57 protein-coding genes and 4 pseudogenes (1 of these 61 running past the window's edge) are annotated in these 57,671 nt (G+C 36.9%); 26 read left to right on the top strand and 35 right to left on the bottom strand.

The genetic code is table 11. The annotated features are described in order from the left end of the window. Positions 1 to 270, bottom strand: a pseudogene (locus tag FJR08_RS23115) (cupin-like domain-containing protein); the annotation flags it as partial. 362 nt (positions 271 to 632) lie between these two features. On the opposite strand from FJR08_RS23115, the gene FJR08_RS05445 reads away from it, so the two are divergent. Genes FJR08_RS05445 through FJR08_RS23120 form a run of 3 tightly spaced genes read left to right on the top strand, consistent with a single transcriptional unit; the run spans position 633 to position 2,673 of the window. Beyond that, positions 633 to 1,631 (top strand): Gfo/Idh/MocA family protein, encoded by a 999-nt coding sequence (locus FJR08_RS05445; RefSeq protein WP_168632458.1) that lies wholly within the window; start codon positions 633 to 635, stop codon positions 1,629 to 1,631. Between the two features lie 11 nt (positions 1,632 to 1,642). Next, on the top strand, positions 1,643 to 2,413 hold the full coding sequence (map, locus tag FJR08_RS05450; RefSeq protein WP_015079452.1) for a type I methionyl aminopeptidase: 771 nt from the start codon (positions 1,643 to 1,645) through the stop codon (positions 2,411 to 2,413). Then, positions 2,308 to 2,673, top strand: a complete 366-nt coding sequence (locus tag FJR08_RS23120; protein WP_217357483.1) for a hypothetical protein — start codon at positions 2,308 to 2,310, stop codon at positions 2,671 to 2,673. Before map ends, FJR08_RS23120 begins: the two co-directional genes overlap by 106 nt. On the opposite strand, the gene FJR08_RS05455 is transcribed toward FJR08_RS23120, so the two are convergent. From FJR08_RS05455 to FJR08_RS05465, 3 genes are all read right to left on the bottom strand, one after another. Further along, positions 2,661 to 3,083 carry a protease inhibitor I42 family protein gene (locus tag FJR08_RS05455; protein WP_168632459.1) on the bottom strand — a complete coding sequence of 141 codons (423 nt, stop codon included), beginning with the start codon at positions 3,081 to 3,083 and terminating at the stop codon, positions 2,661 to 2,663. The two genes, FJR08_RS23120 and FJR08_RS05455, sit on opposite strands and share 13 nt — an antisense overlap. An 87-nt stretch (positions 3,084 to 3,170) precedes the next feature. Continuing rightward, positions 3,171 to 4,358 carry a C1 family peptidase gene (locus FJR08_RS05460; protein WP_168632460.1) on the bottom strand — a complete coding sequence of 396 codons (1,188 nt, stop codon included), beginning with the start codon at positions 4,356 to 4,358 and terminating at the stop codon, positions 3,171 to 3,173. A 232-nt stretch (positions 4,359 to 4,590) separates the two neighbouring features. Then, on the bottom strand, positions 4,591 to 5,904 hold the full coding sequence (locus tag FJR08_RS05465) for a pentapeptide repeat-containing protein (RefSeq protein ID WP_168632461.1): 1,314 nt from the start codon (positions 5,902 to 5,904) through the stop codon (positions 4,591 to 4,593). 496 nt (positions 5,905 to 6,400) lie between these two features. Between FJR08_RS05465 and FJR08_RS05470 the strand changes: the two genes are divergently transcribed. The 4 genes from FJR08_RS05470 to FJR08_RS05485 all read left to right on the top strand — a co-directional run bounded on the left by FJR08_RS05470 (position 6,401) and on the right by FJR08_RS05485 (position 9,483). Beyond that, on the top strand, positions 6,401 to 7,153 hold the full coding sequence (locus tag FJR08_RS05470; protein WP_168632462.1) for a tetratricopeptide repeat protein: 753 nt from the start codon (positions 6,401 to 6,403) through the stop codon (positions 7,151 to 7,153). Between the two features lie 153 nt (positions 7,154 to 7,306). Beyond that, positions 7,307 to 8,011 (top strand): 16S rRNA (uracil(1498)-N(3))-methyltransferase, encoded by a 705-nt coding sequence (locus FJR08_RS05475; protein ID WP_168632463.1) that lies wholly within the window; start codon positions 7,307 to 7,309, stop codon positions 8,009 to 8,011. After that, a complete protein-coding gene (locus FJR08_RS05480) occupies positions 8,008 to 8,619 on the top strand; it encodes a TIGR04282 family arsenosugar biosynthesis glycosyltransferase (RefSeq protein ID WP_015079446.1) in 612 nt (203 codons plus the stop codon). The genes FJR08_RS05475 and FJR08_RS05480 overlap by 4 nt, the downstream gene beginning before the upstream one ends. A gap of 99 nt (positions 8,620 to 8,718) precedes the next feature. Further along, on the top strand, positions 8,719 to 9,483 hold the full coding sequence (locus FJR08_RS05485; RefSeq protein WP_168632464.1) for a WecB/TagA/CpsF family glycosyltransferase: 765 nt from the start codon (positions 8,719 to 8,721) through the stop codon (positions 9,481 to 9,483). A gap of 133 nt (positions 9,484 to 9,616) precedes the next feature. Here the strand turns inward: FJR08_RS05485 and menH (FJR08_RS05490) are convergent, their stop codons facing one another. From menH (FJR08_RS05490) to FJR08_RS05500, 3 genes are all read right to left on the bottom strand, one after another. Beyond that, the gene (gene menH / locus FJR08_RS05490; RefSeq protein WP_168632465.1) at positions 9,617 to 10,435 is read right to left on the bottom strand and encodes a 2-succinyl-6-hydroxy-2,4-cyclohexadiene-1-carboxylate synthase; all 819 of its coding nucleotides are present in this window, start codon (positions 10,433 to 10,435) and stop codon (positions 9,617 to 9,619) included. A 372-nt stretch (positions 10,436 to 10,807) separates the two neighbouring features. Next, positions 10,808 to 14,215, bottom strand: coding sequence for a CHAT domain-containing tetratricopeptide repeat protein (locus FJR08_RS05495; RefSeq protein WP_168632466.1), 3,408 nt, complete (start codon positions 14,213 to 14,215; stop codon positions 10,808 to 10,810). Positions 14,216 to 14,238: 23 nt separating this feature from the next. Next, on the bottom strand, positions 14,239 to 15,090 hold the full coding sequence (locus FJR08_RS05500) for a DUF4384 domain-containing protein (protein WP_168632467.1): 852 nt from the start codon (positions 15,088 to 15,090) through the stop codon (positions 14,239 to 14,241). Between the two features lie 448 nt (positions 15,091 to 15,538). Here FJR08_RS05500 and FJR08_RS05505 point away from each other — a divergent pair, with 448 nt between their 5' ends. Together FJR08_RS05505 and FJR08_RS05510 are read left to right on the top strand one after the other, a co-directional pair. Further along, entirely contained in the window at positions 15,539 to 16,066 is a 528-nt protein-coding gene (locus tag FJR08_RS05505) for a hypothetical protein (RefSeq protein WP_168632468.1), read from the top strand. 113 nt (positions 16,067 to 16,179) lie between these two features. Then, a complete protein-coding gene (locus tag FJR08_RS05510) occupies positions 16,180 to 16,575 on the top strand; it encodes a hypothetical protein (protein ID WP_168632469.1) in 396 nt (131 codons plus the stop codon). 110 nt (positions 16,576 to 16,685) lie between these two features. Here the strand turns inward: FJR08_RS05510 and menH (FJR08_RS05515) are convergent, their stop codons facing one another. Both menH (FJR08_RS05515) and FJR08_RS05520 read right to left on the bottom strand, forming a co-directional pair. Continuing rightward, complete coding sequence (menH, locus tag FJR08_RS05515) at positions 16,686 to 17,495, bottom strand: 2-succinyl-6-hydroxy-2,4-cyclohexadiene-1-carboxylate synthase (protein WP_168632470.1); 810 nt, start codon at positions 17,493 to 17,495, stop codon at positions 16,686 to 16,688. Then, positions 17,492 to 17,860, bottom strand: coding sequence for a metal-sensitive transcriptional regulator (locus FJR08_RS05520; protein WP_015079443.1), 369 nt, complete (start codon positions 17,858 to 17,860; stop codon positions 17,492 to 17,494). The genes menH (FJR08_RS05515) and FJR08_RS05520 overlap by 4 nt, the downstream gene beginning before the upstream one ends. A 237-nt stretch (positions 17,861 to 18,097) precedes the next feature. Between FJR08_RS05520 and FJR08_RS05525 the strand changes: the two genes are divergently transcribed. After that, the gene (locus FJR08_RS05525) at positions 18,098 to 19,309 is read left to right on the top strand and encodes an HhoA/HhoB/HtrA family serine endopeptidase (RefSeq protein WP_168632471.1); all 1,212 of its coding nucleotides are present in this window, start codon (positions 18,098 to 18,100) and stop codon (positions 19,307 to 19,309) included. Between the two features lie 64 nt (positions 19,310 to 19,373). Here FJR08_RS05525 and ebsA read toward each other — a convergent pair whose 3' ends face one another. From ebsA to FJR08_RS05570, 9 genes and pseudogenes are all read right to left on the bottom strand, one after another. Then, the gene (ebsA, locus tag FJR08_RS05530; protein ID WP_168632472.1) at positions 19,374 to 19,760 is read right to left on the bottom strand and encodes a type IV pilus biogenesis protein EbsA; all 387 of its coding nucleotides are present in this window, start codon (positions 19,758 to 19,760) and stop codon (positions 19,374 to 19,376) included. Positions 19,761 to 19,865: 105 nt separating this feature from the next. Continuing rightward, positions 19,866 to 21,074 (bottom strand): 4-hydroxy-3-methylbut-2-enyl diphosphate reductase, encoded by a 1,209-nt coding sequence (locus tag FJR08_RS05535; protein ID WP_168632473.1) that lies wholly within the window; start codon positions 21,072 to 21,074, stop codon positions 19,866 to 19,868. A 74-nt stretch (positions 21,075 to 21,148) separates the two neighbouring features. After that, positions 21,149 to 21,961: an SGNH/GDSL hydrolase family protein gene (locus FJR08_RS05540; protein ID WP_168632474.1), complete on the bottom strand. Its 813-nt coding sequence runs from the start codon at positions 21,959 to 21,961 to the stop codon at positions 21,149 to 21,151. A gap of 280 nt (positions 21,962 to 22,241) precedes the next feature. Next, positions 22,242 to 23,657, bottom strand: coding sequence for an ammonium transporter (locus FJR08_RS05545; RefSeq protein WP_015079438.1), 1,416 nt, complete (start codon positions 23,655 to 23,657; stop codon positions 22,242 to 22,244). 365 nt (positions 23,658 to 24,022) lie between these two features. Next, positions 24,023 to 24,178 (bottom strand): hypothetical protein, encoded by a 156-nt coding sequence (locus tag FJR08_RS05550; RefSeq protein WP_168632475.1) that lies wholly within the window; start codon positions 24,176 to 24,178, stop codon positions 24,023 to 24,025. Positions 24,179 to 24,199: 21 nt separating this feature from the next. Further along, positions 24,200 to 24,382, bottom strand: a complete 183-nt coding sequence (locus FJR08_RS05555; protein WP_168632476.1) for a type II toxin-antitoxin system Phd/YefM family antitoxin — start codon at positions 24,380 to 24,382, stop codon at positions 24,200 to 24,202. Positions 24,383 to 24,574: 192 nt separating this feature from the next. After that, a complete protein-coding gene (locus FJR08_RS05560; protein WP_168632477.1) occupies positions 24,575 to 24,826 on the bottom strand; it encodes a DUF4926 domain-containing protein in 252 nt (83 codons plus the stop codon). Between the two features lie 3 nt (positions 24,827 to 24,829). Next, positions 24,830 to 25,075, bottom strand: a pseudogene (locus tag FJR08_RS05565) (DUF6883 domain-containing protein); the annotation flags it as partial. Between the two features lie 33 nt (positions 25,076 to 25,108). After that, a pseudogene (locus tag FJR08_RS05570) lies at positions 25,109 to 25,459 on the bottom strand (ferredoxin:protochlorophyllide reductase (ATP-dependent) subunit B); the annotation flags it as partial. A gap of 884 nt (positions 25,460 to 26,343) precedes the next feature. On the opposite strand from FJR08_RS05570, the gene FJR08_RS05575 reads away from it, so the two are divergent. The 5 genes from FJR08_RS05575 (at position 26,344) to FJR08_RS05595 (ending at position 30,979) form a co-directional block, all read left to right on the top strand. Beyond that, the gene (locus tag FJR08_RS05575) at positions 26,344 to 26,988 is read left to right on the top strand and encodes a COP23 domain-containing protein (RefSeq protein WP_168632479.1); all 645 of its coding nucleotides are present in this window, start codon (positions 26,344 to 26,346) and stop codon (positions 26,986 to 26,988) included. A gap of 156 nt (positions 26,989 to 27,144) precedes the next feature. Further along, positions 27,145 to 27,942, top strand: coding sequence for a serine protease (locus FJR08_RS05580; protein ID WP_254435695.1), 798 nt, complete (start codon positions 27,145 to 27,147; stop codon positions 27,940 to 27,942). Between the two features lie 22 nt (positions 27,943 to 27,964). After that, complete coding sequence (locus tag FJR08_RS05585) at positions 27,965 to 28,591, top strand: serine protease (RefSeq protein WP_168632481.1); 627 nt, start codon at positions 27,965 to 27,967, stop codon at positions 28,589 to 28,591. Between the two features lie 464 nt (positions 28,592 to 29,055). Continuing rightward, a complete protein-coding gene (gene murF / locus FJR08_RS05590) occupies positions 29,056 to 30,411 on the top strand; it encodes a UDP-N-acetylmuramoyl-tripeptide--D-alanyl-D-alanine ligase (RefSeq protein ID WP_168632482.1) in 1,356 nt (451 codons plus the stop codon). 367 nt (positions 30,412 to 30,778) lie between these two features. Continuing rightward, on the top strand, positions 30,779 to 30,979 hold the full coding sequence (locus FJR08_RS05595) for a hypothetical protein (RefSeq protein ID WP_168632483.1): 201 nt from the start codon (positions 30,779 to 30,781) through the stop codon (positions 30,977 to 30,979). Between the two features lie 144 nt (positions 30,980 to 31,123). Here the strand turns inward: FJR08_RS05595 and FJR08_RS05600 are convergent, their stop codons facing one another. After that, a complete protein-coding gene (locus FJR08_RS05600; protein WP_015079428.1) occupies positions 31,124 to 31,453 on the bottom strand; it encodes a hypothetical protein in 330 nt (109 codons plus the stop codon). 207 nt (positions 31,454 to 31,660) lie between these two features. Continuing rightward, on the bottom strand, positions 31,661 to 32,062 hold the full coding sequence (locus FJR08_RS05605; protein WP_015079427.1) for a fasciclin domain-containing protein: 402 nt from the start codon (positions 32,060 to 32,062) through the stop codon (positions 31,661 to 31,663). 120 nt (positions 32,063 to 32,182) lie between these two features. On the opposite strand from FJR08_RS05605, the gene FJR08_RS05610 reads away from it, so the two are divergent. Then, a complete protein-coding gene (locus FJR08_RS05610; protein WP_168632484.1) occupies positions 32,183 to 33,121 on the top strand; it encodes a putative 2-dehydropantoate 2-reductase in 939 nt (312 codons plus the stop codon). 136 nt (positions 33,122 to 33,257) lie between these two features. Here FJR08_RS05610 and FJR08_RS05615 read toward each other — a convergent pair whose 3' ends face one another. The 5 genes from FJR08_RS05615 to FJR08_RS05635 all read right to left on the bottom strand — a co-directional run bounded on the left by FJR08_RS05615 (position 33,258) and on the right by FJR08_RS05635 (position 36,032). Next, positions 33,258 to 33,815, bottom strand: coding sequence for a CBS domain-containing protein (locus tag FJR08_RS05615; protein ID WP_015079425.1), 558 nt, complete (start codon positions 33,813 to 33,815; stop codon positions 33,258 to 33,260). Positions 33,816 to 33,981: 166 nt separating this feature from the next. Then, positions 33,982 to 34,437: a CBS domain-containing protein gene (locus FJR08_RS05620; protein WP_015079424.1), complete on the bottom strand. Its 456-nt coding sequence runs from the start codon at positions 34,435 to 34,437 to the stop codon at positions 33,982 to 33,984. Between the two features lie 2 nt (positions 34,438 to 34,439). Then, on the bottom strand, positions 34,440 to 34,793 hold the full coding sequence (locus FJR08_RS24195; protein ID WP_015079423.1) for a hypothetical protein: 354 nt from the start codon (positions 34,791 to 34,793) through the stop codon (positions 34,440 to 34,442). Positions 34,794 to 34,805: 12 nt separating this feature from the next. After that, on the bottom strand, positions 34,806 to 35,165 hold the full coding sequence (locus FJR08_RS05630) for a co-chaperone YbbN (protein WP_015079422.1): 360 nt from the start codon (positions 35,163 to 35,165) through the stop codon (positions 34,806 to 34,808). 210 nt (positions 35,166 to 35,375) lie between these two features. Continuing rightward, a complete protein-coding gene (locus tag FJR08_RS05635; protein WP_168632485.1) occupies positions 35,376 to 36,032 on the bottom strand; it encodes a nucleoside monophosphate kinase in 657 nt (218 codons plus the stop codon). 133 nt (positions 36,033 to 36,165) lie between these two features. Here FJR08_RS05635 and FJR08_RS05640 point away from each other — a divergent pair, with 133 nt between their 5' ends. Both FJR08_RS05640 and FJR08_RS05645 read left to right on the top strand, forming a co-directional pair. Further along, positions 36,166 to 36,507, top strand: coding sequence for a recombinase family protein (locus tag FJR08_RS05640; RefSeq protein ID WP_015079420.1), 342 nt, complete (start codon positions 36,166 to 36,168; stop codon positions 36,505 to 36,507). A 243-nt stretch (positions 36,508 to 36,750) separates the two neighbouring features. Next, the gene (locus tag FJR08_RS05645; RefSeq protein ID WP_168632486.1) at positions 36,751 to 37,935 is read left to right on the top strand and encodes a CBS domain-containing protein; all 1,185 of its coding nucleotides are present in this window, start codon (positions 36,751 to 36,753) and stop codon (positions 37,933 to 37,935) included. A gap of 547 nt (positions 37,936 to 38,482) precedes the next feature. Here FJR08_RS05645 and FJR08_RS05650 read toward each other — a convergent pair. Together FJR08_RS05650 and FJR08_RS05655 are read right to left on the bottom strand one after the other, a co-directional pair. Continuing rightward, positions 38,483 to 38,662, bottom strand: a complete 180-nt coding sequence (locus FJR08_RS05650) for an antitoxin HicB (protein ID WP_168632487.1) — start codon at positions 38,660 to 38,662, stop codon at positions 38,483 to 38,485. A 261-nt stretch (positions 38,663 to 38,923) separates the two neighbouring features. Then, a complete protein-coding gene (locus FJR08_RS05655) occupies positions 38,924 to 40,465 on the bottom strand; it encodes an NAD(P)/FAD-dependent oxidoreductase (RefSeq protein WP_168632488.1) in 1,542 nt (513 codons plus the stop codon). 82 nt (positions 40,466 to 40,547) lie between these two features. On the opposite strand from FJR08_RS05655, the gene FJR08_RS05660 reads away from it, so the two are divergent. Further along, positions 40,548 to 41,915, top strand: a complete 1,368-nt coding sequence (locus tag FJR08_RS05660; protein WP_168632489.1) for a DNA cytosine methyltransferase — start codon at positions 40,548 to 40,550, stop codon at positions 41,913 to 41,915. Here the strand turns inward: FJR08_RS05660 and FJR08_RS05665 are convergent, their stop codons facing one another. After that, entirely contained in the window at positions 41,916 to 42,716 is an 801-nt protein-coding gene (locus FJR08_RS05665) for a TdeIII family type II restriction endonuclease (protein WP_168632490.1), read from the bottom strand. Positions 42,717 to 43,024: 308 nt separating this feature from the next. Here FJR08_RS05665 and FJR08_RS05670 point away from each other — a divergent pair, with 308 nt between their 5' ends. From FJR08_RS05670 to FJR08_RS05685, 4 genes are all read left to right on the top strand, one after another. Beyond that, the gene (locus tag FJR08_RS05670; protein ID WP_168632491.1) at positions 43,025 to 43,219 is read left to right on the top strand and encodes a hypothetical protein; all 195 of its coding nucleotides are present in this window, start codon (positions 43,025 to 43,027) and stop codon (positions 43,217 to 43,219) included. Positions 43,220 to 43,522: 303 nt separating this feature from the next. Then, the gene (locus FJR08_RS05675; protein ID WP_168632492.1) at positions 43,523 to 45,382 is read left to right on the top strand and encodes an NAD(P)H-quinone oxidoreductase subunit F; all 1,860 of its coding nucleotides are present in this window, start codon (positions 43,523 to 43,525) and stop codon (positions 45,380 to 45,382) included. A gap of 177 nt (positions 45,383 to 45,559) precedes the next feature. Continuing rightward, the gene (locus FJR08_RS05680; protein WP_168632548.1) at positions 45,560 to 47,062 is read left to right on the top strand and encodes an NADH-quinone oxidoreductase subunit M; all 1,503 of its coding nucleotides are present in this window, start codon (positions 45,560 to 45,562) and stop codon (positions 47,060 to 47,062) included. Positions 47,063 to 47,359: 297 nt separating this feature from the next. Continuing rightward, positions 47,360 to 48,682, top strand: coding sequence for a CO2 hydration protein (locus FJR08_RS05685; RefSeq protein WP_168632493.1), 1,323 nt, complete (start codon positions 47,360 to 47,362; stop codon positions 48,680 to 48,682). Positions 48,683 to 48,757: 75 nt separating this feature from the next. On the opposite strand, the gene FJR08_RS05690 is transcribed toward FJR08_RS05685, so the two are convergent. The 7 genes and pseudogenes from FJR08_RS05690 to FJR08_RS05720 all read right to left on the bottom strand — a co-directional run bounded on the left by FJR08_RS05690 (position 48,758) and on the right by FJR08_RS05720 (position 53,695). After that, positions 48,758 to 49,246, bottom strand: a complete 489-nt coding sequence (locus FJR08_RS05690) for an ArsC/Spx/MgsR family protein (protein WP_168632494.1) — start codon at positions 49,244 to 49,246, stop codon at positions 48,758 to 48,760. Positions 49,247 to 49,480: 234 nt separating this feature from the next. Further along, positions 49,481 to 50,092 carry a cupin gene (locus FJR08_RS05695; protein WP_168632495.1) on the bottom strand — a complete coding sequence of 204 codons (612 nt, stop codon included), beginning with the start codon at positions 50,090 to 50,092 and terminating at the stop codon, positions 49,481 to 49,483. A 241-nt stretch (positions 50,093 to 50,333) separates the two neighbouring features. Continuing rightward, complete coding sequence (locus FJR08_RS05700) at positions 50,334 to 50,819, bottom strand: hypothetical protein (RefSeq protein ID WP_015079410.1); 486 nt, start codon at positions 50,817 to 50,819, stop codon at positions 50,334 to 50,336. Between the two features lie 310 nt (positions 50,820 to 51,129). Beyond that, positions 51,130 to 51,687 (bottom strand): hypothetical protein, encoded by a 558-nt coding sequence (locus FJR08_RS05705; RefSeq protein ID WP_254435696.1) that lies wholly within the window; start codon positions 51,685 to 51,687, stop codon positions 51,130 to 51,132. Continuing rightward, on the bottom strand, positions 51,677 to 52,780 hold the full coding sequence (locus FJR08_RS05710; RefSeq protein WP_168632496.1) for a hypothetical protein: 1,104 nt from the start codon (positions 52,778 to 52,780) through the stop codon (positions 51,677 to 51,679). The genes FJR08_RS05705 and FJR08_RS05710 overlap by 11 nt, the downstream gene beginning before the upstream one ends. Before the next feature lie 94 nt (positions 52,781 to 52,874). Continuing rightward, a complete protein-coding gene (locus FJR08_RS05715; RefSeq protein WP_168632497.1) occupies positions 52,875 to 53,213 on the bottom strand; it encodes a XisI protein in 339 nt (112 codons plus the stop codon). Continuing rightward, positions 53,201 to 53,695, bottom strand: a pseudogene (locus FJR08_RS05720) (XisH family protein). Before FJR08_RS05720 ends, FJR08_RS05715 begins: the two are co-directional and overlap by 13 nt. A 248-nt stretch (positions 53,696 to 53,943) precedes the next feature. Here FJR08_RS05720 and FJR08_RS05725 point away from each other — a divergent pair. The 3 genes in view from FJR08_RS05725 to FJR08_RS05735 are tightly spaced (at most 58 nt apart) and all read left to right on the top strand, a layout consistent with a single transcriptional unit that may run on beyond the window. Continuing rightward, complete coding sequence (locus FJR08_RS05725) at positions 53,944 to 55,104, top strand: hypothetical protein (protein ID WP_168632498.1); 1,161 nt, start codon at positions 53,944 to 53,946, stop codon at positions 55,102 to 55,104. Between the two features lie 39 nt (positions 55,105 to 55,143). After that, on the top strand, positions 55,144 to 57,495 hold the full coding sequence (hypF, locus tag FJR08_RS05730) for a carbamoyltransferase HypF (RefSeq protein WP_168632499.1): 2,352 nt from the start codon (positions 55,144 to 55,146) through the stop codon (positions 57,493 to 57,495). Positions 57,496 to 57,553: 58 nt separating this feature from the next. Continuing rightward, positions 57,554 to 57,671: the beginning of a HypC/HybG/HupF family hydrogenase formation chaperone gene (locus FJR08_RS05735; RefSeq protein WP_148761956.1), read on the top strand. The gene runs 131 nt beyond the window's last position; the window shows 118 of its 249 coding nt (coding positions 1-118); its start codon is at positions 57,554 to 57,556; the stop codon falls past the right edge of the window.

Here is a 57,671-nt window from a genome sequence, read left to right on the forward strand (position 1 = left end):
TTCATAGTCGGAGAATCGCATTCTTCGGGTAATAGTTCCACTTCCTACCCCCATCGCTTGTTTGTTCTGCGAGTCATTCCTTTGCTTACCGTAGTCGCGGAAATTAAATTCGTGATCCCCCAGTTTTTCAGCGAGAAATGGGAGGTTCCATTCGCTGTCTTCGTCTAGTAATCCTGTAATAACAACAGGTTTTACTTCTTTGCGATATTGGTCTTTAAATATATCGGGCGTTAGAGATGATAGGTCTACACGGCTAATTGTTTGAACCATATTTTAACGTGAGTTTAACAGTGAGAGAAAGGCAGAAAGCTTGCTCAGAGAGGATTTGAGTAAATACAGAGGAAAAATAACTAAAATTTATGGAGAAGAGGTGAAAAAAGCATAAAAAACACTGAGACTAAAAATATCAAAGAAAATAGGGAGTATCCACTATTTATACCATCATATCATATCTCACCTTGTTACTGAAGTATCGGCTCAATAAGTAGGGGAAAAAGAAAAAAATCTTAATGTTAAAGCAACTGGCGTAATCAGAATCACCTTCTCAAAACTTTTCAGACATCCTCTGAGTCTGCTTGTTGATAAAATACCAACGGCATTAAACCGAAACATTGAAAATTGGTGATAAATTCATGGACAATAACGAACTACCTTTATGTACACACAATCTCAGAGTCGGTTTGGTGGGAACAGGCTATGCGGCCAAGCTCAGGGCTGAGGCGTTATTACAAGATCCTCGAACTGATTTAATAGCCATAACTGGCAATCCCGAAAGGACAGCGGTTTTAGCCCAGGAATACGCAACTGAAGCGATGGATTCTTGGCAACAGCTAGTAGAACGGGAAGATTTAGATATGGTGGTGATCTGCACCATTAATCAAGATCATGGTAAAATTGCTTATGCTGCCCTATCTAGCGGTAAACACGTCATTGTTGAATATCCTTTGTCTGTAGATGTCAAAGAAGCTGAAGAACTGATTGCTTTAGCAAAAACAGTCAACAAGCTTCTGCACGTCGAACACATTGAATTATTGGGTGGTTGGCATCAAACTTTAAAACAATACCTAGACCAAATTGGTGATTTGTTTTATGTTCGCTATAGTACCCTGAATCCCCAGCATCCAGCCCCGCGTAAGTGGACTTATAATCATGGGATGTTTGGCTTTCCCCTAATTGGGGCATTATCTCGGTTACATCGTCTGATTGATTTGTTCGGTGAAGTCTTCACTGTCAATTGTCACCAACGATATTGGCAAACTGAGTCTGATTATTACCAAACCTGTTTATGTTCAGCCCAATTATGCTTTGACAGTGGATTATTGGCACAGGTAATTTATGGCAAAGGTGAAACTTTGTGGCAATCAGAACGCAAATTAGAAGTTCAAGGTGAAAAAGGGGAAATAATTCTCGATGGTGATACCGGAATGTTAGTCTTAGCAGCAGGAACAAAGTTGATTGAAGTGGGAACGCGACGGGGTTTATTTGCCAAAGATACAACTATGGTATTAGACCATCTATTTGATGGTAGTCCCTTATATATCACCCCAGAACAAAGCTTATATGCTCTCAAGGTAGCAGATGCTGCACACAGAGCAGCAACAACTGGATTAACTATATTTTTAAAAGAGTAGATAGAAAATTAATGAAAATCGAAACCATAGTCATTTTATCCCAACGAGAAATCGAAAAAATGCGCCGTGCTGGCAGCTTGGCCGCCAAGTTATTACAACATTTAGAACCTTTGGTTAAACCGGGAGTTAGCACTCTACAATTGAATGATGAAGCGGAAAGATGGACTCAAAAGCATGGAGCAAAAAGCGCTCCTTTAGGTTATAAAGGTTATCCTAAATCTATTTGTACCAGTGTGAATGAGGTGATTTGTCATGGTATTCCCAATGCTAAACAAATTCTCAAGGATGGGGACATTATTAATATAGATGTTACGCCTATTGTTGAAGGTTATCATGGTGATACATCAAAAACATTTCTAGTGGGTAATCCTTCCCCCACAGCCCAAAAGTTAGTAGAGGTAACCCAAGAGTGTTTGCGGTTGGGGATTGCAGAAGTAAAACCAGGGGCAAAAATTGGGGATATTGGGGCAGCGATTCAAGAGTATGCGGAGTCTTTCGGCTTTTCTGTGGTGCGGGATTTTGTGGGACATGGAATCAGCAATATTTTCCATACTGCACCGGATGTTCCCCATTATGGCATCAGAGGTAGAGGCAAGAAACTTAGAGCCGGGATGGTGTTTACTATTGAACCAATGATTAATGAAGGCACTCACGAAGCCGAAATGCTGAATGATGGTTGGACTGCGGTAACAAGCGATCGCTTACTTTCTGCTCAATTCGAGCATACCATAGCTGTCACGGAAGATGGCGTAGAAATTCTGACTTTGCCAGAAAATTTATAGTCACCGAGTCACCGAGTCAGGAGTCACCGAGTCAGGAGTCACCGAGTCAGGAGTCACCGAGTCAGGAGTCAGGAGTCACCGAGTCAGGAGTCAGGAGTCACCGAGTCAGGAGTCAGAAAGAAGGAAGAAGGAAGAAGGAAGAAGGAAGAAGGAGGAAGGAAGAAGGAAGAAGGAAGAAGGAAGAAGGAAGAAGGAAGAAGGAAGAAGGAGGAAGAAAGAAGGAAGAAGGAGAAAATGCTTTTTATTGTCAACGAATTTGAACGTTGATTTTATAAGTTTTTAACGGTGGAAGATTTCTTTCCCAGGGACGTAAATAGTGAAGTTTTAGCATGGTTAAGCCCGAATTTTGGGCTAAAAACCGGAAAACTTGATTTTCAGATGCTCCTGGGGCTTCTGCTTCTATTGGTTTTAATACTGAATCTCCCAAAGATTTGAGTTTATCAGGATCATTTTTAATAATTTGCCAACTATAGCCTGTTCCTGGGTTGGTTAACAATTCAACAATCATAATATTACCTTTTTGAATAATAATCTGACTGTTATTGTTAGTATCGTTGACAGTGATTTCTGAGTTAGACATGGGAGGAGTAGCAGCATTACTAACTTGAAAAATAATGGTCAAGGTAGTTAGCAGAGAAATAATCAAAAAGACTCGCTTGGTAAAAGTCATAATTTTAATCTACCTTGTCGAGTGAATTCAAAAAAATCAATTTAGGTCAGATAAAACTTGCGCTTTACCCAACCTAAAATCAAAAAATTATCGAGAGATGTTTTTGGAATTAACTTTAATTAATTCTGGATTGATTTGGAAGATGTTGATTTTTTTCAACAAGTCAGGAGAAAGCTTGTAGAAGTTGCTTCTGGCTTGAGTCCAAGCTGCGCCATAACCGATGCTATTACTGTTATAACCAATCCACATATAACCATTGTCACCCCAACCTGTACCCCAAGAATTTTTGATTAACCAAGCTTGTTTTTGATCATCCCAACCAATGAGGGTGACACCATGATTGATAGGACCTTGTGCTTGTTCGTTAAATACGCCGCTAACATAACCTTGGAAAGCAGGAGTAACCCGCACTGCAACTGTTAGGGGTCCATGTTTACACATAGCCTGTTTCATTTCTGCAACTGTGGGAATTCCACCATCAGGTTTAACATATCCCCAGGCTATGGAACGGTAGGGAGTGGCTATGCTGGGGTTGTAGGGATTATTGGTTGCTGTATAGGGTACAGTAGCTTCGGTAGCTGTGCCTTTGCTAATGAGGAAATCAAATGCTTTAGACCACCAACCACCACCACAACTACCTGAACCACCCCAGTTGATAATTTGCTGTTCTGAAGCATCAGCAGCAGTGTTATTACGAATTAGATTACTACCTTCGTATGCTCCCAAGGTAGCAAATGCCCAACAACTGCCGCAACCTCCTTGGTTCCGAACTGGGGTAACTTTATTGAAAGTCCGCCAATCAAAGGATTTTGCGGAAGCAAAGCAGCCACGAGCTTTAATTAATTGTAATTCAGGGATTACTCCTGGATTAATGCGTTCAAATTTTTCGCGTTCGGCTAAATCAATATTTAAGATTTGTGCAGCAACGGCATTTTGGATATTAGCCTGTGTTGGTAAATCATCTGGTGCTTTGGTGGCGGCTAGTTGCTCTAGTTTATAATCTAAGGCTGTGGTGTAACCTACCTCAAAAGTTAGATTTTTTGACTGGATATCACGGCGTAATTCCAGTATTTGATTTTTAATGATTAAGGGAGCTTTTTGTTCTCGTTCAAGATAAAGGGGATTGATTTTTATTTGAGATAAATTTCTCTCTACAGTTGAAGAAGCGGGAATTCTTATTTGGCGTTGAATTGGTTGAGCAAAAGCTATGTTTTGGAAGATTCCCAAACTCAATAAAGCCGCACTAGATATTTGCAGAAATTTGGAATTTTTCATCAAATTAAATTATCCTCAAACTTATTAGTTAAGGTTTAGTCTGTTTTTTTTAAAGAGTTTTTTTTACCCATTGATGGGTATGGCTGTTGACTTGTGGTTTATAGATTTAGTTCCAAGATTTTTGAATATTAAGAATTGTCAATTTCCTGTTAGATAGGTCAAAGAGAAGCGTCTTAGTATAATTATTTCTTTAAAGATTTAGAAACTTAAAGAATGGTCATTTTCCTAACTCTTATCTTCCTAATTTATTGGGAATTCCTTCACAACCACCGGGAATTGTCCGTCTGGTTTTTTCTCCACACCAGGTACAGCAATAGTAACGGGTAGATTCGGACATTCTTTGAGCATTGGTGAAGTCGGCATTTTCCACAACTGCGCCGGTGTGTTCTCCTGTTTCGTAGTTGGGTGGTTCGGTGCGACTGCGGGGGGATGCCTGTTCAGGTAAACCATAAAATAGGCGCACTCCGTTTAAGTCAGCGTTGGTCAAATTGGCATCATATAAGATTGTGCGGGAAAGGTTGGCTTTGACTAAATCGCAATTGCTGAGATTAGCACGAATGAGGTTGGCTTCACTTAAATCTGTCCAGCGCAAATCATTGTCGGCTAAATCTGCACCTGCTAACATGACACCTAAGTCAATGACGCGCACTCCTTCTAAACGATCTTCGGCATAACCACCACTACCATCTAGAATAGCTCTTCCTAGTCGGCGATCGCGCTGGAGAGGAGAGAGTAATTTGGAACGGGAAAGAAACCGCAGAATTTTGGCTTTACCACTGCCATCTACACTACTAAATATAGCAGCGGTGCGTCCTTCAGCGATCGCTCTTTCTTGCGGCCAGTCTTCTAATAATCCTTCTTCATCTAATACTAAGTCGGAAACTCCTTGAAAGTAGGAGTCTATGGTTTGTTGTTGGGTAATGATATTTTGCTGTACAGTCAGGAGGTTTTGTTGGATAGTTAAGTCTTTGGAAATTACATATTGTCGCCATGCTACATAAACGGCGATAATGGCAATGGCAATTTGTCCCAATGCTCCAAACCATTCTGCTAAAGTACCAGAGGCATCCCAGTTAACTCTTCTTCCCCAACGCAGTAAGCCACTACCTAAATTAGTAAATCTGAATAAGCCAATTATTCCTACTATTACTCCTATTAAACCCACAAATACATTTCTATCTTGAGGTGAAAACCACTCTTGGATCACATTTCGCAACCACGGAAAGAGGATGAACAGTGATAACGCTAAGGTTGCCAAAGTTCCCAAAATGCCCAGAAATGAGTTATTAATGACAATACTAATGATAGTTGTGGCGATCGCCAAACTAGTGAATAATAAAATTCTGGGGGTGATAGCCGTTTGCAGGCTGGAGTTGCTCTCAACCAGAAACGCAGTTCCTTTGATCATATTTGTGTTGAAGGCAGATTGTCCAGATATTTGTTTTTTTTCTAATCCTTCTGTTAGTAATAAGTGATCACTACCACCAGTTTCTAATTCATCTTCTTGATTTATTTCTGAGTTAGATGAGTCAGGTTCAATTGTCATAATTTTTATTTTCCTCCCATCGTCTCACTATAAATTTCCACGCCGTAAAAATACTTACATTTACAGTATTATATACTTCTAATACCAAATTAAGATAAAGCTGGATAAAATCAGATTTTTAGAATATTTGACCGCAGATAAACGCAGATAAACGCAGATAAACGCAGATAAATACCAATAATTATGATTCTGTGTCTCCATTAAGCAACAAGCAGTAAATTTTATCACAGATCGTTTAAAATTTTTGTGTGGGATGATTCTTTTTTAGGATGATTAAACCAGATTGATCTAGTTCAGCTAAGTTTGTACTTACCAATAATTGATTTATTGACTACGAGTATGGTATTGTATTCATAACTTCTGATGAAAACCTTATCCAAATCTTCATCTTGAGTTTACATAATCAAACAACAATTAAGCACAATTAGTTGATTTTGATACGACTTTTAACTTCCCATCAGTTTTAGGATAATTGTATGATTTTTGTAGGTGCAGTATGGTAATTTGGCGACAATTAATTGCCTCTAGTTTAATCAGTTTTTTGGCGATTGGCTGTAGTGATTTGGCAAATTCTTCACCAGATAATACCAAACAAGTTGTTCAAGAAAGCAATGTTAATCAACTAATTACAGAGGTACAAGATAGTCAAAAAGCAGAAAATTTATTACTACAGGGAAATGGCTTGTTAGATACCCATCGTTATCAAGAAGCTTTAGGGGTATATAATCAGGTGATAGCTATTAAAACCGATAGTGCGGAGACTTGGGTAAATCGCGGCAATGCTTTGATTGCGTTGCAACAGTATCCAGAAGCTGTAGAATCTTATGATAAGGCGATCGCTATTCGCCCAAATAAAGATGAGGCTTGGTATAATCGTGGTAATGCTTTAACGGCTTTACGAAATTACGAAGAAGCTGTAAGATCTTATGATGAAGCGATCGCTATTCACTCTAACAAACATGAGGCTTGGATTAACCGAGGCATTGCTCTGACTAAATTACAACGCTACAAAGAAGCTTTAGCATCTTATAATCAAGCAATTACTATCCAGCCTAATTTGCATCAAGCATATTATAACAAAGCTTGTAATTATGCCTTACAAAATAATCTAGAACTAGCAATTGATAACCTCAAAAAAGCTATTCAATTTGTCCCCAAAAAATATCAAGACTTAGCGAAAACTGACCCGGATTTTGATAAAATTCGGGGTGAACAGCGGTTTCAAGCATTATTACAATTATTACAATAACGAAAATAGTTAACTCTGCGCTATCAAACACCACTTTTACTTCTTCTTCTTCTTCTTCTTCCTGACTCCTGACTCCTGACTCCTGACTCCTGACTCCTGACTCCTGACTCCTGACTCCTGACTCCTAACTCGGTGACTCCCGACTCCTCCCCTATGTCACAACTTCAACGCATTACTATTCATCCCCAGCAACTTCAAGCCAACCAGCTTTTATTAACACCTCAACAACAACATTATTTGCTGCGGGTATTGCGCTTGCGAGATGGTGATAAATTTATTGTCATGGATGGTATGGGGAAATGGTGGTTAGCGCGGTTACAAGGGGAACAGGGAGAGGTTTTAGAACCGCTGGAGGTAAAAACTGAATTACCTGTGGCTATTACCTTGATGATGGCATTACCAAAGGGAAATGGATTTGATGAAATTGTCCGGTGTTGTACGGAGTTGGGAGTAACTTCTATTGCACCTGTTTTGAGCGATCGCACCCTATTAAATCCCAGTCCCCAAAAACTAGAACGCTGGCAGCGCATAGCTTCAGAAGCCGCTGAACAGTCAGAACGGGCTGTTGTTCCCACCATCCTCCAACCCGTAGCTTTCAACACTGCCATAAAAGAAACTACTGCCACTCATCGTTATATCTGTGAAGCCCGTGGGGATTATCCTCATCTACAGCAGGTAATCAATAAAACTGCAAATGAGATAATTATTGCCATTGGACCAGAAGGAGGTTGGACAAATCAAGAACTAGAAATAGCCATAGCATCAGGATTTCAGCCCATTTCCTTGGGTCGTCGGATTCTTCGCGCAGTCACCGCACCCATAGTTGCGATATCTTTAATAGCAGCATATTTTGAATGATCTCCTTAAAACCATCAAAACAACATCTGATTATTTTTACCCGCTACCCAGAACCAGGGAAAACAAAAACCCGGTTAATACCTGCTTTGGGTGATGTTGGTGCTGCTAATTTACAAAAGCAGATGACTGAAGATACTATTTCTCAGGTTAAGGAATTACAAAAAATGTCTAAGACATCTGTAGAAATACGGTTTACGGGTGGCGATTTACAAGTAATGCTAAATTGGTTAGGAAATGATTTACTATATCAATTTCAAGGTGAGGGAGATTTAGGTAAAAGAATGGAGCGATCGCTAATCAATGCGTTTAATCAAAAAGCAGAACGAGTCATCATCATTGGTACAGACTGCCCTGATCTAAACTCGCAAATTTTAACAACCGCTTTCGAGCAATTAGAGGTTTTTAATCTTGTCCTGGGACCAGCCCTGGACGGTGGTTATTATTTAATTGGATTACAACAACCAATAGCCGAATTATTTATGAATATTTCCTGGGGAACTGCTCAAGTATTCGTAAAAACAGTAGAAATTGCTCAAAAGTTAAATTTATCAATTGGCTATCTGCAATCTTTAGCAGATATTGATCGTCCAGAGGATCTTAACCCCTAAACTGTTTTCCTTGACAAATTATTGTTATTTATTCAGGAAAAAATTTGATACCCTAACCTTTCATCAAACATCCGCCTAAAGTCTGATTTTCAAGAAACTATGTTTAAATTCCCTCAAGTATTTCCCGTATTAGGTTTACCAGTGCATATAATGAGTAATTATCCAAACTGGTTATTAGATTGCTTAAAAGCAGGTCAAGGGACTCATGTAGTCACCCTCAATGCCGAAATGACTATGCAAGCAGAGCGCAATCTCCCATTAGCAAAAATCATTAAAAATGCTGAATTAGTTATTCCCGACGGCGCAGGAGTAGTTCTCTATTTACAATATTTATTAGGACAAAAAGTGCAACGGTTTCCCGGAATTGAATTAGCAGAAAGCCTTTTACAAATAATAGATCAAGAACAAACATCTGCTTCAATATTTTTCTATGGAGGCGCAGCAGGAATAGCCGAAAAAGCAGCAGATTTATGGCAAAAACAACTTCCCACTCTCAAAATATCCGGCACACATTCTGGTTATCATTCCCCAGCAGAAGAACAACAGTTATTGCAAACTCTGACTCAACTACAGCCACAAGTAATATTTGTTGGTTTGGGAGTACCACGTCAAGAATTATGGATTGCTGAACACCGTCATTTGTGTCCTCACTCCATTTGGGTAGGTGTTGGTGGTAGTTTTGATATTTGGTCAGGAATAAAAACTCGCGCTCCCCGTTGGTTAGCAAACAATAATTTAGAATGGCTATATAGACTATATCAAGAACCTTGGCGGTGGCAACGAATGTTAGCCTTACCAGAGTTCGTTTACAAATCCTTGATTTATCGTTGGACTAGGAAAGATGTTAATCGTTGGGAGTTCTGAGTTCAACGGCAATACGGAAACAGTTCACAACGAAGAACGACAAACTTAACGTCAAGTTGTGTCATCATCCTGTGGTGCAAGTTAAAGATGGAAAATTATATCGCAAGTAGTCAACAACAAGATCCCCAACTTCTTAAAGAAGTCGGGGATCTAAAAATTTTTGTATATTTTGCACAAATGCTACAGTGTTTTCTAGATGAATATTATGCCCGACTTGAGGAATTATTTGTAATTTAGCCAAGTTGCATTTTTCAGTCATAGCGATATTAATATCAATAAATTTTTCGTCTTTCTCACCAACTAATAATAATAGAGGAGTAGTATTTTTAGTTAGCAATTCCCATAAACTAGCTTGAGAACCTGTTCCCATAAACTGTAATGACTTGACTAGGTTTAAAGGATGATTTGTTAATCTACTGGATATCATAGATTGGTATTGAGGATGATTTTTGATATCACCAAAAATTGGCTGTTGATACCAATTATTGAGAAAGTTATAAAAATCATCTTGATTGATGATTCTAGATAGTTTTCTGGCTATTTGAGTATCACCTTTAATTCTGGCTAATCTTGCGGTTTCTGTTGCTAAACCTGGAGAAGCAGATTCTAAAATGACTTTAATAAACCTATGGGGAAAATGCAAAGTCAAATATAAAGCCAATCTTCCTCCCATTGAGTAACCAATTAAATAACATTGGTCAATTTTTAATTCATCTAATAATTGAATAATAGCTGCGGCTGTAGATGTCATGGGATAGCATTCATCGTCTAAAACCTGAGTTTTGCCATGCCCAGGTAAATCAATGGCCAGATAGGAAAAATCAGCAAATAGTAATTTTATAACTTGATCAAATTCATGAATATTACCCATGAACCCATGTAAAAACAGAATTATTGGTTTTTCTTTATTTAGCTTACATGAGTAATTAAATGTATATTTTTTTAGATTCATTTTTTTATTTTGAACTAAGAACTAACCTGTATAGGAATCTCAATTAGGTACGATTTGTTTAAGTTTTGCTATCATGATTTAATATTTAAAAATAGATCCTATTAGATATAGAAATTGAAAAATATTCTCAGAAGTTTCCATATATCCAGTTGATAATGGCAATGGATATTTTTGAGTCTACTAAGGTTAAGGTAAAAATCTATCTAAAGCAGCTTTTAATTGTTCAATCTCTAATTCTATATTCCCCTTTTGGGCGTTAAGGAAATGTAGAAATGTAGGTTGGGTTAAGCGACAGCGCAACCCAACATTGTCAAAAGTTTTGTTAGGTTTCCTTACGTCAACCCAACCTACGACTATTATATTCACCCTCTATTAATCCGCTAATCCCAGATAAATAAACGCCCCCCAATATTTCGGATGTCTATAAGGTTGATAATCATCTGAATTATTCCTTAATATCCGTAAATTATCCTCCATTCCTTCACTATATCGCCCCACATATTCAATCTTTTCATCAGTTAACCAAGTATCTCGCATTTCCCCCACAGTTAAATTACAGACATATCTTTTCGCCAGTTCTAATGCTTTTCCTACTGGTTCTTTATCCTCTAAATAATAATGATAAAACTGACCCATTAAAATGGCGGTAGAAATATCATTCACAGCCCATAAACTGACAATTAAACTTTTTGCCCCAGTTTGGAGAAATGCGTGTCTTAAACCGTGTACAGATTCCCCTAATTTGACTTCTCCTAAACCTGATTCACAGGCGGATAATACTACTAATTTGGTCGCGCTTAAATCTAAAAATGTGGCTACATCTTGGGCTGTCAGAATGCCATCTTCTGCTGCGGCTGGGAGTCTGCCCCCATTTAACGCTGTATTTGCCCCGGCAAAAACTAATCCTGCCCTTAAAAGAGGATTTTGAACGTTTTGCATTCCCGCTCGATGTAGGCTGTCTAACTGAGAAAAAGGGGTGTCTTTTAAGGGTTTCAGGTTTTCGATAGTCAGAAAATAGCCATGTGTAGCAATATGCAGAATGCGAGGGGATAATTGGGATTTGACTAGGGATTCTAATGCGTTTTTCTCGGTTTGGGGAGTTACCCCTAAATATCGGGATATTTCTACGCTTTCTAAACCTGTTCCGGGTATGGGTGCAAACATACCGTCTGGTTGGGATTTGTGGAGATCAGAATAAACCGTGTCAATGCTGCGCTGGGTTTGTGTAGGTGTATCTTGGGAAGTGACGGCGTTTTCATCATTGAGGTTATAGTCAGGATTAGCAATAATTAGAGGTTCGGTAGGTTGGGTGGTACTGGGGAATTTTAAGCGAATAATATCCCGTCCGACGTTCACGTAACTAATGGTATATTCATCCATTAAATATTGATGATTATTGACAGGTAAAAGTTCAAAGGGAAGTAAGTTTAATTCACCATCGGGAGCGATGATTAATTTTTGAGTATCTGCGGGTAAGCATTTTTGAATAGGGTCAAATAGCAATTGTTTTAGTTGTTGTTTATTCTGGAATACTTCATTTAATTCTGGATTAGTTTGGATTTTATCTAGTTCTTCTTGAGGTTTCATTTTTTTGATCATTCTGTCAAAACCATCTGATTTTCCTAGAATGATATTTTCTCGAAAGACTTTAATTAGACGATCAATATTATCAGCTTCTCCTAAATCAATCATTTGCAGTTGATCTGGTTGTCCTGCGGGTAAGATAAATGCTAGATAACGCGCAGATTTTGTTGTCTGATTTTTAATATCTAAGATATTAAAGATATTCAACCGCATAAATTCTAACAATGTTGAGCCTGACGGTAATTCTAATGCAACTGCACGGCGATCAATTTCTACTAATTTCTGTTCAAAGTTTAATTCAGGGATTTGACGACTGAGTTCCTGTTCAATTTTTTGTTGCTCTTCAACCAGTTGCTTATGATAATTCCATTCTGCTTCTGTAAGAGTTTGAAAACTTAATTTAATGATTTGGCGGATTTTTTCTTGATATTGCTTTAAGAGTGTATCTAGGTGAGGATAACGTCCTGATGATAGGTAATTTCTTTGTAAAATCGAAGTCTCTGTAACAATTAATTTACATCTTTGGATTAATTCAAAAGCTGCTTGTATAGCTTCTGGGGAATTGGAAAAATATTGATAAACAACAGAGATAAACATTTCAAAGTTATAGTAGTTTTTTTGAAAATGAGTTAAACGTTGTCTTTCGCTGCTAATTTTAAAAACTTGAGCTATTAATTTTAATTGGATGCTGGAAGATTGTAACATCATCTGAAAAGCTGTATTTATATCACCTATACATATCAATAAACATCCCAGTATTAGTAGAGATTTTACAGTTTTAGAGTGATTAATTCCAAAGACATTTTTATGAATTTCTAAAGAGCGTTCATGTAGAGGTAACGCATCTTTATAACGTCCCATACAGTAATACACACGTCCTAAAGACTCTAAGCAACCGGCAACATAAATGTGGTTGATTCCTAAGATATCTTCATAAATTTCTAAAGATAGTTCAAAATAAGATAAAGCATATTTATATTTTTCCATATTCGAGAATAATATGCCTAACAAACTGAGCGAACTGGCAGTATAAGTGTGGTGTATTCCCAATGTGTTTTGACAAATTTCTATTGATTTTTCACAGATAGATATAGCATCTTCATTCCTCCCCATGGATTCGTAAAATATTGTTAGAGAATCTAAATACATTCTATTATCAAAGTGCTTAATTCCTATTTTTAAAGATTCTTCAAGGCAAGATAAAGCATCTTCATTCATCTGCATTGATGCGTAAAATATTCCTAACTGATTTAAACAAAATACAGTATCAATGTGGTTAATTCCCAGTGTATTTTTATGATTTTCTAATGATTGTTGAAGTTCAGATAAAGCATCTTCATATCTTTCTATTGATAGATACAAGCTTGAACTATTTAAATATTTTTTATATCTTTCATGATTTTTAATATCATAATTGTTGATTTTTTGGAGATTCATAGAGAATTTTTTGGAAACAGATAGAGCATCTTCATACATCTCCATTAATTCGTAAATCATAAGTAAACTATTTAAACATACTACGTTATAAAGTGGATCTATCTTTAATATATTTTTGCTATTTTCTAAACATTGTTGAAAAATGGATATAGAATCTCTATATCTACCTATCTTTTCGTATAAAATTCCTAACTGCATTAAAGAATATGCAGTATCAACATGGTAAATTCCCAATGTATTTTTTCTAATTTCCAAAGATTCTTCGCATACAGATATAGCATCTTCATATCTCTCCATTAATTTGTACAATACGAGTAACTCATATAAATATTTGGCAATAATATGGTAATATTTCTTGTTAACTCCCACCAATTTTTTGGTGATTGCTAAGGTTGCTTTATAGTAAGGTAAAGCATCTTCATAGCTTCCCCTTGATGTATATAAAAGTCCTTCATAGCTTCCCTTTGATTTATATAAAACTCCCAATGCCAGTGAAAAAAATTTTAAATATAGCAGAAAAAATGTTCCGCATATACTATTATTATTTCTTTTGTATTTTATACAGATATTTTCAAAATCTTTTGCGTATATTAATATCGAATCTATTATTTTTTGCTCTTTAATTATTGCTTTATTTGAATCTACTTTTCTTGCAAGAATAATTATGCTAACCAACCTATACAACATCCATAATAAATTGGGTTGGCTGATAATAATAATTACCAATAAGCATACAAACAAACCAATTATAAGTTTCATAAATTTATTTCCTTATTTTCTATCTAAACAACGCCAAAACTACGCTGAAATATCTGACAATCAGATAACTTACCTACCTCTTGAAAAATCTTAAATAAATGCTGTTCATACAAATCTACATCCTCATTACGATAATCTTCATTTATCCAAGATAATTTAATCTCTTCCTTCGTTACAATCGCCAAAAACAACTCTTTTTCAGTTTCAAAAGCTAAAGGAGCGCGGTGTCTATCATTATCAGGTGGGAAAAAAAGCGGTTGAGATAGACGACAAGAAGGAATTTGAGAAAAGGCTTTAGAAGGAGAAATTAAGAATTTATCACCATTAGCACTTTCATTAATCAATAATAAATAACCTGTATGGGGTAAATTCATTTTTAAGCGATAGTCTTTTTCCTTTTGTAATGTTTCCTCTCTAGGAATATGTCTAGTGATGATGCGATTATCTTGAGGTATAGGTATTTCGTAAGGTATCATTTCCAATTCATCTTTTACAGGTTCAGCCACTTCTTTAGCCAACTCCCAAGCCATACGGGGAAATTTTTTCTCCCATAACCATTTATAGGTGACACGATAAGGAGATTGATTTTCATTTCTAGGTTGTCCCTGTTGATTTGTGTTTTCTAGTTGAAAACCATCAGCAGTCATTTCTTCCTGAAATATTTCCCATATCTGATAAGCAACCCTACTAATAATTTGACTAATACCCTCAATATTCCCATTGAGTTGTTTTCTCATTTGTTCTTCAATAAATCCCTGAGATTGTGTGACATTTTGGGGATGCCAACGCAAAGGAAAACAGAGTTCCTGGTAAGTTTCTCTTCTTCTTGGATATAGCTGTTGTTTAATCTGTTCTAAAAATTTATCTTGCAGCATTTGATTTCCTCAATTTTTATTATACAACTATTCTAGGGTAAATTAATTACACTGTCAATACCTCTGAAAAATCTCTAATTGTTATCTTGAAATTTTTGTGTAATCCTTAACGGGTAGGGGTTTAGCATTGCTAAACCCCTACATCATTTAAACCATATCCCTAGATTTTGTTATTTCTTGTTATTACTTTTCATATATTGTTATTTCCTGTTATTTCTGGCTATTTATTATTATTTGTTATTTGCTGTTATTAAAATTGAAAACCTGATATTAATAAATACTTTACCAATCAAAAAATCTTTGGTAGCTTGGTTATCAAGAAACAAGCAAAGCAGATTTAGCAAGCTTCTTTCTCAAACCTTTTTCAATATCTGATTAATAGTCAGTAATTCAATTATTTGAACATTACAGACTAAAAAAGTTTTCAAATTACACATCAATTAATCTTATGAACAACCTGAAAAAAATTCCTGTCTTTGTAGCTATGTTAGCCTCCTTGGCTACATCCTCCTTCCCCGTCCAGGCTTCACAAAACTATCAAGAGCGTGATGGTATTTCTGGAGAGATAAAATATGCAGAATTTTGTAATACTTCTGGCGCATTACGAGCTAGAGTCGTTGCTGAGGCTACTAGTCGTTCTTCAAGAGTCTCTAGTGTAGAGTTTAAAATTTACTCAAGATATGGTTATGGGGTGAATTTGTGGGGACAAGTCTGGGGCTATGTAACCGGAGAAAACTGGCGACCTATCGGTATTCATGATACGAGATATAACGTTATGCCTTGGCAGGGTGACAGAAGGTTTTATGACACTAGACCTATGACCTTTCCCTTGAGTTCTCTTGTAGATTCACCAATCAAATTTACAATTCATGTCAATCATAGCAGAGGTAAAACAATTGACCTTGGCGGTATTGTTGACTTGGGTAGAATTGAGCCTGGAAAGTGCCGAACCTACGATGATGGAAATTTCAGATAAAGAACTAATTGATTAACTTTCCATCATAGGAGAGGGTACAAATATCTTATCTTCTCCTATTTAACACAATTCATTTCAGACACTTTTGATCATCAAATCCAGGGAAAATAACCATGAAACTTAAAGTTGCAACTGCCATTATTATTACATTGTCTACAGTTTTTTTTAATTCACAAAAAGCTTCAGCCGTTGATATGAAGCCTTTGCTAGAAAACTTTGCAAATCAATTAGTTCAGGGTATGTTTTCATCATCAAAAACTCCCACTAATCCGCCTTCACCTTCCCAACATCCAGAAAACAACTATCCGAGTAATCCTAACTATTCCAATCCCTATCCGTCCTCTCCCATGCCTAATAACTATCCTCCCTATCCTCCCACACAATCTTATTCACCTACGCAATATAGTCCATCATCTTCACCTGCTGCACCATTCATCTATAACCCAATAATTATCGTTCCCCAATCTCCACCAATCTTTAATAATTACAGTAATAATATGCCCAGATAATTACCATGAAAATACAACCATAATTTTGCACTTGAATATTTACAAAAAAGCAATCTCACCCTAGAGATTGTTTTGCTATGGGATATAATTTAAAAATAGAGGAATCAAAATTAAAAAAATAAAAAATCACGAATATTTTGCACAAATGCTACAGTATTTTCTAGATGAATATTATGCCCGACTTGAGGAATTATTTGTAATTTAGCCAAGTTGCATTTTTCAGTCATAGCGATATTAATATCAATAAATTTTTCGTCTTTCTCACCAACTAATAATAATAGAGGAGTAGTATTTTTAGTTAGCAATTCCCATAAACTAGGTTGAGAACCTGTTCCCATAAACTGTAATGACTTGACTAGGTTTAAAGGATGATTTGTTAATCTACTGGATATCATAGATTGGTATTGAGGATGATTTTTGATATCACCAAAAATTGGCTGTTGATACCAATTATTGAGAAAGTCATAAAAATCATCTTGATTGATGATTCTAGATAGTTTTCTGGCTATTTGAGTATCACCTTTAATTCTGGCTAATCTTGCGGTTTCTGTTGCTAAACCTGGAGAAGTAGATTCTAAAATGACTTTAATAAACCTATGGGGAAAATGCAAAGTCAAATATAAAGCCAATCTTCCTCCCATTGAGTAACCAATTAAATAACATTGGTCAATTTTTAATTCATCTAATAATTGAATAATAGCTGCGGCTGTAGATGTCATGGGATAGCATTCATCGTCTAAAACCTGAGTTTTGCCATGCCCAGGTAAATCAATGGTCAGATAGGAAAAATCAGCAAATAGTAATTTTATAACTTCATCAAATTCATGAATATTACCCATGAACCCATGTAAAAGCAGAATTATTGGTTTGTTTGGTTGATGATTTAAATAATAGTGAAATTGATATTTATGGATAATCAAGGTAAAAATCTATCTAAAGCAGCTTTTAATTGTTCAATCTCTAATTCTATATTCCCCTTTTGGGCGGCTCTACCAATACACTCAGTTAAATGTTCATCTAGGACAATTCTGGCTACTTTATCTAATGCCCCACGCACAGCAGCAATTTGTAATAATACATCAGGACAAGGGGTATTTTGCTGTACCATTGTCTTGATTCCGCGAACGTGACCTTCTATGCGTGATAGTCGGTTAACAATCCGCCGTAATGACTCTTCACTGTGGACATGAGGATGAACAGAATCAGCCTGATTGTGTGTATGATCTGGATGGTTGTGATCTGATGTAGGTAAAGATTCGTTAGTTACTGGGTTTGCTCCATTCATGGGTATTCTCTGCATATTTTTTAGCCATTTTGGCTTTAATTAATATTTTAGCCCAGAGAGCGCGGGGGAAGATGAAAAAATATCCTGCACTTTGAGCCAAGATTCCGTGAAATCAAAGAAACTTTAAATGAGCGAAAATGTCAATAAACCAGAATTCTGATCTGAATCTGTAAAAATAGGTGTAGATAGATTTATCAAGAAACAGCAAAAATTAGACTTGTAGATTAGGTTGTGATTATGCGATTGTCCCAAATGTCCCGGTCTATCCGAAAACTCAGTACCCATATTTTAGCGATTTTTATAGGAGTGATGTTGACTTTCACCTCCCTGCGGGTATTACCTTCAGCCGCAGAACCGGGTCCGAATCCTGTCACTGAGTCATTCACGAAAATTGCTCAAAAGCCTTCTCCCGCTACGGCTGTGATTGGTAGTCATAGTTTTGTGACAGCAGCGGTCAATCGGGTAGGTTCAGCAGTGGTGAGAATTGATACAGAAAGAACGATTACGCGCCGAAATGATCCGATGATGGAAGATCCGTTTTTTCGGCGGTTTTTTGGTGATAGCTTTCCCCAACAATCACCGACTGAACAGTTACGGGGTTTAGGTTCTGGTTTTATTATTGATAAAAGTGGCGTAATTCTCACCAATGCTCACGTAGTTGATAAGGCTGATAAAGTCACAGTCCGTCTGAAAGATGGTCGCACCTTTAAAGGTAAAGTTCAAGGCATTGATGAAGTTACAGATTTGGCTGTAGTTAAGATTAATGCTGGTAAGGCTTTACCTGTTGCAGATTTAGGTAATTCTGATCATGTTCAGGTAGGAGATTGGGCGATCGCTGTGGGTAATCCGCTAGGATTTGATAATACCGTCACCTTGGGGATTGTCAGCACCCTCAAACGTTCCAGCGCTCAAGTAGGAATCAGTGATAAACGGTTAGACTTCATTCAAACTGACGCAGCTATTAACCCCGGTAACTCCGGTGGACCATTATTAAATGGTTTGGGAGAAGTGATTGGCATTAATACCGCAATTCGCGCCGATGCGATGGGGATTGGCTTTGCAATTCCTATTGATAAAGCTAAAGTAATCGCTGCTCAATTGCAACGTGATGGCAAAGTTGCTCATCCCTACTTAGGTGTGCAAATGGTGACACTAACACCGGAATTAGCAAAACAAAATAACAATGATCCTAATTCCATGTTTGCAATTCCTGAAGTCGCGGGTGTTTTAGTCATGCGGGTTGTTCCTAATTCTCCGGCTGCAACTGCGGGTATCCGTCGCGGAGATGTGATTTTGCAAATTAACAATAACCCTATTACTAGTGCTGAACAGTTGCAAGGCGTAGTAGAAGACAGTACCCTTGGTCAAGCGTTGCAAGTGAAGGTGCAAAGAGGTAATCAGACACAGATGCTTTCGGTTCGTACCGCTGAGTTGAAAGATATTTCTTAGTTAGTTTTGAATTTTGAAAATGGGGGTATGCGTAGGTATACCCCTGACTATATCTATTTCTGCTTTAATCGTCTAAGTGTAAAAGTTTGCGGTAAAAAGATTTAGGAAAATCGCTGATGCTATTTCGCTTAGAGTTTTCCATTAGTTCAATTAAAAAACTAATAAATTCAAAACTTGGCATCATTACTTGATAAGTTAGTTCAGAGTCAGTCTCAAACTGAATCCGGCAAATGGTTAAATCTGAGGGTAAAGTGGCATCATTCCAAGTCGCAACAAAAGAAATATTCTTACCACCCTCAATTTTACGCTGTCCCTCCAACTGACGTGTTTTATAAAGACTGATGGCATAGGGTAATAAATTTCGCTTACTACCCTGAATATAAGGTAAATAGACGGTAGCTTGTTGTTGATTTGCAGGTTGGAGTTGATCAAAAGACGTATTACCAGACATTTTTGTAGATTCCTTCAATTATTCGCCATTTTTTGGGAGTTTGGGTTAAGCCAAGCCAAACCCAACCTCCGAATTCAGACTTTTTTTACTTTAGCTAAGGTATTGTCAAACTAAAGTGGCTGTGGCTTTGAGGGCAAAAATTTTCTCAATTATATCTTCAACTACCTGATCCGGTGTCGAAGCCCCAGAAGTAACCCCAACTTTAATTTTCCCTACTGGAAGCCAGTTTTCTGTAATTGCCAATTCTCCTGTTAATTGCCGATGTTCAATGTTATTAATGGATTGAATCCGTTCCACACAATCAATGTGATAGGAAGGAATATCCCGATCAAAAGCAATTTGTTGTAATTGGGTAGTATTTGATGAATTAAACCCCCCAATAACTATCATTAAATCTACCTTTTCTTCCACTAATTCCAGCATAGCATCTTGACGTTCTTGAGTAGCATCACAGATAGTGTTGAAATTTTGGAAATGCTGATTTAACTCTGCTGGTCCATATTTCTGCATCATGGTTCGCTCTAGCATTTTCCCGATTTTTTCGGTTTCATCTTTGAGCATGGTTGTTTGGTTAGCAATACCTACCCGTTCTAAATCTTGATCAGGATCAAATCCCGCAGAACAAGCTTTAGCAAACTTAGCTAAAAATTCCTGACGATTGCCACCATTGAGAATATAGTTAATGACATATTCTGCTTCTTGTAAATTTAAAACAATCAAATATTTCCCAGCAAAAGAACTGGTCGCAACGGTTTCTTCGTGCTTGTATTTTCCGTGAATAATTGAAGTGTAATCACCTTTTTTGTGCTTTTCGACAGTGTTCCAAACTTTAGAAACCCAAGGACAGGTAGTATCAACAATTTGACAACCTTTATCATTGAGAATTTGCATTTCTTGAACACTGGCACCAAAAGCTGGTAAAATCACCACATCACCGCTACCAACAACAGAAAAGTCTTTTACTTGATCAATAACGGGAATAAATTCTACCTGCATTTCCTGCATTCGTTTATTCACAGATGGATTGTGAATAATTTCGTTAGTAATCCAAATCTGTTCGGTCGGGAAATGCTGACGGGTTTCATAGGCCATGGCTACAGCCCTTTCTACACCCCAACAAAAGCCAAATGCTTGGGCTAGTTGGATTGTGACATTACCACGGCTGAGAGTGTAGTTAGAATTGCGGATTTCCTGAATTAAGTTACTTTGAAACTCAGACTGTAACTGAGTGGCTACTTCCGCCTGATGACCAAAGCCCTTACGATTATAATTGGCTGAATGTTGGAGGCTGCGTTTAAAAGCTTTTGTATCCATTTGAGATTGACCACTAATAATTACTATTTTTGATTTTCTCGCGCTTGGAGCCGATTTAGATAGAAATTTTGGATTTATATCCTATTTGTTGACTGTACCTTTTGTGGTTGAGGAAGTTGGGGTGTTAGTTGTTGGTTAGTATACATTTGCAAAGCAGTCCGCCAAACTAGATAACCAGGGGGACTCAGATGTAAACCGTCGGTGGTAAAATTTGAACGAAGATTACCTTGTTGATCGGTGAATAGGGGATGTAAATTGAGATATCTCGCGCCTTTTTTAATAGCGATGTTATTCAGTTCCTGATTTAATTTGCGAATTCGAGAATTGGGAATAGCTAGGAGTTTTTCTTTTCCTTCCCAAGTTGTCCCCCCCGCACCATGTGGCAAAATTGACTGAATGACAATTTCTGCTTGGGGGTGTTTTCTGCGTAGATAGCTGATAATTTGGCGATAATTAGTGAGAATTTCCTGATCCTCTAGCCCGCGAATTAGATCATTAATACCTACCATCACCAAAATCATATCTGGTTGGGTGCGGTCAAAGAAATCTAATCTTTGTAACAGTCCATTGCTAACTTCGCCGGAAATTCCTTGATTTAGCCAATTTCTATCTTCCGGTAATAATTCTGGTGGAAACCATAAACTCAGAGAATCTCCCGCTAGTATGGTTAACCGTTGGGGATTTTTGTCAGCGGTTATTTTAGCTTCTTGCTTGAGCATATCCAACCATTGGGGATAACTGAGTTGATGACGGGGGCCTAACTCTGGTGGTACATATTGATTTTTCCAGTTAAGGTTAACTGGTTCTGGGGGATTTGGGATAGCTGTCGTTGCTACCATAGGGGTTATTTTTTGCTGTCGCCAAATCAATAAAATGACCGCTAACATTAGGATAAGGTTAGTTAACAGTGACAAGAATCCCCAAGCAGGAAAGGTTTTTACACGGTTAAACACGACTGATAAAAATGACCAATATTAAACTTCATTGTAAATCTGGTAAGAGAGATAAACAAATAAAAAATCTGCCAAAATTTCTGGTGGAGTTTTCTGATTGGTAATTGAGATCAAGATTATAGGATTAACGGCTCAGAATCTAGTTTCTTTGGGAAAATGCGGTTTATTTCTGAATGTAGAGACGTTATAGGTAACGTCTCTACATTATCTATATCTATTTGTTAGAAATTCGATCTGCAAACTCGGAGTTATAACCTTCTTCTCCGTGTTCGTTAATATCCAAACCTTGATCTTCAGTTTGATCCGGAACTCGTAAACCAATTGTAGCCGCAATAATTTTGAGAATGATCCAAGTCCCGACAGCCGCAATGATATAGGCTAGGGCGATCGCTCCTAATTCTACAAATAATTCACCGAAGTTACCACGCAATACCCCATCTTTACCGCCGCTATTAACTTCGGTTGTCGCTAAAATAGCTGTTAAAATTGCGCCAATCGTCCCACCAACACCATGAACGAAATAGGTATCTAAGGCATCATCAATCCGCAACTTGTGCTTGAAACTGACAGCATAGAAGCAGAAGAAGGCGGTAATAAAACCGATGAGAATTGCTCCTAGAGGTGTGACAAATCCGGCGGCTGGGGTGATCCCAACTAAACCAGCTACCGCACCTGTGGCCGCGCCTACTGCGGTGGGTTTTCCCCGTAATGTGGCTTCTAAAATTAACCACATTAATCCCCCAGCGGCGGCTGATGTATTGGTAGCAACAAAGGCTACGGTAGCTACTGTTCCTGCGGATAAGGCGCTACCAGCATTAAAACCGAACCAGCCAAACCAAAGTAAGCCAGCACCTAACAAAATAAAGGGGACGTTATGGGGAGGGCTAAGACGATCTGGATAGTTTTTTCTGGGGCCGAGAACAATCGCTGCTACCAATGCTGACACACCGGAACTAATATGCACTACTGTCCCACCAGCAAAGTCTAGAGCGCCGATGCCGCCATATAAACTTAAAAATCCTCCTTTTGCCCAAACCATGTGTGCCAGGGGTGTGTAGATGAAAGTTGACCAGAGCAGGACAAATAGGCAATAGGCGCGGAAACTCATCCGTTCGGCGATCGCTCCTGAAATTAAGGCTGGGGTAATAATTGCAAACATGGCTTGATAGATCATGAATGCTTGATGGGGAATTGTTCCAGCATAGGAATTCATATCAGCGTAGGCTGGATCTGCGGCTTTGAGGGCATCTTCATAGCCCATGTGGGGTAAATAGCCTTGAGTTTCTAAACCCACATTTCCAAGTATCCAATTCCAACCACCGATGATGGAGTTACCTGGTGCAAATGAAAGGCTATAACCCCAGAGAATCCAGGTGACTCCGACAATGCCCATCAACACAAAACTCATCATCAATGTGTTGAGGATATTGTGCGATCGCACAAACCCACCATAAAAGAAGGCTAATCCCGGTGTCATTAGCAATACTAAGGCTGATGAAATTAGCATAAATGCTGTATCACCTGAATTAGGAGGGGGTGCAGCAGCGGCTTCTGCAAGGGCATTTCCTGTTAATAACCCTACCAACAGAAATAGGGTTAAACACCCAATAATGACTACTTTTTTGAACATTTATTTTCGCTCCTCTGTGTCTACAATATTAGTCTTAATTAAATATAATTCGTATTATTTGCTACTTTTTTCTGTCTTTAAAGTTACTTAATGTTTAATTTTTCAGTAATTTTCGCAAAAATCTGATCTTTTATCTAACTTAAAATTTGCACTGATGTTCATTTTATTATGCAATATTTACATATTCTCCTGATCTAGAAAGAGGAAGTAATTATGGTTGCCTGAAAAAGTTTTTCACTGATAGCGCAACGTGGTATCAGCCAGAGAGTAGGAGTTAGAACAAAGAAGAGATAATTGACACTCCCCGGCTTAAAGACATATCTAAAGTCATCCAACAAATATGAACAACAAGATCCCCGACTTCTTTAAGAAGTCGGGGATCTGAATCTGGCAATAGCCATTGCAGTTTGAATCTGCCAAGCAATAACTCTTTTAATAGCTATTAAATTGATTTCATCTAATGTTCCTTCTTCTTCTAAAAACGCATCAAGAGAAGAACCAATATAAGGATTTTCTGTCATATTTACGCCTCCAATGTGTGTTTACGTTCTAAGGCTAAATCCAATTGTTGTTTCTAATAAACTTTCTAATTCTTCAGCAGCAATGAGGGCGACGTTTTCACCATCAGGTTGGGTAATAATCATTACTTCTCTATCTGCAACTACTTGAGCGCAGATTTCAGCTAGGTTATTACGAGCATCTGTTAAGTTTGTTTGGTTGGACATTGTGGGATTTTTTCTCATGCTGTAGCTGATATTTTTCAATATTATCAGTTAGCTTTCTAACCCGTCTGGGAATTAATTCCCAGTCTAATAGCCGAAGTCCGTTAAAACGGACTCAATGATTAATTATTTTAGTCGTCTTGAGACGACTTTTGTTATTAGACTCAGATTCATTCTGAGGCGGTGATTGGGGTTTTAAGCTGTCTGTCTAATATTATATTCAACACTTCCCCAAGTTTCAGGTAGGGGGTTAACCCAGGAAATAGGAACAGAAACGACATCTAGCGTTTCACCATCTTCAAAGACTTCTAAAATATATCCTGGTTCTGGCTGGGTTGTAGTAGGATTTAGATGATCTAAGACAACGCCCTTATTACCAGCTTTTATAGGGCTGTTTGGAACATCTTGCTTTAGTTCTACCCATTGGAATAAGGTGGCTGTTGTCATTGTTTAATTCTCCTTTGATCTATCAGGTTTTAAAGTTATAAATCTTAATACTTCTGTTCCTTCATCCTGTTGCCAGATAGTGATAACCCTGAGTAAGCGGCCATTTTGTCCATGCCATTGGCTCTTAACAGCAAACTGAGTTCCATAATCAGTAGGGGTCACTTCTGCAATTTCAGAACCTGCCACGGATCTTATTATATCGTTCTTGAGAACTTCCCAGTTATCCTGGTTATATCCTGCTAAAGCTAGATATCTGGATCTATAGTCACCTAACCCCTAAACCTACGCTCCTACAGACTCCTTCGCAGCATACAAAACCTCAGCCGAGATATCTTTAAACCCACGCTCACGGGCAAACTTTTCAGTATTTCGCTTCACCTTCCCGCGCACAAAACCAGGAAATTTATTCAATTCTGCTTGGCCATCTTTTGTCCAATTCAAACCAGATTCCGCAGATATTCCTTTGGTAATTACTTCCTTTGTATCGTGTCCACCAAAGATTTCTAAAAGGTGATCTTCCATTCCCAAAGTGAAGGAATTGTAGATTAAATCCGTGATTTGATTTGTGCCTTCATAACCCATAAATGGTTTGTAACCAATGGGGAAATTCTGAACGTGAATTGGTGCTGCAATCTTAACAAAGCTTTACGCAGAAATTTCACTACTTTCAATAACTATGGTTTTCAACATAGACATGGTATAATTACAATTATTATTGATAGCAAACAATACTGTGTTAACCCCCATCCTGGTTTAACTGCGGGAAGCTACCAATATAATCGGACTTATGGTAAACTCAGACTCTTAACTTCGCTGCAATGCCATCCTCCGCGAAAAAGAGGCTAGTAATTATCTAAGTTATAAATCAATCTGTTGCCTCTGTGTATTAAAATATTGATGCAGTATTTTCTCTGGAAAAGTTGTACCCAAAAACTTCGTTTCTACATTTGTAAGATTTAGGATTAAACTGTCAGTAACCCAGCCCTAAAGGGACTGGGCTTGCAAGAGTAATCAAGCAAGCCGTGCTGACCAGACCACCCTGAGCATAGTCGAAGGGTAGCCGTTATTTGAGTCACGACACCCCGGAATGCGTAGCCCCTTCGGGGTTCAGCAGTCGCTCATGGGGGAAACCCCCAAGACCGCGCTGCTTCACTAGTTCCCTGCTCTGTCATTTGCAATTAAACAGTTTTAAGGTCACTGAAACAGTGTTGCAAGTCTAAAAAGCTCTTATAACTGGTCTAAGCTAACATTACCCCAGAAATGGGAGGCTCTTTGGAGCAAAACATTCATTATGCGTACAGAGTTGGGAATTTTGAATCGGTAATTGTCCCGTTGAAAGTACATTACAAAAGTACACCGAATTTACCAACTCCAAGGCGGTAATGAAAAAATATTCAAGGCGGTTAAAACCGCTCGTGCCGTGGCTGGTGAGCCATGTCGATAGCGTAGCGTGGCGTTAGCCATACCATCCCTCTCAGGGCTAAAGCCGCTGAGTTTCCCACTTACCGGATATTCTTATGAAATTTCCATTAGCTGCCCCCGTATTAATTGCAACTTTAACTCTATCTAGTGGTTTAGGATTAACGTCCACAGTCCAAGCCAAGCCTCCTGTAGATAATTCAGTCAATAATGTACCCGTTGATAATGCAGGGGTTAGTGATTCAGCGGTCAATGGTACTAAATTTAGTTGCGTTGCGGAAAATAATGGTAACGTGGCTACAATTGGTCAACGTCCCGGTGGACAGCCAATTCCTTTAATTATTTGGACTAAAAAGGGTGCTGATGCTTTTGGTGGCAAATATAGTCCACAAAAACGTTGCGGTATCGTCACACCAAAATTGAATAAAGCTGTAGCTGACAGTGGTGGTAGGTTAAAAGATGTCGTTTTAATGACTGGCAAGGTTAGTGGTAGTACCGTAATTTGTGTAGTCTCGATGACAGATAGTGGTTGTAATAAAAACAATGTTCTGCTGACGCTGAAACCGGAAAATGCTGAAAAAGCAGAAGAAATTCTGTCCCAAATCGTGAAAATTAGCCGTGAAGGTTCGAGCGCGACTGCAATTTTAGAAACAACTGATAATCGGGTTCAAGTAAATTTAGGAGATTGGGAAAAAGCAACTATGGGTAATGCAAATCGTAAATCTGCAACTCCAAAATTTTAGTTGATTATTTTGTCAGGGTTTAGCGAAAAATACTGAACCCTGATTCCTACTTATTTTTTTGTCATTTTTTATCAATTTTCGGAAAATTATTGCATGATCAATCATATTTTTTTCTTATATAAAAAATCTTTTTTAGGATTACTCCTGACTATATTTATGAGTAAGTTTGTTCTGGAATCGAATGCTCAAGCTGTAACTTTATCTGAGCAAGATTTGAGAAATTCAGTCCAGACAATCAATGTCAATGCCTCAGAAATTGCCAAACAAGTAACTGTCAGAATTATCACTAAGTTTGGTTCTGGATCAGGAGTAATTATTAAGCGTTATGGGCAAACTTATCTAGCACTAACAAATCATCATGTAGTGGCAGATAACCCTAAAAATGGCTATCAAGTCATGACGGTTGATGGTAAGCTGTATTCAGCACGGGATAGGACTCAAGTTAAAATTGCGACCTTGGACTTGGCATTGGTAGAATTTACTAGCCAACAAAACTATCAAGTAGTAGAATTGCAGAAATTACCAAAAATACTAGAGGGAGAAAAAGTATATGCAGCAGGGTTTCCGGCCTGGAATTTTATCCGAGAAGGAAACAAAATTACCAGATTTGAAGAAACTCGTAATTGGGGAATTAGAGCTTTTCATTTAACAACGGGAAAGATCGAAATGCAACTTGCGAAAACACTTCCTGGAGGTTACCAAGTTGGTTATACTAATGATGTTAGGCAAGGGATGAGCGGTGGACCACTTTTAAATCAAAAAGGAGAATTAATAGCAATTAATGGCTTATTAAAGTATCCCTTCCAGGGGATTAAGGCTTTTACTGATGGTTCTGTACCTAATCAACAAATTTATGCAAAAATAGACTCTTTAAGTTGGGCTATTCCTATTACTAAAGTCATTGATTTTATGGAGACACAAAATCTAGTTGAGCAAAATTTACATAATTACTGAAAAAAAATCAAAAATATTGAATATGCTTTTAATAACTAATCAATTAACTAGGGTGTTTTTGGGGATATCGGCAATAACAGCAATGGCTATGACTATTCCAGCATTAGCTAACAGTGTACCTCAAGGAATCGCCGAAAATGTCAGAGAATCTATAGTCCAAATCAATAGCAAAGATAATGGTTCTCCTGGAGGTTCAGGAGTGATTATTGACGAAGAAAATAATATTTACACTGTATTAACTGCCAATCATGTTGTTTGTAGTGCCATAAAACGACCAGGGAAGATTAATTGCTCTCAAGATATCAATTACTCAATTCGTACCTACACAGGGAAAGAGTATGTTATGAAAAATCGTCAAGTTTTACAGACAGATCAAAATGGAGTTGATTTAGCAATTATTACATTTCAAGCTCCAGACTCAGAATATTATCGTCCTGTTGTTATTGAAGATAAGCCATTGGAAATTGGTACAGACATTTTTGTTGCTGGTTTTCCAGCCGTATTTGGCAGAAAAGGTGCAGATAGAGAATTTGCTTTTACAGGAGGGAGAATTGTTTTTAATCAGAATCTCCGAAATGGCTATAGTTTGGTTTATGATGCCAATACTTTGACTGGTAATAGTGGAGGAGGTGTATTTGCAATCTTGTAGCCATTCACGGACTTGCAGATGCTACTAAATCGGGATTTAATGCCGGCATTCCTATTAAAACTTATTTGCAGTTAACCAAAGGGAAAGTTATCTCAAGTGACACGGAGACAATCCCCCAATCTGAGCCAGCAAAAATCTCCTCCAATGACCGAAATTTGCAGATTATTCAAAATTTCGGATACAATCCTACAGCTTGTGAACCTGGGAGACAAGTAGTATCAATTATGTTTGGCAATAAAGAATACTGTGTTGAGCCTAGACCTCCTTTAACTGGTCTAAAATACCGATATAATTCGACTACTAATCAATTAGAGCTTTTCGATGCACCAAAATCTAATAACCCTAACAACCCTAATATAGGTTTATAAGGAAAATGCCGCCAAGGTGGAGATTTTAAATTTTATTGAAAATGACACAAAAAATGTTAATGTAAATAGCTTTAAAATACCCTGTCATTTATCAATATGTCAGTCTCTATCACTATCTCTCAACTGCTTGAAGAACTTCAAGCTGAATCGGTGAATGTATCTGCGTCTACCTTAACTCAGTTGGGGATGGGGATACAAACAGATACTCGCATTTTGCAACCGGGTGAAGTCTTTTTGGCTTTGCGAGGAGAAAAGTTTGATGGACATGATTTTGTAGCAACAGCGATCGCTAAAGGGGCTATAGTTGCCATAGTTGATCATGCTTACAAAAATCCCGGTTTTCCAGTTTTGCGGGTTAAAGATACTTTAAAGGCATATCAACAAATTGCTAAATGGTGGCGTGAAAGCTTTACTATTCCTGTAATTGGCATCACAGGTTCAGTAGGGAAAACCACAACTAAAGAATTAATTTCCGCAGTTTTAGCCACAAAAGGAAAAGTTCATAAAACCTACGGGAATTTTAATAATGAAATAGGAGTCTCCAAAACCCTGTTAGAAATGGGTCGAGAAAATGACTTTGCTGTGATTGAAATGGCAATGCGAGGCAGGGGACAAATTGCCGAACTGACAGAAATTGCTAAACCGACAATTGGGGTAATCACCAATGTGGGAACTGCACATATTGAGTTACTTGGTTCAGAAGAAGCCATTGCTGAAGCTAAGTGTGAATTATTAGCAACAATGCCAAATGATGGTATCGCCATTCTTAATCATGATAACCCCCTATTAATGACAACAGCAGCGAAATTTTGGCAAGGGAAAGTTATCAGTTATGGCTTTTCTGGTGGTGATATCCAAGGAGAATTAATTGATAGTGAAACTGTAGAAGTTGCCGGCATCCGTTTACCTTTACCTTTACCTGGTCGTCATAATGCTACCAATTTTTTAGCAGCTTTAGCAGTAGCTCAGGTATTAGAAATTGATTGGCAATTATTACAATCTGGGGTCATGGTAAATATGCCCACAGGTAGAAGTCAACGCTTCACTTTAGCTAATGATGTGGTGATTTTAGATGAAACCTATAATGCCGCCCCAGAAGCCATGTTAGCGGCTTTGCAGTTGTTAGCAGACACACCAGGAAAGCGGAAAATTGCGGTTTTAGGGGCAATGAAGGAATTAGGAGAAAGATCCCCAGAACTTCATCAAAAAGTCGGGGAAATGGTCAAAAGTTTGCATCTTGATGGATTATTAGTATTAGTTGATGGTAAAGATGCGGAAATTATGGCTAATAGTGCCGATAATATATCTTGTGAATGTTTCACTAATCATACCGATTTGGTAACAAGATTAAAAACATTTATGCAAACAGGCGATCGCTTATTATTCAAAGCAGCCCATTCTGTGGGATTAGATCGAGTTGTCAACCAATTACGGGCAGAATTCACCAATTAAAAAGAGTTGAAAATTGTATTTTCAATATGTTGTCTATTTGCTATAGTTTAGACAAAACAAACTTAATTAAGTCGGTATTTTCTCAAAAATATCATCCACAAGAAAATTACATCTTTTGTAGAGATGTTCCATGAAACATCTCTACCATATAGCAAAAAACAATCTAAAATGTCGTTTAACGAATGAAAATAAACCATTAATTGTTATCAATAGCGAGACAAAAATATTTCAATAAAGTCTTATCCATTGAGATCAAAGCCTTGAATTTATGGATTATTTTTGGAAGAATCAAAAGTAAGGTTAGTCAATATCAAGTCTAATCTCATTTGTTTGATATCAAGACAATATATAATAAGGAGGAATTATCATGGCTAATATCCAAATATCTGCACTACTTCCTGTCGGTTATGATTTATTTAATGATCCCGCTAGTTTTCTCAATGAACTAGCTAATGAGGAAGTACAAAATGTTATTGGTGGAGGTTATCATAGTTGTTGGTCTCATAAAAACAATTACTCTCACAACAATTCCAAGAGTGGTTATAACGGAAAATATTGGGGTCATTAAAATTAGAAAATAGCTGTTAGTTAACTAACAGCTATTACTAATAGTCAGAATAGTAATTTTTATTTTTTACTACTATTCTGACAGGTTATAAAAAAGTCAAATATCAGGTTTATAGCAATCGTGAAATTCTGACTTCTGTTGTAATTACTTACCAAAAGAAAACAATTGTGGAGAATTTTTTCGCCACATAATTACCAAAAGATTAGTTAATAAACAGGTAATTGCTAGGGATAACAAAATATAAGTTGGTGGCATAACTACACCAATCATGAACCAAGTGTAAACGTGCAGAAGCATGATACTAGCAAACAGACAAGCAAATCCAACAGATATCCACACCTGAAGCATGGGACGATTTAGGAAGGTGAGGACAATTGTGAATAAGGTTGTCAGGATATTAGCTGGAACAAGAAAGGCACAAATGCCTATACAGTTGTTGCGGGAAAATTCGATTAAGGTGTTGAAATCTAACATTAATTTTTGGGGATAATTGTAGGTTCTTATTATTAAGTTTTATTATCAATAATATCATTAGTAAAATCATAGTACCTTAAAAGTGAGTAATTACGCCATTTATGTAACAATTTTTAAAGAATTAGCCTTGGCAACTAAATTTATTAATGATAGAGACGCTGTCAGAAACGTCTCTACAATGTCTCCCAGATGAAAAACTCTCTCCGATTAACCCATCAAAATCACAGTATCAATAACGTGAATCACGCCATTATCAGCATCAATATCTGCTGCTAAAACTGTGGCATTTTTTACCTCAAAACCATCATCACAATTAATTTTAATAGGAGAACCTTCCACAGAAGTTACAGTACCAAGTTTTGCTAAATCAGCCTTTGTTAACTTACCAGGCACGACGTGATAGGTTAAAATCCTTGCTAACTGAGGAATATTTTGTAATAAAGTTGTAATCGTGCCTGGGGGTAACTTAGCAAAAGCGTCGTCAGTTGGTGCAAATACGGTGAATGGACCAGGACTTTTTAATGTTTCCACTAACCCAGCAGCTTGGACAGCCGCCACTAAAGTTTTAAACGCATCATTACTAACTGCAATATCAACAATATCAGGCATTGACTTTACCTCTCATCTACCAAAGGTTCTAAAAAATAGTAAATCATGTTTAAGTTTTATTAATGACAATTCTGATAAAATATATTCTGATGATTTTCTGAATATTTTTTTATACATAAAATGGATAAACGCACTTATGCAATATTGGGGACTGGTGCATTAGGTGGATTTTATGGTGCAAAACTGCAAAAATCCGGTTTAGAAGTTCATTATCTACTCAAAAGTGATTATCAACAGGTAAGCGAACAAGGTTTAATTATTGAGTCTAAAGACGGTGACTTTACCCTTTCTCAAGTTAATGCCTATAACAATGTAGACAAGATGCCACAGTGTGATGTGGTTATAGTATCACTAAAAACTACCCAAAATCAACTTTTACCAGATTTATTACCGCCAATAGTTAAAGATGACGGGGTAGTATTGGTATTACAAAATGGATTGGGTATAGAAGCAGAAGTTGCGGAAATTGTGAATAATGTCCACGTTATTGGGGGTTTATGTTTTCTCTGTTCTAATAAAGTTGCACCAGGACATATTCATCATTTAGATTATGGACAAATTACATTAGGTGAATATACATCTAATTATCAATCAATTGGCATTACTAAAAAAATGCGAGAAATTGCCGCAGATTTTGAAAATGCCGGTATATCAATAGAACTATTAGAAGATTTACTATTAGGACGTTGGAAAAAGTTAGTTTGGAATATTCCCTATAATGGCTTATCTGTGATTCTTGATGGGAGAACCGATGAATTAATGACAGATATATATACTCGTCAGTTAGTAGAAAGTTTGATGAGGGAAGTAGTTATAGGGGCAAAAAGTACGGGCAGAATTATTCCTGAAAGTTTCGTTCAAACCATGTTAGATTACACCGTGAAAATGAAACCTTACCGCACCAGCATGAAAATTGATTTTGATGAAAAACGTCCTTTAGAATTAGAAGCAATTTTTGGTAATCCATTAAGAAAAGCAGAATTAGCAGGTGTAAATTTGCAGCAAATTCGTTGTTTATATCAACAATTGAAGTTTTTGGATATGAGAAATAGAAGTTAAATCTAAATCCTGACTCATCCTATCCAAAAAATGGACAAATAAACTATCCCCATAGGTGTTATTTAAAGGGACAAAGGCAAGAAAAAACCTTTACCCCTATGAGAATTTTGGGCAAATCAGGCAAGGCAAATAGTATTTATTCGACAACATTCTCCTTCACTAATCTTTGGTCAGATGCTACTGCCAGAAGTTCTTCCACAATATCCCAAGCTGCTGCACATTCACGAGAAGAATCGCCCTTAGTTGCACAAATTGTTCTCGCTTCTTCCCGTGCAACTTCTATTTCGTCCTCAATAAAGATACGTTTTGGATTTTCAAACAAATCACTTTTTCTGAGGATATCGGTAATTGAGATGATTCCTAACAGCTTACCTTTAATTACGGGAGCGCGACGAATACGGGTATTGGCAAACAAGCGAGCTACATACTCCACACCAAGCTCAGGATTGACGACAATACAAGGCTTAGTCATAATTTCATAAACTCGCACTTGTTTGGAGTCTTTACCGTGAGCAGCAACTTTATAGACAATATCAGTTTCACTGACCATGCCATAGGGGTCATTTTCTGTACGAGGTTCCACAATTAAAGATCGCAAACCTTTATATTTCATCAAATCCACAGCTTCGGCTACGGTTGCTGAACCACGAATTGTGACAACTTCTGTGGTCATTATGTCTTCAGCTTTCATCATCGGTTTATAAGTTCCTATCAATAGTTGGATTGAAAATTGCCTTGGGTAACTTGTGAAATGAAATGTAATAAATTTGCAAAGATCAAGTTTTATCTTTTTTCAATTTGCCCATTATTCTTGGGTAAATTAGTATGATTAACTGAGCCAAAACGATGAATTCTTGGATTTAATCTTCGTAAATTCTGGCTTCTAAAGCATTGGGAAATTCTTGACAATACATCTCAAAATAGCTTTTTGGGTTTTCCACAAAGTCACTTTTTCTGAGGATATCGGTAATTGAGATGATTCCTAATAGCTTACCTTTAATTACAGGGGCGCGACGGATGCCTGTATTGGCAAATAAGCGGGCTACATACTCCACACCAAGTTCAGGATTGACGACAATACAAGGCTTGGTCATAATTTCATAAACTCGCACTTGTTTGGAGTCTTTACCATAAGCACCAACTTTATAAACAATATCAGTTTCAGTGATCATGCCATAGGGGTCATTTTCTGTGCGAGGTTCGACAATTAAAGATCGCAAATGGCGTTCTTTCATCAGTGCTACGGCTTCGGCTACGGTTGCTGAACCACGGATTGTGACAACTTCTGTGGTCATTATGTCTTCAGCTTTGATCATGGTTAAAATCCTGAAAGTAATGGGTATGAGTCTGTGGGACTTTGATTGGGTAAATGTCTAAATATGGAGCAGATGGAAATAGATTCACTCATTTCTAAGATTTGCTGCTCAGACACTTTTGGAGAAAGATTAGATGTAGTTAATGGTTGAAAATTACTTGGTATTCCGGGTGCGTAAGCTTCAATGACACTTCCATCCAGAGAGCGCATTACCATCAGGTAGTCACAAACTGGACACTCTGTACGGATAATTTGATTCATCAAAGAATGCTTGTGAGCTAGTTTTCCATCAGTTAAAAACTGACGTTTTGCTTCACTACCGCAATTAGGACATGGAAATATATACGCTCTCTGCATGGAGAAACCCCCTCAAGAAGGTGAAAGTATTTTGTTTAAAGCTGTGGTGAATTTCTCATAGGGAACTACCCCAACAACTATTTCTGATAATTCGCCATGATTGAAAAACATAACTGCGGGAATACTGCGAATACCGTACTTTTTAGCAATGCTTTGATTTTCGCCATCACCAACATCTAATTTGACTACTTTTGCCTGATCTTTGTATTCTTGGGCTAGTTGATCCATTAAAGGAGCAACCATCCTACAAGGTCCGCACCAAGTTGCGGTGCAGTCCATGACAAACAACTCTTTCGCCTCTAAGAGCGATTCAAAGTCTGATTTTTGGATATATTGAACAAGAGTTTCATTCGGACTTTCAGAAGTAGCCATAGGTTTCTCCAGTAAAAATTAAAATTGGTGATTATGTGGTTGGGAAATGGGAAATTGTCAAGGATAAGATGGAATGTCCATGAGTTAAGTTGTTTGTTGAGGTAAAGCCAATCTCAGAAGTGCTATAACCCTGATGCCATAGAAATTTCAATCTTTTGATTTTTCTTTTATTTCGCATAAAATACTCAGGACTTTTACTTTATTTTTGTGTCATGCAGATAAAATCTGTTTTCCTGCTTTGATTAATCTTTTTCTAGCATTTAAAGTTTTTTTATTTCCTATTAAACGAGACTTAGAAAAAGAATCTTGTAAAAACTGAGTTACTATTTCGACTGGGCGATCGCCATTAATCACAGTTAAACAACCTTGTTGGCGATAATGCTGAATTAAGGGAGCAGAATGCTCCTGATAGACTTCTATTCGCCGATAAATAACCTCATGATTATCGTCTGAGCGACCTCGTTGCAGTAACCTTTGTACCAAAACATCAATTGGGACATAAAAGCTAAAAACTTGGTCGTAAGGCCGTTCTGATAATGCAGTGTTGCCTTTAGCCCGGATTTCTAATAGTAATTGATCAAGAAGTTTCACCTGGGATAAATTACTAGGAAATCCATCCAGAATCCAACCCCGTTGGGCAGAGGAATGACTGAAGTGTTGGCGGATGATATCAAGAATGAAATCATCTGGAACTAAATCACCTCTTTCTATATACGGCTTGACTTTTAAGCCGAAAGAAGTTTCTTTAGCGATCGCCTGACGGCATATATCATCAATGGAAATATGGGGAATTTGCCATTGGCTTGACAGTGCTGCCCCCTGGGTACTCTTGCCAGCACCCGGTACTCCTAAGAAAATCAATCGCATTCAAACACCCCCTATTTCCAACCTAAGATGAGATGAAATCAACAACCAATACAATCCCCAAATATAAGATTCCTCTAGGAATAGCCAATATTTGAGATATCATATCTACAGAGGTGATTGAATTCTCAAAACTATGGCAACTGAAAAATCAAAAGACTCTTACCTGTGGGAAAAGCTAGACCAAGCCAGGAAAGCGAAAGCTGCCAGTGGCGGCTATGCCGGCTATGGTTCACCTGCTTTTGGTCAACAGTCAGTTAATGGTGAACTAGTAGAGAATCCATCTGAACAACAGATCATTGAATTAATTCGCCGTCACCACAAGTCAGGAAAATCACTTCCACAAATTGCCGCGTGGCTTAACCAGCAAGGATATACAACCAAGCGAGGCAGTCAGTGGCAACCTGTATCAGTTAAAAGGGTTTTAGACAGGCTGTATGGTAAAATACAAAGAATTTCCGGCATGGACGAAGACTGATGCCCACATTGGCTCTGATTTAGAACCACAAAGTAAAAATGTCTTCTTTGCCCTATTTGGATAGACAACTTTAAATTTTATCCTCCGTTTACCTTTTAATCGTTAAACCCTTTATATGTAACCTATTCCCTCGATTTATCCTTTACATCCCCCGTATCATAACTGAAATTTGTAGAAATAATATGTATATGACAAAAAACTTTACAAAACTTTATAAATTAACTTCATCAGCTATTGTCAACCATGCAAATTGATGACCCACTCATTGGCGTTCCCTGCTTAGAAGAGGCGATAGATAGGCATCCACTGGTTGTTGCGCCCCATACTTCCCTAATTAATGTTGTGAATTTAATGAATCAGACGCGAGGTAATAGTTGTTTATTACCTGATTTTGATTCAGCAATTGGCTTTAGTTCCATGGGAGGTACGCGTTCAAGTTGTATTTTAGTCATGGAAGAAACAGAAATACTGGGTATTTTCACAGAGCGAGATATTGTCAAACTTACAGCAGCGGGTAGAGATTTTGCTGATGTGAAAATAGCTGATGTCATGGTGCATCCAGTCATAACCTTAGCGGAAACTGCATTTCGGGATATCTTTGCCGCACTGTTTTTGTTTCGACGATATCGCATTCGCCACTTGGTGATAGTCAATGCAGAGGAACAACTCGTGGGGATTGTCTCCCCAGAAAGTATTAGACAAATTTTGCGCCCCACCAACTTGCTGAAAATGCGGCGGGTGTCAGAAGTAATGACAACTCAGGTAATTCATGCACCACCTACAGCCTCCGTACTCAGCTTGGCGCAGATGATGGCGGAAAATCAAGTTAGTTGCGTGGTGATAGTCAAAACAGATTCCTGGAACGATGTCTTATCAGCCTTTAAACCAGTAGGAATTGTGACAGAAAGAGACATCGTACAATTTCAAGCATTGGGATTAAATTTGGCTCAAATTCAAGCAAAAACAGTGATGAGTACACCATTATTTTTGCTTAGTCCAGAAGATTCTCTCTGGTCTGCCCATCAAGAAATGCAGCAGCGACGAGTGCAGCGATTAGTTGTATCCTGGGATTGGGGAGCAAAGTTAGCGATCGTCACTCAAACCAGTTTATTACGGATATTTGATCCACTGGAGATGTATGGAGTCATAGAAACATTACAAATAACTGTAGCTCAATTAGAAACAGAGAAAGCTAAATCTTTCCATAACCAAAGTAACTCCACCGAACTACCTCTACAGCCAGACTTAAAGCAGATACAGAAACAACATATAGTTGCTGACGAAAACTTAGATAACTTGATTGCTACTGTGCAAAGCCGGATAGAACATTTGATCAAAAACCCTGATTTATCCACAGAATTACAGCAAATGTATTTAGGTTTAGCGACAACGGAGATGGAAAAAATCCGCCATTGTCTTCATAGCTGAAAAAATATATAGGACTATTGGGCGTTGCTGATTAAGAGTATGATTTTGTTTCACGCAGAGGCGCAGAGAGTAAGAGTTTGAAATCATTGATTTTTCAATTTCATACCCTAATTCAGCAACGCCGACTATTGTTTAGTAAGCATTCTAAAAATAAGATGCGTTTGCCCTGGGTTCTGGAACTAGCTCTTCATAAGAATACCCGGTAAGTGGGAAACTCAGTGGCTTTAGCCCTGAGAGGGAAACGACACGAGCGGTTTTAACCGCTGTGGATATTAAAATTGAAACCAGATTTTTGATTGGAATCTGGAAACCAACTCCCATTTCTGGGGTAATGTTAGCTTCGACCTGTTATAAGAGCTTGTTAGACTTGCAACACTGTTCCAGTGACCTTAGAACTGTTTAATCACAAGCGACAGAGCAGGGAACTAGCTACGCATTCCGGGGTGTCGTGACTCAAATAACGGCTACCATGAGAGTAAACTCAGGGTGGTCTGGTCAGTACGGCTTGCTTGATTACTCTTGCAAGCCCAGTCCCTTTAGGGCTGGGTTACTGACTAGATTCCATATCAGTTACTACATCTTTTACTAAATCTGTAATACCTTTGAGTGTAGCATTCTGATCTTTATGAAGATAAGACAGACTGGGAAATTCAGCACACAATCCCACGAATTCTTGATCTTCTTCCGACCAAGTAACTTTATATGTGTAGTGGGTATAGTTAACCATCTTCCATTTCCTCAATTTTTTTATAGGATAGGTAAGATGCTTATGATTAGCATTAAATAAATAATAGTATCAATATTAATACTATGTCAATGGGAGCGTTAAACTAATTTGAGGTATAAAATCACAAAACCTCTATTCATAACCATTTACCAGATACAGCAGATTCCGCTCTAATGAGGTACAAACTTGAATTATGAAACTCTTGTAGTGCGGGCATCTTGCCCGCTGGATATGTACCTCATAACACCGGAAAGTGCTGTATTATTCAGAATAATCACTACCAGAACCAAACTTCCATTTATCTATTAACCGATGCCAATAATATCGGTTTTCTGGTGATAGATTATTAACTAATATTTCTAATCTTGGACTTAAAGAGAACAAACTAGTATACACAATTAAATTCACATAATGTAACATCCAATCCAACAAACTCAATAAACCAACTTGGGGAATGATTTTCGCAACTAATAAAGGATGAGATAAACCAGTTTTTAACAAAGTTTTTGTTAACGCCCTAAACTGAACAATATCTTGTAAAAAAGGTTTTAAAATAGGTGTTCCTAACTGCTGCATTTGGGCAAATACAGCGGAGAGTAATTGGTTAATTTGATTGGGGTCAATTTTTTGATTTACACCTACACTCATCGCTTTTTGGAATAACCAAGTTACACTTAAACTCGGTTGATAGGGTTGCAATATTGCCAAAGATTGGGCAGATAATTGATCAGTTTTTAATGCTTCTGCAATTCCTAAAGTCAACCTTTGTAAATGACGTACCATAGCCCCAAAACCACCAAAACTTAAAGGTGATTGATTCCCGCTACTATCTCCCACTGGTAAAATCCGATTCCAAGGGGTTTGCAGAGGACTTTGACGATAACTAGGAAAGAAACCAAACAACGCCCTTTGAAAATTTAGGCGATTAATTTCCACACCTTGATATTCTGGTAACAAGCGTAAATATTCGTCAAATAAAGTTTCTAAACTCAACCGTTGTGGATCTGCATCCATATAGGTAAATAAATATGTAGTTCTTCCGTCTTTTGCGGGAAATGCTTCCCAAAAATATTGACATTGATTTTCCAAAGCTGTGAAAGATAACAACAAGTCTCCTGAGTTATTTTCTGGATATCCTTTAGCACAAGTTCCCACAACTAAACAAAGTGCATCTGGTTTTTTTCCTTGACGCGCTTGTTGGCTAATGGGAGAAAGATTTCCCATAGCATCTAGTAACAATTTTGCAGTAAATTGATTATTGACTATGACTCCATTTGGGTGAACTACAATATCGCTAAATGGTGTATTTTCAAATAACTTTCCTCCAAGCTTAAGAAAGCGGGTTTTTAAGGTTTCGAGGAGATAAATAGGATTGACACCAATGTTAAGAACATCTTCTACCCAAACTTCTGTACCTCCTTGAAAGCTAACTCTTGCGGGGTTATATTCAGTGACGATAGCTTGTGCTAATTCGTCTGCTGTCAACAATTCCAATTCCCGAAATACTTCTAACTCTTTGCGAGAAATATTCCATTCCTGTTCTCTTCCGCGCAAAATTCCCCTTTCTAGTAAGGCTACGCCCACACCACGTACAGCTAAAGCGCAACCAATCAAAATTCCTAAAGTTCCACCGCAAATAATGACATCAAATTCTACAGAGTCTAAATTTTCGGGATTTTCTGTAACTACGTTGGGTATGGGTGCGTTACCTTTTCGCAATAATGTTAATATGCTGTCAGTACGACGCAAGCCGCCTAAAACATCGCCTGGGAGTTGGGAAAGAATTTCTTCGGTTAGGGACATAAAATTTAATTCCATCTGTGTATTTGATGATATACTAAATTTATAACTATGTAATAGTTAGTTGATACAATAGCTAACAAATATGAAATCTATATTTTCACCAATATCAAAACAAGTAGAATTACCTCTAAAATTAGTAACTCATCAAAAACAATTCACTTTTATTGATCTTTTTGCTGGTATTGGTGGATTTAGAATTGCTTTAGATAAATTAGGTGGTCAATGTTTAGGCTATTCTGAAATAGACAAACAAGCAATTAAAGTTTATCAGCAAAATTTTATTAGTTACTTTAATAAACATGAAATTGAATTAGGAGATATCACAAAAATTAGTCAACTTCCACATAGTGTTGACATCATTGTTGGTGGTGTTCCCTGTCAACCTTGGTCTGTTGCCGGTTGTTTAAGGGGATTTGAAGACAAGCGAGGAAAATTATGGTTTGATGTCATTCGACTAGTGAATAAAAATCAACCGAAAGGATTCATTTTTGAAAATGTTAGTGGATTAGCAAGTCCTAAAAATCGGGATAATTTGGAACTGATTCTTAACGAATTAGCAAATACAGGATATTGCGTGAAATGGAAGGTTCTTAATGCTTACGATTTTGGTTTACCTCAAAATAGAGATAGAGTTTTTATTGTTGGGATTAGAAGGGATATAGAAAGATGTCAGGAGTATAAATTTCCTAAACCTTTGAATATTCACCCAAAAGTTCTAGATATTTTGGATGAATTAAAAAATATTAATTTTGTTGAAAAAGTTAAACTAGATGCAAATACTTTATTTAAAGGTGTAATTCCACCATCAAGAACGAGATTTCAAAAAGATGATGAGTTAAATGATTTTTTCATTTTTTCTGATTTAAGGAATGGACATACAACAATTCACTCTTGGGATATTATCAATACGAGTGATAGAGAAAAAATGATTTGCTTAACACTTCTTAAATATAGAAGAAGTAAAAAATATGGAGATAAAGATGGTAATCCTTTATCTTTTGAAGATTTCCGAGAAATAATCACCGATATAGAGATCAATGAATTAAATAAATTGCTGGAAAAAGGAATATTCCGGTTAACATCTGATCATAAATATGAATTTGTAAATTCTAAAAATATGACAGGTATTAATAATATTTATAGAATTATTTTACCGACTGCTGAAATTTTCCCAACTTTAACTGCTACTGGTTCTAAAGACTATATCGCAACTGTATCTATTCATGCTAGTCATCCACAGGAATATAAAAATCTTTTCTTAGAAAAAATTTATCAACCGCAGAAATATATACCCATTACTGCAAAACACGCTTGTAAATTACAAGGATTTCCTCTGAATTTTGAATACCATAAAAAAGATGAAGTTGCTAAAAAACAGTTTGGTAATGCTGTTCCTGTACCTGTTGTTGAATATGTAGCTAAAGAATTACTAAAGATTCTTGATATCTAACTAATTTGGATAAAAAATATCACGAAATTCTTCTGCAAAGTTTTCTTGTCCTAATTCAACAAAAAGTGATTGTAACTCCTCAAATGTATTTTCCTTTCCAGAACAAAAATCCCAAAATTCATTTTCAACCCATATATCTTGGGTAGTATCTAGAGGTGAACTAGATAGCATACTTTTTTTCTCTTCATACCAAGATTTTTTAAAAGGATTAAAAGGAATAGCAATACGCGCTTCTACGTTAGCATGAGGATGTTTAGCAAGTCTGTAAGCATACCATTCCAGCATTTGTTTGTTGAATTTTTTAAAATCTCCTTGATTTGATTGTGTAGTTTTAATGTCAAATATATACTCAATTCCATCTTTAGACAAATGAAGATCAACTCCAGTTCCCGTTGAAGGAGATATGTATTTCTTGATGTCTTGAGGATTTATTTTTAAAGCAGCATTTTTTAGACTTTGTATACATTCTTTTGTTGAAATTCTCCTATTATTAGGCTTATTTTCTCGTTCGGACACTAATCTATCTAATTCACTCTGTAAAGTTTTGGGAAATGGAGTTGGAATTAATATTTTCTCTTGAATGATTTCAAATCCATTTAACTCTGCTAAAGTTTTAGCTATAGGTTCCCAACAAGTTGTTCCTAAACTTGTTTCTAGTCCACCAATCAGAGAACGTATGCGTCTTTCTTTGGGGAAAATATCATCTAATACTTGGTAATTTTTTATTTTCTTACCTTTGAAAAAATTCCTAATTGATTTCTTGAGATTTTCTTTAATTATCCGTTTAATATGCTTATCCATAATTCAATTAGTATGATGTGTTTGTGGAATTGTTCGCGTATAAGCTAGATTGGACAAGCATATGGCTTTGGCTAATTTTGTCATGTAAGAAAACATTACATTAGTTATGCGATTTCTGTGGACTGCTGAACGCTACCGCTTTGATCCCTTTTAAATTAAACATATTAATTTATTAATTTAGTGATATATACGGTCATTCTCGTTATCTTATCAGCTTTGGATATATTTTGGCAAATGAAACTGATCTCAGAATTTATGCCAATCTAGATATAGAAGTCTCTCAATAACTTAATTTGTAGGAAACACCCATGAACAGTTCTCAGATAGTTGCAATTATTACAGGGGCAATTTCTATACTTCTGGCTATCGCATACCTAATCGTTGTCCAAATTATTGATTATCGGGATATGAAGCCAGCGCCCGTTAGTCAACTCAGCCCAGTCGTAATCATTGCGTCAAGTAATTTACCCAATTTGCAACTTGACATAATTGCTAAAGTGTGAATTTGATCGGGGTGGAAAATACCGCCCCTATACTATAGATACTATAGACAAATACAATCCATAGACTCAAAATAATAGTTACCATTTAATAATTCAATCTATTGAAATATAAGAATTCTTTACAGAAAATATCGTGAATTTGTCTAATTAGGTAATTCTTTTTTGGCACAGATAAAGGTAAGCTATTTCTAACAATATTAAATAAAGATAAATTTTCATTGTCTGTCATCACTAAGTTGATAGGGATCAACGCTACTTGGTGTGTTTTCTTTAATTTTTGCTGCAAACTATAGAGGTAATTTAATGGATCAGTATTTAGTAGACACTGTTTGGCTAATTCCGGTTTATGCTTTGATAGGTGGGCTTTTAGCTATACCTTGGTCGCCGGGAATCATTCGCAAAACTGGTCCTCGACCGGCGGGATATGTCAACGTGGTGATGACCTTTATCTCCTTTTTCCATGCCGTCTTTGCTTTCTTTGCTATTTGGAATCATCCAGCTAAAGAAGTATTTATTCCTTGGCTATCAACAGCAGGTTTAAATCTGACTATTAATTTAGAACTTTCTGCTGTCAGCATCGGGGCAGTAATTATTATTACCGGCTTGAACTTGCTGGCGCAGATATACGCTATTGGTTACATGGAAATGGACTGGGGTTGGGGACGCTTCTTTTCCTTATTAGGATTATTTGAAGCTGGTCTTTGTGCTTTGGTTTTGTGTAACGATTTATTTTCCACTTATGTAATTCTGGAAGTCCTCACATTGGGAACTTACCTATTAGTAGGTTTGTGGTTTAGTCAACCCTTGGTAGTGACTGGGGCGCGTGATGCTTTTTTGACTAAACGGGTGGGAGACTTGTTTTTATTAATGGGTGTGTTGGGACTGTGGACACTCTCAGGAACTTGGAATTATACAGAGTTAACTGCATGGGCGGCCACGGCGAATGTTGACCCGACAATTATTACTTTAGTGTGCTTGGGGTTAATAGCTGGACCTATGGGTAAATGCGCCCAGTTTCCTTTGCACTTGTGGTTAGATGAGGCGATGGAGGGACCTGTTCCCAGTACAATTTTGCGGAGTTCGGTGGTAGTGGCCAGTGGGGCATGGGTGTTAATTAAATTACAACCTGTGTTTAGTTTATCACCTGTGGCATCTTCGGCGATAGTGGCGATTGGGGCGGTGACAGCGATTGGTGGGGCGTTAATTGCGATCTCTCAAATTGACATCAAACGCTGTTTATCCTATTCTGTCAGTGTTTACATGGGGTTAGTATTTATTGCGGTAGGCACACAGCAGAACGAAGCCGCATTATTATTAGTTATCACTCATGCCGTATCCGCTGCATTATTAGTTATGAGTACCGGGGGCATTGTTTGGAATAGTGTTACCCAAGATGTTACCCAATTAGGTGGATTGTGGTCACGTCGTCCCATGTCCGGGATAGCATTTATTGTCGGTACATTGGGTTTAATTGGTTTTCCCCCTTTAGGTAGTTTTTGGGCATTATTTAAATTAGCTGATGGGTTATGGGAAACACATCCGACTTTAGTAGGAATAGTAATTTTTGTTAATGCCTTAACTACATTTAGTTTAACTAGAGAATTTGGTTTAATCTTTGGTGGTAAACCCAAACAAATGAGTGAACGTTCTCCTGAAGCTATTTGGTTAATGGTGTTACCAATGATGATTTTATCTGGCTTTGTTTTACACCTGCCTTTAGTGTTGCAAAGTTTGTCATTACTTCCAGACTGGGCAACATTAAATAAAGACGTAGCCCTGCTATTAATTTGGTCAAGTATCTTCGGCTGTAGTATTAGTAGCATCATCTATTTAGGCAACATTCCCAAACCAATTCGTTTACCCTGGCAAGGTTTACAAAATTTATTTGCTTACGATTTTTACACCCCTCAAATTTACAAAGTTACCATTATTTTCGGCGTTGCCCAACTTTCTAAATTTGCCGATATGCTGGACAGATTTGTAATAGATGGTATTGTCAACTCTGTGGGTTTATTCTCTCTATTGGGTGGTGAAGGCTTGAAATATAGTAACAATGGACAAACTCAATTTTATGCCTTAACAGTTCTGTTAGGAGTCGGTTTTTTAGGTGCTTGGGTGACATGGCCTTTCTGGGGAATTCAGTTCATGAATTTAATTTTCTAAATATCTATGATTTAGATTGCTGATAATAATCTACCCCACAGCGGGGGGAAGAAAAGGATAAACTTTTGATATTGGAGGTGGTTGGGGATGGGGTTCTTGTATCTCACTCAATCGAGAACCGCTATATTACCAATTACCAATTACCAATTACCAATTACCAATTACCAATTAATAAATATGTTGAGTGTTTTAATTTGGCTACCAATTATAGCCGCTATAATCATCGGTTTTTATCCAGCAAAAAATGTTCCTGCGAGTCAGATTCGGTTAGTATCTTTAATCGTCACAGGTTTAGTTTTGCTGTGGAATATTTTCATTTTGTTAAAATTTGATATCAGCAATCCAGGGATGCAATTTACAGAATATCTACCTTGGAATGAAACATTAGGTTTAAATTATCAGTTAGGAGTTGATGGATTATCAATATTAATGTTGGTATTAAATAGCTTCCTCACTTGGATTGCTATTTACAGCAGTAGTAAGGATACAGAACGTCCTCGGTTATTTTATTCCCTGATTTTGTTTGTTAGTGGTGGCGTTGCTGGTGCTTTCTTATCAGAAAATTTGCTTTTGTTCTTCCTATTTTATGAATTGGAATTAATTCCATTTTATTTACTAATTTCTATTTGGGGAGGAGAAAAACGAGCCTATGCGGGCATGAAATTCCTGATTTATACAGCCATTTCTGGGGCTTTAATTTTAGCCACATTTTTAGGCATGGTATGGTTAACAGGTTCTCATAGTTTTGCCTTTGATGCTGTGGCGACTCAAAACATTTCTGCGGGAATGCAATTAGTATTATTAGCAGGAATAGTTTTAGGTTTTGGCATTAAGATTCCTTTAATTCCTTTCCATACTTGGCTACCAGATGCTTATGTTGAAGCTTCCACACCTATTGCTATTTTGCTAGGGGGAATATTAGCAAAACTGGGAACTTATGGACTATTGCGATTTGGCTTGGGAATGTTTCCTCAAACTTGGCAGATTATCGCCCCAACTTTAGCAATTTGGGGGGCAATTAGCGCGATTTATGGGGCAGTTGTAGCGATCGCCCAAACAGACATAAAACGCATGGTAGCATATAGTTCTATCGGCCACATGGGCTATATTTTACTAGCAGCAGCAGCCGCCACGCCTTTAGCATTAGTTGGTGCAGTCGCCCAAATGTTTAGTCATGGAATTATTCTCGCTATTCTCTTCCATTTAGTCGGAGTTATTGAAACCAAAGTTGGGACAAGAGAATTAGATAAACTTAGTGGTTTAATGAGTCCTATTCGCGGTTTACCATTAATTAGTGCCTTGCTGGTTTTAAGTGGCATGGCTAGTGCTGGTATTCCCGGTTTAACAGGTTTCATTGCGGAATTTATTTCCTTTCAAGGCAGTTTTTCCAGCTTTCCCATTTCCACAATTTTATGTGTAGTAGCATCTGGTTTAACCGCAGTTTATTTTCTTATTCTTCTCAACCGTACCTGTTTTGGCAAACTGCAAAATAACCTAGCCTACTATCCCAGAGTATTATGGAATGAAAAAGTTCCCGCGCTAATTTTGGCATTCTTAATTATCTTTTTGGGAGTACAACCCACCTGGTTAGTGCGTTGGAGTGAAACCACAACTACCGCTATGGTAGCGGCAGTTCCCACTATCGAAAAAAACGTAATTGCGGAAATTGCGTTGAAGTAATTATCAAAAATCATGAGTAAAATCTATAGCCCGACTGGGAATTAATTCCCAGTCTCATAGCAAAAGTTGTCTTTTGATGACTAAAAATCCACAAAAATCTCTAGTTTACTTTAGTAAACTTTAGCTATTAGCCTGGAACTTACAGCAGATTTCGCTCTAATGAGGTACAAACTTGAATTATGAAACTCTTGTAGTGCGGGCATCTTGCCCGCTACATAAGTACCTGATAACACCGGAAAGTGCTGTAAGTTCCAGGCGGGTGTGGAAGCCAACAAATAAACCCAAAACAAAAATATTATGGTACAAACTCCAGCTAAACCAAATACAAAAATCCCACCTTCAAAACACGAATTTGCAGAAATTATTCATCGTTTAGAAGCTGGCGGTTCAATGTTACCAGATACCCCAGAAAACTTAATGCAAATTATCGGTATTTATAAAGCTTATGCTGTACCAATGGATTTCTATTGGCGAGACTTACTTTATATTGCCGAAAGAGTATTTTTAGATCCTTTGCCAGCTTTTAAATATTTCCTACCCCAAGAATATCTAGACTTACATAATCACTATGCCGGGGATGATGCTGATTTAAGAATTTGGCGAGGTATAGCCACTGCACACCCAGAACTTTTGGCATTTATGCAAAAGGGTGAAACTACCAAAATGCCGAAAATTTTCCATCATTTATTCCATGACAGAATTAACATGGAATTTGCGGAAGCCTGTATGCAGGCTATGTTTTGGCATCGCAAAATGTATGCACCTGTTAATCAATTTGATGCCTATTTAGATTCCGAAGAATATAAAGCTAATGCTGATAAAGCCATTAAAGCTTATTTTCGGAAAAACCCCCTCATGTCGGGACTTTATAAACTGTTTCCTGATATGTTTTTGGAACAGTGCCGGATGATGTCCTATTATTCTAATTTAGGACTTTTTTGGGAAGTCATGGCACCAGTATTTTTTGAAATGTCAGATATTTATGATGAAGGTGGTTTCAAAAGTGTACCTGATGCCATGAATTTTCTCATAAATGGTATATTTGCTATTGCAGGTCGTCCGATTTATCATCATGTTTATATTGATGGTGAATGTTATGAAATCATCCCCAAATCTAAAGGTTTTACTTGGCTATATGAAGCCGCATTACCCTATGTAGAAGCTGTTTTTTATCGCACAGCACCATTTAGAGGGACAAAGTCTTATAATGCCCAAGCAGGACAAGTTCCAGAAGATCAAAAAGACTTCCATTATGGGATTCTTTACGCTGATGTTTTTCCTGTGGGTACAGCCGGAATTCCGCCAACATTATTAATGCAAGATATGCTGCACTTTTTGCCTCAATATCTTGTTGATTATTACCAAGAACATTGTCGAGGAGAAGAGGATATTTTGATTCAATTGGGGATTACTTTTCAACGTTCGATGTATAATGTCACATCGGCGGTAATTCAAGCTTTAAGAACTGCCCTGTTGTATCCTTTAGATGATGAAAATCCTCAGCATTTACAAGCAAATCGGGAATTTTTTGAAATGCAGCTAAATCGCTTTACTCGCACTGATTATGGTATGCGTGATGCAGCGAGATTACGGGATATTCAAAGACAGGATTATAGATAAATTACCCTCACTACCCGCTTTTTCTCTTAATATATTTGATGACCAAGAAAGAGGCGGGTAGAGGCTTGTTAATATCTAATGTTGATGTTCTTGCCCGTGATTTTTGCAACCACCCTGACCATGATGGTGGTCGTCATTATGTCCATGAGTGCAGCCTTGGAGGTTCTGCTGCATGAGGTGTTCACTCATTTGTTTTAAAGACTCATCTACGGCTTTTAAGCCTATCCATGCGTCAATTTTCTCAACATCAAAGCCTACTTCTCTTTTATCCCCTACTTGGATCAAGGGACGACGGATTAATAAGGGATCTCTCAGCATCATGACTAAAGCATTTTCAGCGGTGATGTTTTCTGGATTCACCTCTCCTGATTTTACACTAGGCGCAGCTTTATTGAACCATTCACTGACAGGGCGATCGCCAAAAAATGACCGCAATTTTTCCACTGTCCAAGGTTCTGTTAATAGGTTATATGCTACTACTTCATGACCTGCTGCTGTTAGCAAAACTTTTTGCTTTGTACCACCTTTACAGCCTGGTTTTTCATAGAAAATTACTCTGGCCATTGCTGTTTCTCCTATAAGGTTATAGTTGGATGTTTGGATAGGAAATAATTAACCGCAGATGAACGCAGATAAACGCAGATAGAAGATGATTATTTTGATTGATAGCTAACACTTAGATCCCCGACTTCTAAGATTAATTATTCATTTATTGACAATATCTAAAAAGAAGTCGGGGATCTTATTTTCTATAATATTTATCAGCATAATCTGTTATTTCTTTTTTTGCCACTACCTTTAAAATTTTTTAGCAATGTGGTTAATTACGTCAAATTCAAATCTCTGTTTTGGGTTTGTTTCTCCATAAATATTAAATGTTACTGTTGGTTCTTTACCAATGGCTTGAACTTGATGTATTGTCTCAGGTGTAAAACTGATAATATCACCGGGGGATAAATTTACTTCGCCTGTTTTTTCAATTTTATCAGGAAATTCTGGATGAGAACTCCGTCGCCAAAATGTGTTTTTTTCCTGACCTTTTAAAATTGCGACTACTCCCCATGTTCCATGATTATGAATATTAGAAGTTGTTCCTGGTGCAAATGTTACTGTTTGTACAGTTAGGGGAAATCCTAATTCATCATATAATAGTAAAACCGAGATTCCCGTTTTTAGATTAGGTTGTAAAGATTGACTTTGTACCCAATAGGAATTAATAATTAATCGTCTTACCAACATTCTAATTTCTGGTAGTCGTGTTGATTCATCTTCAACATTTTTGAGGATATCTTCGACTTCAGTTAAAAAGCGATACAGACGATAATTATCACGCAATAAATCCCATGATCTTGCTGATTTACAAACTTGATATTGTCCATTTTCAGCAACAAATAAATCCTGACCTTGCATAAATTTTAAAATATTGACTGTGCAGAATTAGGTAAAAAAATGATAGGAGGAGAGGTTTGAGGCATTTTAGTTATAGGAGTTATTGGAGATGTAGGCATTCCCGGCAGAATCACAGTATTCTGGTTAGAAGATGAGGATATTAGCTGGGAATTTGAGTTGAAAGATAACCAATTATTCATGATTCGTAATTTGCTGATTGCTTGTGGTTGTCATTTGTAGGGGGTTTTCCCTATTTCCAGATTTAATCATCTACTTCTGGTGGACGAGTTAAAATATCGAGAAGAATACCAGCACCAAAATCATTTTTGTCATCAATACCTTTTATTCTGATACTGATTTCCTTTGCTTTTTCTATGTTTCCTAGTTTAGCTAATACCAAACCAGAAGCAGCATAAGCAGTTAAGTACAATCTGATTTGAGATTCTTCGTGACGTTTAACTAGGATAGGTTTAAGTTCTTGCCAATTATCAGGTAGACTTTCCGCTTTTTTTATTTTAGCGGTTATTTTCTCTGCTGTTGTCAGTGCTAAGACATAATTATTTTTGTAGTAAAAATATCTATAAGCTGCAACTAAAACATCTGTGTTATCTCCTGTTTTAGCTAACGCTTGCTGCATATATTTTGTAGATTCTTCTGTATTTTCCCAAGTCTGTGCAGCTAATATTAATAATTCTTTGACATCATCTGCTACATCAAACCATGAAAAGCTATTTGTATCAATTTGCATAATAGGTAATTAATCCCATTTGTTCTGGAATATTGGGGATTTCCCATATTTACTATTTAACAGTTAAAATTATATTTATTTAGATAAATTTAATTATTTTATCACTTTGGTAAAATGAGAGAGAATAACGTCACTTTCTAGTACAGAAAGAGATTCCATACAACAAATTGCAGGAGTTGCTATATTAAGTATTGCTGTTGCTTCCGGATCTTGGGGATAGACTAACTTCTCAGTTTTTTTATTGATTTTTGGCAAAATCAATAAAAAAATTAGTTTCTATATAAAGCGTAATCATTAAATTTTCTAACCTTTATTGTGCTGCATCAGCAATTTTATCTACAAAGCCTATCTGAGTTAGTTCTTCTGATTTTGGTGGATTATCTGTTTTCCAATTATCAGCCAAATCTCTCAACCATCCTTCAACTAATGTTTCCAGATAGTATTCAAAAATCCTCTTTTTATGACTAAATTCTGGATCATATTCAGACAAAACTTCATGAGTTGGGAAGGTGTAGACATTTTCTAACTTTTCACCATCCCATTGAAAAATCTTAATTTCTTCACGGGTAGCTGTCATAGCATAAGGAATTATAACTTTATTATGTTCATACTCAAACTTGAGGATATCTTCAACTTTGGCAGTAATATCTTCTACAATGTTTCTGGCTCTAACTTTTGATACTAAAAGTTTATTTCCGTTTTTATCCCAAGCTGTAATGTCAGATAGTTCTATTGTTTTGTTACTAAGTTGTGTAACGTCCATTTTTTTAATCCTGGTGACATTGACTATTGCAATATCTTCATTATAAATGATAATCGCTCTCAACTCTACATCAAAAATGCGATCGCTCTTCTGTTTACTGTTCATATTCTGTAACTGTATGAGAAAGATTACCATCATCATCAAAAGTTGATTGATGACCACAAATGTGGCAAAAATATCGTTTGAAATTCCTACTACCGAATATAAATTCTTCTAACTTCAAATTTTTTTCATTATGACAAGTTGTACACACAGTATCATTTGAACCTCGTAAATTCATCAACTGTTTAACATTGATTTGAAGAAGTTTTATTCCAACTTCTACAGATTTAGAAATGGCTGTACACCAATCTAAAAAGTCTTGCTCTTTGAAAAGTAGCCCACTCCAAGCATTTTTGTGAACTCCTTTATGTATTAAATACTTTTCCCCACCATGTATGCTGCCATTTAGCTGTTCATACAGGTTAGACACATTTATATTTAGTTCATTAGTTATTAAGCCCGACTTTTCCAACTTATTCAAAAGTCCATCTTTTCCTCGTAGTTGTGGGGTACGATAGTTATTAGATCGCCACTTTTCAAACTCATTGGGTTGATCACAAAAATGAACGGGTAAAACTGCGTTTTCTAAAAATCCACGAAGTATCTGAAATGATTGTTTATAATATAATTGAGCAGCCATTTCTACACAAGCACCTATATCTGTACTTGCTTCAAGTAAATGGGCTTGTGAAAAAAACGCACTATCAGCCAGTATATTGCTATAAACATTCTCCCAAGCTACAAGATACTTCAACGTTTTCCCGAAAATTTTATTGTACAAGAAGTAATCTGGAGCAATTTTTTTATATGTCCGAGCAGCCGCAGGTGCTGGAACTGAGTTCATGGTATACACAGTAAATTTTTCAGCCAATATACTACTTGCATCTATTCCTTCTTCAAGCCTCCGATCAGTTATATTCTTTCTTGTACTCTCATCAAGATGAAATATCTCACCTTCTTTTGAGAGAATGAAAGCAGATTCGTTGTAAAGTTCACTTAAGAATGCAGCTAAATCACCACTAGTAGTTGCTACTTCTGTCCAAGTAGTTAGTGATTCATTAGAAAAATTAAGTAGTGAAATTGCTTTGTCTGTAATTACATCTTTGGAAACAGTAATTACCATAGTTTGAGATTTTATTTTTCTTTTCTGTAACATAAGCAACACTCTCATCTGGTAAAAATATTTGCTTTATATAGCTTATCAAAGCAGATTGACATTAACCTTATGCGTTTCTGATTTTTGATAAAATCTAAAAAACAGCAAACTCCGTATATTTCCGAATCTCAGGCGCTTTAAACCCTAAAATGATATGTGATTTTGGTATTCCCGCAGCAACCAAATCATTAGCAACCCCTTCCTCAGTTCCATCATGTTGAATCCAAACCTTACCATCAATTAAATCAAGATGTAATAAAGTTCCATATATTCGATAACCATTTTTCCAACCAGTTTCTACTAATAAATAACGATCATTTTTTTCATCTAACACCAATTCAACTTTAACTTGTTCATCATTGCCAAGAAAATCACCATATTCTTCAAGAATTTTTTTAATTATTTGACGATATTGATTAGTTAAGGAATCCATTTGACAATTACCTCCTGTTCAGCATCAAAACTAAATAAACGAATTACACCATCTTCAATTAAAGTTTGACCAGCTTCTTCTTCAAAAACTGTTTTACAAGTGCTTTCACTCACAGCCAGAAATAACTTATATTCAGGATAATAACGTGCTAATAAATGATCATACAAAACAAATTGACCAACAGCGTCTTCCAGGTCTTTCATATCCTAAGGACGAGTAAAACTTTTCACCTCAACAGCTATTTTTTCTGTTTCTCGTTCTGCTGCTAATAATCTTTCAGCACCTAAATCAACAAATAGATTTTTACCTCTTGCTAAACGAATTCGTAAAGGGTCATGAATAATTTTCCAACCATCTTTGATAAGTGCATTTTTTACAGTATTGTGATAGATGTCTTTAGCTGGCATAGTATTTATTTTATCAACATAATTTAACAAAGTAATCTCAACTCTATCAAGTAATACAATTATATCATAATTCATGCTGAGGCAAGCTTTTCTATAACCAGTATCAAACAATTGTTATTGCTTTAACAGAAACTTTATGAAAAATGCAGGAAATTGATAGAATTATTCCAGGTTTTCCAATAATCTAAGTAGATGAGTTTCACGCAAGGAAACCCAACATTTTCCAAACTTTGTTGGGTTGCGCTATCGCTTAAACCAACCTACAATTTTATTAACTAAACCGTATTGGAGTAAATAGCGTAAATATTAATTCCCTATCTACATTGCAAACCCAAAATATCCCCCATTTACCCCTCTCCCCTCATGGTGCAAAAATAATATTAGGAAACAATATTACACCAGAACAAATAGCAATACCTATTGCACCTACTCCCACAACAATGTTTGGACCCCGTGCAGCTTGTTTATTATCACCAACGGGACCATTATGGGTAGCAGATACAGGACATCATCGTTTATTAGGGTGGCGAAATTTACCCACAAAAGATCATCAACCTGCTGACTGGATAATAGGACAACCTGACTTTTTTCATGAAGGACAAAACGCTAAAAGAACACCAGGAAAATCTACATTTAGTGTCCCTACAGGTATTTGCAAATGTGGTCATGGTTTAGCCGTTGCAGACGCTTGGAATCATCGCATTCTCATCTGGTATAATATCCCTACAGATAGTCATATTCCCGCAGATTTAGTATTAGGACAATCTAACTTTATTGATAATTTACATAACCGAGGAAATCAACAACCTGCGGCAAATACTTTACATTGGCCTTATGGTATTTTCTATCATCAATGTAAGTTATTTGTAGCTGATACTGGCAATCGTCGCTTATTAATTTGGAATCAATTACCCACAGAAAATGGACAACCTGCGGATATAGTTTTGGGACAACCAGATATGATATCACGCAATGAAAATGGTGGTGGTTCTCCCACTGCTGCTAGTATGCGTTGGTGTCATGATATCACCCTTTGGGAAGATAATTTAGTTGTTACAGATGCAGGTAATAATCGGGTCATGATTTGGGAAGGAATTCCCACAGCAAATAATGCCCCTTGTGCAGTGGTTTTAGGACAAAAGAACTTCAATTTTGTGGAATTGAATCAAGGTGTTTATTTCCCTAGTGCCAGTAGCTTAAGTATGCCTTATGGGGTAGATATTGCAGGGGATTGGTTAATAGTTGCTGATACAGCTAATTCCCGTTTGCTAGGATGGAAAAAACGAGCATCTATTTTATTATTGCAGGGTGCGAATGCTGATGGTGTGATGGGACAAGATAACTTTACAAATAAAAGTGAAAATCGAAATTTTGGACTACCAACAAGAGGAAGTTTAAATTGGTGTTATGGAATTAAGGTTTGTGGTGAGAATGCGGTAGTTGCTGATTCTGGAAATAATCGCGTTTTGATTTGGAAGTTTTAATTATTTCGCGCAAAGATACAAAGGAGCAAAGACGCAAAGATGAGAATAGAAGAAATTCGGGTTTGTGGTATTGTGCAAGGGGTGGGTTTTCGTCCTACTGTGTATCGTTTGGCGAAGGTTTTTGGTTTGAAAGGTGATGTTTGTAATGATGGTGAAGGGGTGTTAATTCGTGTTTCTGGGAGTGAGGAGGAAATAGCGGAGTTTGTCAATCAATTATATCAAGAATGCCCTCCTTTGGCAAGAATTAATGAGGTGATTAGAAGTCCATATTTGGGGGAGTTTAATTTTAATGATTTTGTGATTTCTCGCAGTGTTAATAGTGTGGTGAAAACGGAAATTTCTCCTGACGCTGCAACTTGTCCCCAATGTCAAAGGGAGATTTTTGATCCTTTTAGTCGTTATTTTCGTTATCCTTTTACTAATTGTACTCATTGTGGTCCAAGGTTGAGTATTATTCGGGCTATTCCTTACGATAGAAATAACACTAGCATGGTGAATTTTTCAATGTGTAAGGAATGTGAAAAGGAATATCAAGATGTCGAAAATCGTCGTTTTCATGCCCAACCTGTGGCTTGTTTTGAATGTGGACCGCGTGCATGGTTAGAAAGGGCTGACGGTAAACCTGTTATCTCTGATATGTTTTCTATGTTAGATGATGTGGATGCTGTTTGTACTTTATTACAAAAGGGTGAAATTGTTGCTATTAAAGGTTTAGGCGGTTTTCATTTAGCTTGTGATGCCACTTTAGAAAATGCAGTTTTAAAACTCAGAAATCGTAAACAGCGTTATCATAAACCTTTGGCTTTAATGGCAAGGGATATTAATATTATTTCTGAATATTGCTATATTAATGAGTTGGAAAAAGAATTATTAACAAGTCCTGCTGCACCTATTGTTTTATTAAATATTAAAGATAATAGTAAATTAGCATCTGACCTAGCCCCAGGACAAAATACCCTGGGTTTCATGCTACCTTATACGCCGTTACATCATTTAATTCTCAGAAGAATGAAAGTACCCATAGTTTTAACTAGTGGGAATATTTCTGATGAACCACAATGTATAGATAATGAAGATGCAAAAGATAAATTATCAAAAATAGCTGATTATTTTCTTTTACATAATCGAGATATTATTAATAGAGTAGATGATTCCATAGTTAGAGTTATTGATAATCAAATACAAACCCTTAGACGTGCTAGGGGATATGCACCAGCACCGATTAAATTACCACCTGGATTTGAGAAAATACCGCCAATGTTAGCCATGGGGAGTGAGTTAAAAAATACCTTTTGTTTATTAAGAGAAGATGAGGCGATTTTATCACAACATTTAGGAGATTTAGAAAATGCGGCTGCTTTTAATGCTTATCAAGAAATATTGAATTTATATCTCAATTTATTTGCCCATAAACCAGAAATAATTGCTATTGATAAACATCCAGAATATCTATCATCTAAACTTGGCAAAGAACTAGCAACAGGTAACAAAATTAAATTAGCAGAAATTCAACATCATCACGCTCATATAGCCGCTTGTATGGCAGAAAATCAAATTTTTTTAGATACAAAACCAGTATTAGGAATAGCATTTGATGGTTTAGGTTATGGTGAAGACGGTACACTGTGGGGAGGAGAATTTCTCTTAGCAGACTATCAAAATTTTCAACGTTTAGCCACATTTAAACCTATGCCCATGATAGGAGGAAAACAGGCAATTTATCAACCTTGGAGAAATACATACTCTCAATTAATTAATGCTTTCACCTGGGAAGAACTTAAAGAAAAATATAGTGATTTAGAAATAATCAAATTCTTAGAACATAAAAACCCTAGACTACTCAATCAAATCATAGAAAAAGGTATTAATTCACCCTTAATATCATCAGTAGGAAGATTATTTGATGCAGTTGCAGCCGCCATAGGTATTTGTCGAGAACAATGCAGTTATGAAGGACAAGCAGCCATAGAAATGGCAGCAATAACTGATATCAATATTTTAAACAATGATAAAGAAAGTCTAAATTATTCCTTTAAATTTGAAAAATTAGATAGTATTTATTATATAGATACATCCCCAACATGGCGAGAAATTCTTAATGATATTAAACAGCACATCTCATCATCAATAATAGCTGCGGGATTTCATAAAAGTTTAGCTATTGCTATTGTAACAATGGTTCAACAACTTAGACAAGAACATCAATTTAATCAAGTAACATTAACAGGAGGCGTATTTCAGAACCAAATTCTATTACAACAGGTAAAAATGCGACTAGAAAAATTAGAACTTAATGTATTAACTCATAGTATAGTACCCACAAATGATGGCGGATTATCACTAGGACAAGCCGTAATTGCAGCCGCTAAATACTTAAAAGAAATAACATAAAAACCTCTGTTGTCTCCGCGCCTCTGCGTGAAATAAATCTTTAAAAAGGAAAACTAAAATGTGCTTAGGAATACCCGGACAAATCACAGAAATAACCAACCCAGAACATAAACTAGCCATAGTTAATATTGGAGGAGTCAAACGCCAAATAAACATAGCCTGTATAGTTGACGAAC

Origin of the sequence: Dolichospermum sp. UHCC 0260, assembly GCF_009711985.1 — a bacterium.
Classification (GTDB): Bacteria; Cyanobacteriota; Cyanobacteriia; order Cyanobacteriales; family Nostocaceae; genus Dolichospermum; species Dolichospermum lemmermannii.

Coding starts and splice junctions, on each gene's coding strand:
- FJR08_RS05445 (WP_168632458.1), top strand. CDS start 633: ATGGACAATAACGAACTACCTTTATGTACACACAATCTCAGAGTCGGT.
- map (WP_015079452.1), top strand. CDS start 1,643: ATGAAAATCGAAACCATAGTCATTTTATCCCAACGAGAAATCGAAAAA.
- FJR08_RS05455 (WP_168632459.1), bottom strand. CDS start 3,083: ATGACTTTTACCAAGCGAGTCTTTTTGATTATTTCTCTGCTAACTACC.
- FJR08_RS05460 (WP_168632460.1), bottom strand. CDS start 4,358: ATGAAAAATTCCAAATTTCTGCAAATATCTAGTGCGGCTTTATTGAGT.
- FJR08_RS05465 (WP_168632461.1), bottom strand. CDS start 5,904: ATGACAATTGAACCTGACTCATCTAACTCAGAAATAAATCAAGAAGAT.
- FJR08_RS05470 (WP_168632462.1), top strand. CDS start 6,401: ATGGTAATTTGGCGACAATTAATTGCCTCTAGTTTAATCAGTTTTTTG.
- FJR08_RS05475 (WP_168632463.1), top strand. CDS start 7,307: ATGTCACAACTTCAACGCATTACTATTCATCCCCAGCAACTTCAAGCC.
- FJR08_RS05480 (WP_015079446.1), top strand. CDS start 8,008: ATGATCTCCTTAAAACCATCAAAACAACATCTGATTATTTTTACCCGC.
- FJR08_RS05485 (WP_168632464.1), top strand. CDS start 8,719: ATGTTTAAATTCCCTCAAGTATTTCCCGTATTAGGTTTACCAGTGCAT.
- menH (WP_168632465.1), bottom strand. CDS start 10,435: ATGAATCTAAAAAAATATACATTTAATTACTCATGTAAGCTAAATAAA.
- FJR08_RS05495 (WP_168632466.1), bottom strand. CDS start 14,215: ATGAAACTTATAATTGGTTTGTTTGTATGCTTATTGGTAATTATTATT.
- FJR08_RS05500 (WP_168632467.1), bottom strand. CDS start 15,090: ATGCTGCAAGATAAATTTTTAGAACAGATTAAACAACAGCTATATCCA.
- FJR08_RS05505 (WP_168632468.1), top strand. CDS start 15,539: ATGAACAACCTGAAAAAAATTCCTGTCTTTGTAGCTATGTTAGCCTCC.
- FJR08_RS05510 (WP_168632469.1), top strand. CDS start 16,180: ATGAAACTTAAAGTTGCAACTGCCATTATTATTACATTGTCTACAGTT.
- FJR08_RS05520 (WP_015079443.1), bottom strand. CDS start 17,860: ATGAATGGAGCAAACCCAGTAACTAACGAATCTTTACCTACATCAGAT.
- FJR08_RS05525 (WP_168632471.1), top strand. CDS start 18,098: ATGCGATTGTCCCAAATGTCCCGGTCTATCCGAAAACTCAGTACCCAT.
- ebsA (WP_168632472.1), bottom strand. CDS start 19,760: ATGTCTGGTAATACGTCTTTTGATCAACTCCAACCTGCAAATCAACAA.
- FJR08_RS05535 (WP_168632473.1), bottom strand. CDS start 21,074: ATGGATACAAAAGCTTTTAAACGCAGCCTCCAACATTCAGCCAATTAT.
- FJR08_RS05540 (WP_168632474.1), bottom strand. CDS start 21,961: ATGTTAGCGGTCATTTTATTGATTTGGCGACAGCAAAAAATAACCCCT.
- FJR08_RS05545 (WP_015079438.1), bottom strand. CDS start 23,657: ATGTTCAAAAAAGTAGTCATTATTGGGTGTTTAACCCTATTTCTGTTG.
- FJR08_RS05550 (WP_168632475.1), bottom strand. CDS start 24,178: ATGACAGAAAATCCTTATATTGGTTCTTCTCTTGATGCGTTTTTAGAA.
- FJR08_RS05555 (WP_168632476.1), bottom strand. CDS start 24,382: ATGTCCAACCAAACAAACTTAACAGATGCTCGTAATAACCTAGCTGAA.
- FJR08_RS05560 (WP_168632477.1), bottom strand. CDS start 24,826: ATGACAACAGCCACCTTATTCCAATGGGTAGAACTAAAGCAAGATGTT.
- FJR08_RS05575 (WP_168632479.1), top strand. CDS start 26,344: ATGAAATTTCCATTAGCTGCCCCCGTATTAATTGCAACTTTAACTCTA.
- FJR08_RS05580 (WP_254435695.1), top strand. CDS start 27,145: ATGAGTAAGTTTGTTCTGGAATCGAATGCTCAAGCTGTAACTTTATCT.
- FJR08_RS05585 (WP_168632481.1), top strand. CDS start 27,965: ATGCTTTTAATAACTAATCAATTAACTAGGGTGTTTTTGGGGATATCG.
- murF (WP_168632482.1), top strand. CDS start 29,056: ATGTCAGTCTCTATCACTATCTCTCAACTGCTTGAAGAACTTCAAGCT.
- FJR08_RS05595 (WP_168632483.1), top strand. CDS start 30,779: ATGGCTAATATCCAAATATCTGCACTACTTCCTGTCGGTTATGATTTA.
- FJR08_RS05600 (WP_015079428.1), bottom strand. CDS start 31,453: ATGTTAGATTTCAACACCTTAATCGAATTTTCCCGCAACAACTGTATA.
- FJR08_RS05605 (WP_015079427.1), bottom strand. CDS start 32,062: ATGCCTGATATTGTTGATATTGCAGTTAGTAATGATGCGTTTAAAACT.
- FJR08_RS05610 (WP_168632484.1), top strand. CDS start 32,183: ATGGATAAACGCACTTATGCAATATTGGGGACTGGTGCATTAGGTGGA.
- FJR08_RS05615 (WP_015079425.1), bottom strand. CDS start 33,815: ATGATGAAAGCTGAAGACATAATGACCACAGAAGTTGTCACAATTCGT.
- FJR08_RS05620 (WP_015079424.1), bottom strand. CDS start 34,437: ATGATCAAAGCTGAAGACATAATGACCACAGAAGTTGTCACAATCCGT.
- FJR08_RS24195 (WP_015079423.1), bottom strand. CDS start 34,793: ATGCAGAGAGCGTATATATTTCCATGTCCTAATTGCGGTAGTGAAGCA.
- FJR08_RS05630 (WP_015079422.1), bottom strand. CDS start 35,165: ATGGCTACTTCTGAAAGTCCGAATGAAACTCTTGTTCAATATATCCAA.
- FJR08_RS05635 (WP_168632485.1), bottom strand. CDS start 36,032: ATGCGATTGATTTTCTTAGGAGTACCGGGTGCTGGCAAGAGTACCCAG.
- FJR08_RS05640 (WP_015079420.1), top strand. CDS start 36,166: ATGGCAACTGAAAAATCAAAAGACTCTTACCTGTGGGAAAAGCTAGAC.
- FJR08_RS05645 (WP_168632486.1), top strand. CDS start 36,751: ATGCAAATTGATGACCCACTCATTGGCGTTCCCTGCTTAGAAGAGGCG.
- FJR08_RS05650 (WP_168632487.1), bottom strand. CDS start 38,662: ATGGTTAACTATACCCACTACACATATAAAGTTACTTGGTCGGAAGAA.
- FJR08_RS05655 (WP_168632488.1), bottom strand. CDS start 40,465: ATGTCCCTAACCGAAGAAATTCTTTCCCAACTCCCAGGCGATGTTTTA.
- FJR08_RS05660 (WP_168632489.1), top strand. CDS start 40,548: ATGAAATCTATATTTTCACCAATATCAAAACAAGTAGAATTACCTCTA.
- FJR08_RS05665 (WP_168632490.1), bottom strand. CDS start 42,716: ATGGATAAGCATATTAAACGGATAATTAAAGAAAATCTCAAGAAATCA.
- FJR08_RS05670 (WP_168632491.1), top strand. CDS start 43,025: ATGAACAGTTCTCAGATAGTTGCAATTATTACAGGGGCAATTTCTATA.
- FJR08_RS05675 (WP_168632492.1), top strand. CDS start 43,523: ATGGATCAGTATTTAGTAGACACTGTTTGGCTAATTCCGGTTTATGCT.
- FJR08_RS05680 (WP_168632548.1), top strand. CDS start 45,560: ATGTTGAGTGTTTTAATTTGGCTACCAATTATAGCCGCTATAATCATC.
- FJR08_RS05685 (WP_168632493.1), top strand. CDS start 47,360: ATGGTACAAACTCCAGCTAAACCAAATACAAAAATCCCACCTTCAAAA.
- FJR08_RS05690 (WP_168632494.1), bottom strand. CDS start 49,246: ATGGCCAGAGTAATTTTCTATGAAAAACCAGGCTGTAAAGGTGGTACA.
- FJR08_RS05695 (WP_168632495.1), bottom strand. CDS start 50,092: ATGCAAGGTCAGGATTTATTTGTTGCTGAAAATGGACAATATCAAGTT.
- FJR08_RS05700 (WP_015079410.1), bottom strand. CDS start 50,819: ATGCAAATTGATACAAATAGCTTTTCATGGTTTGATGTAGCAGATGAT.
- FJR08_RS05705 (WP_254435696.1), bottom strand. CDS start 51,687: ATGAACAGTAAACAGAAGAGCGATCGCATTTTTGATGTAGAGTTGAGA.
- FJR08_RS05710 (WP_168632496.1), bottom strand. CDS start 52,780: ATGTTACAGAAAAGAAAAATAAAATCTCAAACTATGGTAATTACTGTT.
- FJR08_RS05715 (WP_168632497.1), bottom strand. CDS start 53,213: ATGGATTCCTTAACTAATCAATATCGTCAAATAATTAAAAAAATTCTT.
- hypF (WP_168632499.1), top strand. CDS start 55,144: ATGAGAATAGAAGAAATTCGGGTTTGTGGTATTGTGCAAGGGGTGGGT.